Origin of the sequence: Pullulanibacillus camelliae (genome assembly GCF_014642655.1) — a bacterium.
GTDB classification, from domain to species: Bacteria; Bacillota; Bacilli; order Bacillales; family Sporolactobacillaceae; genus Pullulanibacillus; species Pullulanibacillus camelliae.
The window spans coordinates 1-57,671 of the sequence record NZ_BMIR01000017.1 but is presented as its reverse complement, the minus strand read 5'-3'; the positions used below and the strand labels follow the sequence as shown (position 1 = coordinate 57,671).

At 41.7% G+C, this 57,671-nt stretch carries 54 protein-coding genes, 2 pseudogenes and 1 riboswitch (1 of these 57 running past the window's edge); of the genes and pseudogenes, 19 read left to right on the top strand and 37 right to left on the bottom strand.

What is annotated here, in order from left to right; translation table 11 throughout:
• The 5 genes from IEW82_RS15270 to IEW82_RS15250 all read right to left on the bottom strand — a co-directional run.
• A protein-coding gene (locus IEW82_RS15270) for a GNAT family N-acetyltransferase (protein WP_188696307.1) crosses the window boundary here: on the bottom strand, positions 1 to 209 show its 5' end (the start). 586 nt of this gene lie to the left of the window's left edge; only the first 209 of its 795 coding nucleotides appear in the window; it begins with the start codon at positions 207 to 209; its stop codon lies off the left edge, out of view.
• A gap of 979 nt (positions 210 to 1,188) precedes the next feature.
• Entirely contained in the window at positions 1,189 to 1,608 is a 420-nt protein-coding gene (locus IEW82_RS15265) for a peptidylprolyl isomerase (protein WP_188696360.1), read from the bottom strand.
• A gap of 356 nt (positions 1,609 to 1,964) precedes the next feature.
• Complete coding sequence (locus IEW82_RS15260; RefSeq protein ID WP_188696304.1) at positions 1,965 to 2,729, bottom strand: hypothetical protein; 765 nt, start codon at positions 2,727 to 2,729, stop codon at positions 1,965 to 1,967.
• Positions 2,730 to 2,758: 29 nt separating this feature from the next.
• A complete protein-coding gene (locus tag IEW82_RS15255; RefSeq protein ID WP_188696301.1) occupies positions 2,759 to 3,208 on the bottom strand; it encodes a Dps family protein in 450 nt (149 codons plus the stop codon).
• Positions 3,209 to 3,311: 103 nt separating this feature from the next.
• Complete coding sequence (locus tag IEW82_RS15250) at positions 3,312 to 4,727, bottom strand: Na+/H+ antiporter NhaC family protein (protein ID WP_188696298.1); 1,416 nt, start codon at positions 4,725 to 4,727, stop codon at positions 3,312 to 3,314.
• A gap of 86 nt (positions 4,728 to 4,813) precedes the next feature.
• On the opposite strand from IEW82_RS15250, the gene IEW82_RS15245 reads away from it, so the two are divergent.
• On the top strand, positions 4,814 to 6,145 hold the full coding sequence (locus IEW82_RS15245; protein WP_188696295.1) for a TrkH family potassium uptake protein: 1,332 nt from the start codon (positions 4,814 to 4,816) through the stop codon (positions 6,143 to 6,145).
• On the opposite strand, the gene IEW82_RS15240 is transcribed toward IEW82_RS15245, so the two are convergent.
• Positions 6,131 to 6,796 (bottom strand): TVP38/TMEM64 family protein, encoded by a 666-nt coding sequence (locus tag IEW82_RS15240; protein WP_188696292.1) that lies wholly within the window; start codon positions 6,794 to 6,796, stop codon positions 6,131 to 6,133. The genes IEW82_RS15245 and IEW82_RS15240 overlap by 15 nt on opposite strands.
• A gap of 324 nt (positions 6,797 to 7,120) precedes the next feature.
• On the opposite strand from IEW82_RS15240, the gene IEW82_RS15235 reads away from it, so the two are divergent.
• Complete coding sequence (locus IEW82_RS15235) at positions 7,121 to 7,588, top strand: OsmC family protein (protein WP_188696289.1); 468 nt, start codon at positions 7,121 to 7,123, stop codon at positions 7,586 to 7,588.
• A gap of 26 nt (positions 7,589 to 7,614) precedes the next feature.
• On the opposite strand, the gene IEW82_RS15230 is transcribed toward IEW82_RS15235, so the two are convergent.
• From IEW82_RS15230 to IEW82_RS15215, 4 genes are all read right to left on the bottom strand, one after another.
• A complete protein-coding gene (locus tag IEW82_RS15230; protein WP_188696286.1) occupies positions 7,615 to 7,863 on the bottom strand; it encodes a hypothetical protein in 249 nt (82 codons plus the stop codon).
• A 212-nt stretch (positions 7,864 to 8,075) separates the two neighbouring features.
• Positions 8,076 to 9,365 carry a purine/pyrimidine permease gene (locus IEW82_RS15225; RefSeq protein ID WP_188696284.1) on the bottom strand — a complete coding sequence of 430 codons (1,290 nt, stop codon included), beginning with the start codon at positions 9,363 to 9,365 and terminating at the stop codon, positions 8,076 to 8,078.
• 418 nt (positions 9,366 to 9,783) lie between these two features.
• Positions 9,784 to 10,032, bottom strand: coding sequence for a sporulation protein YjcZ (locus tag IEW82_RS15220; protein ID WP_188696280.1), 249 nt, complete (start codon positions 10,030 to 10,032; stop codon positions 9,784 to 9,786).
• Positions 10,033 to 10,109: 77 nt separating this feature from the next.
• Positions 10,110 to 10,682 (bottom strand): DeoR family transcriptional regulator, encoded by a 573-nt coding sequence (locus tag IEW82_RS15215; RefSeq protein ID WP_188696277.1) that lies wholly within the window; start codon positions 10,680 to 10,682, stop codon positions 10,110 to 10,112.
• Between the two features lie 169 nt (positions 10,683 to 10,851).
• Between IEW82_RS15215 and IEW82_RS15210 the strand changes: the two genes are divergently transcribed.
• From IEW82_RS15210 to IEW82_RS15195, 4 genes are all read left to right on the top strand, one after another.
• A complete protein-coding gene (locus tag IEW82_RS15210) occupies positions 10,852 to 12,408 on the top strand; it encodes a copper resistance CopC/CopD family protein (RefSeq protein WP_188696272.1) in 1,557 nt (518 codons plus the stop codon).
• An 18-nt stretch (positions 12,409 to 12,426) separates the two neighbouring features.
• Positions 12,427 to 13,017, top strand: a complete 591-nt coding sequence (locus IEW82_RS15205) for a YcnI family copper-binding membrane protein (RefSeq protein ID WP_188696269.1) — start codon at positions 12,427 to 12,429, stop codon at positions 13,015 to 13,017.
• A gap of 94 nt (positions 13,018 to 13,111) precedes the next feature.
• Positions 13,112 to 13,639, top strand: a complete 528-nt coding sequence (locus IEW82_RS15200; protein ID WP_188696267.1) for a copper resistance CopC family protein — start codon at positions 13,112 to 13,114, stop codon at positions 13,637 to 13,639.
• Between the two features lie 23 nt (positions 13,640 to 13,662).
• Positions 13,663 to 14,775 (top strand): CopD family protein, encoded by a 1,113-nt coding sequence (locus IEW82_RS15195; protein WP_188696264.1) that lies wholly within the window; start codon positions 13,663 to 13,665, stop codon positions 14,773 to 14,775.
• Positions 14,776 to 15,035: 260 nt separating this feature from the next.
• Here IEW82_RS15195 and IEW82_RS15190 read toward each other — a convergent pair whose 3' ends face one another.
• Both IEW82_RS15190 and IEW82_RS15185 read right to left on the bottom strand, forming a co-directional pair.
• Positions 15,036 to 15,287, bottom strand: a complete 252-nt coding sequence (locus IEW82_RS15190) for a hypothetical protein (RefSeq protein WP_188696261.1) — start codon at positions 15,285 to 15,287, stop codon at positions 15,036 to 15,038.
• A gap of 244 nt (positions 15,288 to 15,531) precedes the next feature.
• Entirely contained in the window at positions 15,532 to 16,077 is a 546-nt protein-coding gene (locus IEW82_RS15185) for a superoxide dismutase family protein (protein WP_229672659.1), read from the bottom strand.
• A gap of 912 nt (positions 16,078 to 16,989) precedes the next feature.
• Here IEW82_RS15185 and IEW82_RS15180 point away from each other — a divergent pair.
• A pseudogene (locus IEW82_RS15180) lies at positions 16,990 to 17,367 on the top strand (transposase); the annotation flags it as partial.
• 145 nt (positions 17,368 to 17,512) lie between these two features.
• Here IEW82_RS15180 and IEW82_RS15175 read toward each other — a convergent pair.
• The 4 genes and pseudogenes from IEW82_RS15175 to IEW82_RS15160 all read right to left on the bottom strand — a co-directional run.
• Positions 17,513 to 18,244: an anti-sigma factor gene (locus IEW82_RS15175; protein WP_188696256.1), complete on the bottom strand. Its 732-nt coding sequence runs from the start codon at positions 18,242 to 18,244 to the stop codon at positions 17,513 to 17,515.
• Entirely contained in the window at positions 18,234 to 18,821 is a 588-nt protein-coding gene (locus IEW82_RS15170) for an RNA polymerase sigma factor (RefSeq protein ID WP_229672657.1), read from the bottom strand. The genes IEW82_RS15175 and IEW82_RS15170 overlap by 11 nt, the downstream gene beginning before the upstream one ends.
• A gap of 143 nt (positions 18,822 to 18,964) precedes the next feature.
• Positions 18,965 to 20,293 (bottom strand): RNA polymerase factor sigma-54, encoded by a 1,329-nt coding sequence (rpoN, locus tag IEW82_RS15165; RefSeq protein WP_188696251.1) that lies wholly within the window; start codon positions 20,291 to 20,293, stop codon positions 18,965 to 18,967.
• A 1,514-nt stretch (positions 20,294 to 21,807) separates the two neighbouring features.
• Positions 21,808 to 22,064: pseudogene (locus IEW82_RS15160) on the bottom strand (transposase); the annotation flags it as partial.
• Between the two features lie 348 nt (positions 22,065 to 22,412).
• On the opposite strand from IEW82_RS15160, the gene IEW82_RS15155 reads away from it, so the two are divergent.
• Positions 22,413 to 22,637 (top strand): YdbC family protein, encoded by a 225-nt coding sequence (locus tag IEW82_RS15155; protein ID WP_188696248.1) that lies wholly within the window; start codon positions 22,413 to 22,415, stop codon positions 22,635 to 22,637.
• Between the two features lie 2 nt (positions 22,638 to 22,639).
• On the opposite strand, the gene IEW82_RS15150 is transcribed toward IEW82_RS15155, so the two are convergent.
• The 5 genes from IEW82_RS15150 to IEW82_RS15130 form a co-directional block, all read right to left on the bottom strand.
• Positions 22,640 to 24,136, bottom strand: coding sequence for an o-succinylbenzoate--CoA ligase (locus IEW82_RS15150; protein ID WP_188696245.1), 1,497 nt, complete (start codon positions 24,134 to 24,136; stop codon positions 22,640 to 22,642).
• Positions 24,137 to 24,276: 140 nt separating this feature from the next.
• Positions 24,277 to 25,095, bottom strand: a complete 819-nt coding sequence (gene menB, locus IEW82_RS15145) for a 1,4-dihydroxy-2-naphthoyl-CoA synthase (RefSeq protein ID WP_188696242.1) — start codon at positions 25,093 to 25,095, stop codon at positions 24,277 to 24,279.
• On the bottom strand, positions 25,085 to 25,930 hold the full coding sequence (gene menH, locus IEW82_RS15140) for a 2-succinyl-6-hydroxy-2,4-cyclohexadiene-1-carboxylate synthase (protein WP_188696240.1): 846 nt from the start codon (positions 25,928 to 25,930) through the stop codon (positions 25,085 to 25,087). Before menH ends, menB begins: the two co-directional genes overlap by 11 nt.
• A complete protein-coding gene (gene menD, locus IEW82_RS15135; RefSeq protein ID WP_188696237.1) occupies positions 25,920 to 27,686 on the bottom strand; it encodes a 2-succinyl-5-enolpyruvyl-6-hydroxy-3-cyclohexene-1-carboxylic-acid synthase in 1,767 nt (588 codons plus the stop codon). The genes menH and menD overlap by 11 nt, the downstream gene beginning before the upstream one ends.
• A complete protein-coding gene (locus tag IEW82_RS15130; RefSeq protein WP_188696235.1) occupies positions 27,686 to 29,083 on the bottom strand; it encodes an isochorismate synthase in 1,398 nt (465 codons plus the stop codon). Before IEW82_RS15130 ends, menD begins: the two co-directional genes overlap by 1 nt.
• Positions 29,084 to 29,429: 346 nt before the next feature.
• Between IEW82_RS15130 and IEW82_RS15125 the strand changes: the two genes are divergently transcribed.
• The 3 genes from IEW82_RS15125 (at position 29,430) to IEW82_RS15115 (ending at position 32,791) form a co-directional block, all read left to right on the top strand.
• On the top strand, positions 29,430 to 30,359 hold the full coding sequence (locus IEW82_RS15125) for a 1,4-dihydroxy-2-naphthoate polyprenyltransferase (protein ID WP_188696232.1): 930 nt from the start codon (positions 29,430 to 29,432) through the stop codon (positions 30,357 to 30,359).
• 603 nt (positions 30,360 to 30,962) lie between these two features.
• Positions 30,963 to 31,625 (top strand): PadR family transcriptional regulator, encoded by a 663-nt coding sequence (locus tag IEW82_RS15120; RefSeq protein ID WP_188696229.1) that lies wholly within the window; start codon positions 30,963 to 30,965, stop codon positions 31,623 to 31,625.
• Positions 31,626 to 31,720: 95 nt separating this feature from the next.
• Positions 31,721 to 31,859, top strand: a riboswitch (FMN riboswitch).
• Between the two features lie 338 nt (positions 31,860 to 32,197).
• Entirely contained in the window at positions 32,198 to 32,791 is a 594-nt protein-coding gene (locus tag IEW82_RS15115) for an ECF transporter S component (RefSeq protein ID WP_188696226.1), read from the top strand.
• A 570-nt stretch (positions 32,792 to 33,361) separates the two neighbouring features.
• On the opposite strand, the gene IEW82_RS15110 is transcribed toward IEW82_RS15115, so the two are convergent.
• Entirely contained in the window at positions 33,362 to 33,886 is a 525-nt protein-coding gene (locus IEW82_RS15110; RefSeq protein ID WP_188696221.1) for an acyl-CoA thioesterase, read from the bottom strand.
• Between the two features lie 345 nt (positions 33,887 to 34,231).
• Between IEW82_RS15110 and IEW82_RS15105 the strand changes: the two genes are divergently transcribed.
• Positions 34,232 to 34,786, top strand: a complete 555-nt coding sequence (locus tag IEW82_RS15105; protein WP_188696217.1) for a 3D domain-containing protein — start codon at positions 34,232 to 34,234, stop codon at positions 34,784 to 34,786.
• A 111-nt stretch (positions 34,787 to 34,897) separates the two neighbouring features.
• On the opposite strand, the gene IEW82_RS15100 is transcribed toward IEW82_RS15105, so the two are convergent.
• The 7 genes from IEW82_RS15100 to IEW82_RS15070 all read right to left on the bottom strand — a co-directional run bounded on the left by IEW82_RS15100 (position 34,898) and on the right by IEW82_RS15070 (position 42,181).
• The gene (locus IEW82_RS15100; RefSeq protein WP_229672654.1) at positions 34,898 to 35,881 is read right to left on the bottom strand and encodes an ABC transporter ATP-binding protein; all 984 of its coding nucleotides are present in this window, start codon (positions 35,879 to 35,881) and stop codon (positions 34,898 to 34,900) included.
• Between the two features lie 12 nt (positions 35,882 to 35,893).
• Positions 35,894 to 36,874: an ABC transporter ATP-binding protein gene (locus tag IEW82_RS15095; protein ID WP_188696214.1), complete on the bottom strand. Its 981-nt coding sequence runs from the start codon at positions 36,872 to 36,874 to the stop codon at positions 35,894 to 35,896.
• Positions 36,849 to 37,790 (bottom strand): ABC transporter permease, encoded by a 942-nt coding sequence (locus IEW82_RS15090; protein ID WP_188696211.1) that lies wholly within the window; start codon positions 37,788 to 37,790, stop codon positions 36,849 to 36,851. Before IEW82_RS15090 ends, IEW82_RS15095 begins: the two co-directional genes overlap by 26 nt.
• Entirely contained in the window at positions 37,780 to 38,775 is a 996-nt protein-coding gene (locus IEW82_RS15085) for an ABC transporter permease (protein WP_188696208.1), read from the bottom strand. Before IEW82_RS15085 ends, IEW82_RS15090 begins: the two co-directional genes overlap by 11 nt.
• A gap of 65 nt (positions 38,776 to 38,840) precedes the next feature.
• Positions 38,841 to 40,532, bottom strand: a complete 1,692-nt coding sequence (locus IEW82_RS15080) for an ABC transporter substrate-binding protein (protein ID WP_188696203.1) — start codon at positions 40,530 to 40,532, stop codon at positions 38,841 to 38,843.
• Between the two features lie 163 nt (positions 40,533 to 40,695).
• Complete coding sequence (locus IEW82_RS15075) at positions 40,696 to 41,742, bottom strand: LacI family DNA-binding transcriptional regulator (RefSeq protein ID WP_188696200.1); 1,047 nt, start codon at positions 41,740 to 41,742, stop codon at positions 40,696 to 40,698.
• A gap of 286 nt (positions 41,743 to 42,028) precedes the next feature.
• The gene (locus tag IEW82_RS15070) at positions 42,029 to 42,181 is read right to left on the bottom strand and encodes a hypothetical protein (RefSeq protein ID WP_188696197.1); all 153 of its coding nucleotides are present in this window, start codon (positions 42,179 to 42,181) and stop codon (positions 42,029 to 42,031) included.
• Positions 42,182 to 42,357: 176 nt separating this feature from the next.
• Here IEW82_RS15070 and IEW82_RS15065 point away from each other — a divergent pair, with 176 nt between their 5' ends.
• On the top strand, positions 42,358 to 42,564 hold the full coding sequence (locus IEW82_RS15065; RefSeq protein ID WP_188696193.1) for a DUF1657 domain-containing protein: 207 nt from the start codon (positions 42,358 to 42,360) through the stop codon (positions 42,562 to 42,564).
• Between the two features lie 306 nt (positions 42,565 to 42,870).
• Here IEW82_RS15065 and IEW82_RS15060 read toward each other — a convergent pair whose 3' ends face one another.
• From IEW82_RS15060 to IEW82_RS15040, 5 genes are all read right to left on the bottom strand, one after another.
• Positions 42,871 to 43,959, bottom strand: a complete 1,089-nt coding sequence (locus IEW82_RS15060; protein ID WP_188696190.1) for a D-alanine--D-alanine ligase — start codon at positions 43,957 to 43,959, stop codon at positions 42,871 to 42,873.
• 68 nt (positions 43,960 to 44,027) lie between these two features.
• Positions 44,028 to 44,711, bottom strand: a complete 684-nt coding sequence (gene rpiA, locus IEW82_RS15055; protein ID WP_188696187.1) for a ribose-5-phosphate isomerase RpiA — start codon at positions 44,709 to 44,711, stop codon at positions 44,028 to 44,030.
• Positions 44,712 to 44,962: 251 nt separating this feature from the next.
• Positions 44,963 to 46,240 carry a M48 family metallopeptidase gene (locus IEW82_RS15050; protein ID WP_188696184.1) on the bottom strand — a complete coding sequence of 426 codons (1,278 nt, stop codon included), beginning with the start codon at positions 46,238 to 46,240 and terminating at the stop codon, positions 44,963 to 44,965.
• Between the two features lie 115 nt (positions 46,241 to 46,355).
• Positions 46,356 to 46,685 carry an AzlD domain-containing protein gene (locus IEW82_RS15045; RefSeq protein WP_188696180.1) on the bottom strand — a complete coding sequence of 110 codons (330 nt, stop codon included), beginning with the start codon at positions 46,683 to 46,685 and terminating at the stop codon, positions 46,356 to 46,358.
• Entirely contained in the window at positions 46,678 to 47,412 is a 735-nt protein-coding gene (locus IEW82_RS15040; RefSeq protein ID WP_229672653.1) for an AzlC family ABC transporter permease, read from the bottom strand. Before IEW82_RS15040 ends, IEW82_RS15045 begins: the two co-directional genes overlap by 8 nt.
• Positions 47,413 to 47,491: 79 nt before the next feature.
• On the opposite strand from IEW82_RS15040, the gene IEW82_RS15035 reads away from it, so the two are divergent.
• Positions 47,492 to 48,052 (top strand): helix-turn-helix domain-containing protein, encoded by a 561-nt coding sequence (locus IEW82_RS15035; RefSeq protein ID WP_188696177.1) that lies wholly within the window; start codon positions 47,492 to 47,494, stop codon positions 48,050 to 48,052.
• Positions 48,053 to 48,066: 14 nt separating this feature from the next.
• Here IEW82_RS15035 and IEW82_RS15030 read toward each other — a convergent pair whose 3' ends face one another.
• Positions 48,067 to 48,309, bottom strand: a complete 243-nt coding sequence (locus IEW82_RS15030) for a hypothetical protein (RefSeq protein WP_188696174.1) — start codon at positions 48,307 to 48,309, stop codon at positions 48,067 to 48,069.
• Between the two features lie 322 nt (positions 48,310 to 48,631).
• On the opposite strand from IEW82_RS15030, the gene IEW82_RS15025 reads away from it, so the two are divergent.
• The 5 genes from IEW82_RS15025 to IEW82_RS15005 all read left to right on the top strand — a co-directional run bounded on the left by IEW82_RS15025 (position 48,632) and on the right by IEW82_RS15005 (position 54,263).
• Positions 48,632 to 48,892: a hypothetical protein gene (locus IEW82_RS15025; RefSeq protein WP_188696172.1), complete on the top strand. Its 261-nt coding sequence runs from the start codon at positions 48,632 to 48,634 to the stop codon at positions 48,890 to 48,892.
• A gap of 158 nt (positions 48,893 to 49,050) precedes the next feature.
• Positions 49,051 to 50,070: a LacI family DNA-binding transcriptional regulator gene (locus IEW82_RS15020; RefSeq protein ID WP_188696169.1), complete on the top strand. Its 1,020-nt coding sequence runs from the start codon at positions 49,051 to 49,053 to the stop codon at positions 50,068 to 50,070.
• 279 nt (positions 50,071 to 50,349) lie between these two features.
• Positions 50,350 to 51,540, top strand: a complete 1,191-nt coding sequence (gene dgoD / locus IEW82_RS15015; RefSeq protein ID WP_188696166.1) for a galactonate dehydratase — start codon at positions 50,350 to 50,352, stop codon at positions 51,538 to 51,540.
• 234 nt (positions 51,541 to 51,774) lie between these two features.
• On the top strand, positions 51,775 to 53,094 hold the full coding sequence (locus IEW82_RS15010) for an MFS transporter (protein ID WP_188696163.1): 1,320 nt from the start codon (positions 51,775 to 51,777) through the stop codon (positions 53,092 to 53,094).
• 44 nt (positions 53,095 to 53,138) lie between these two features.
• Complete coding sequence (locus tag IEW82_RS15005) at positions 53,139 to 54,263, top strand: mandelate racemase/muconate lactonizing enzyme family protein (RefSeq protein ID WP_188696159.1); 1,125 nt, start codon at positions 53,139 to 53,141, stop codon at positions 54,261 to 54,263.
• A 297-nt stretch (positions 54,264 to 54,560) separates the two neighbouring features.
• Here the strand turns inward: IEW82_RS15005 and glpK are convergent, their stop codons facing one another.
• Together glpK and IEW82_RS14995 are read right to left on the bottom strand one after the other, a co-directional pair.
• Positions 54,561 to 56,054, bottom strand: a complete 1,494-nt coding sequence (gene glpK / locus IEW82_RS15000; protein WP_188696155.1) for a glycerol kinase GlpK — start codon at positions 56,052 to 56,054, stop codon at positions 54,561 to 54,563.
• Positions 56,055 to 56,081: 27 nt separating this feature from the next.
• Positions 56,082 to 56,915: an MIP/aquaporin family protein gene (locus IEW82_RS14995; RefSeq protein WP_188696151.1), complete on the bottom strand. Its 834-nt coding sequence runs from the start codon at positions 56,913 to 56,915 to the stop codon at positions 56,082 to 56,084.
• Between the last annotated feature and the right edge of the window lie 756 nt (positions 56,916 to 57,671).

Sequence of the window (57,671 nt, the reverse complement as noted above, 5' to 3'; positions counted from 1 at the left end):
CCAGGAGCGTAAACGATGTAATTTTGGTAATAACGCAGCAGCACAGCACGCAGCTGCTTTTCACTAGTGAAATCGCCCCAAACCTCTTGAAAGTCCGAAGCAAATCCAAACGCTTCAATATCTCCGATGATAAACAAATTCTCTGCTGGCCTGGCTGAAACAAACTCAAGACAGGTCTGGCGATCAGCCTCTGTTAACAATCTAATCATGCCCCTACTCCCCCTTTTTAGCTAATTGCCAAAAAGCATAGCAGAACAAGGAAGAAACAACAATAGAATTTAATCATATTTCCATTTATTTATAAAAGTAACTTAGATCCGGCTCGAATTTTATTTTTAGAAAAACTGAACGTCCCCAGGCCGAGTTTTACTCTCCAATCAAACTGTCTCGTCATTTTGCAAGCTATTTTGTTAGCATCCCCCTGCTCTTTGTTACGTTGATGCTGGCTTTGTTAAAATAATCTGCTCTTTGATTACGCTCATCCCCTAATTCGGAAGCAGGCATTCCTGATTTGTTCTCTATGTGTTAAATGAAGTGGTTATTCGTTGAAATGCTCTTCCCTTTTGTTACGTTCAAACCCTCCTTATGCGCCAACGCTAAGAACAGCAACAGCCTGGAGTGGCAGCTCACACCATCCCAGTGACCAGAATGTTATCCTTTCTTTAATGTTAAAAAGAAAAACCGGGCGAAAAGCATGCCCGGTCCTTGTCCCTAGTATTGAGCATCATCAATATGAAATGGGCTTCATTGCCTGGTCAAGTGGATTAGAGCGCAAGGCGCGAGATTCGGAACACTCTAAAATCGTATGTTCCTCGGGCGCCGCTGACTCATGATGCGGAGACTAGAGTCCTGCGGGAAGTGGGAGATCGGTAAGCCCTTAGCAGTGCGAAGGCGCGAGGAGGCTTACCACTCCCCCGCGGAAAGCGAGCGGCCTGGAGCGGAAATCCGCACCGTCCTCATGATCAGAAATTTTATACTTTCTTTTCTTTTAGAAAACTTGGCTTGCACCCCTTCGCTGGTACTCCTGATGTGATTTTTACCAATCACACACTTAGGGTGCCCGCAAGCCTCAGGTGGCGAAAGTCAAAGCCCGCCTTATCCGCTCTTCCTTTATGCGCGTCAGCGAGTTATACATTCTGATAGTAAAGCAAAAACGCCCTCATTGCTGAGGGCGTTTTTGCCTGATACTTACTCTTCTTCATCCCAAACTTTAACTTCTGTCATAACATCGCCATTTTTCATCGCCCGTGCGGCTTCAAGTCCTTCAGTTACTTGACCAAACACGGTGTGAACGCCGTTAAGATGAGGCTGCGGCTCATGTACGATAAAGAATTGACTGCCTCCTGTATCCTTCCCAGCATGTGCCATGGAAAGGCTGCCGGCAACATGCTGATGTGGGTTGCCTTCTGTTTCACACTTAATTGTGTAGCCTGGACCACCTGCACCTGTTCCTGTTGGATCGCCACCTTGGCTAACAAAACCAGGAATAACACGATGGAAGGTTACACCATTATAAAAACCTGAGTTAGCTAATTTTTCAAAGTTAGCCACCGTACCAGGTGCTTCATTTGGAAACAAATCAAATTTAATCTCTTCGCCATTTTCCATTTTAATTAAACCTTTTTTCAAAACAACTACCTCCGTCTATGTATGATTTTTTTCTACTTGCTTGCTTTATTTTACACGAACAACGAATAAAAGACCAAATCCAAGGAATGGTTTTGGTCAAATCATTTCAAATAAAGAACAACTTGGCTTGCACTGCTTCACAGCACTCCTGATGTGGCCACAATACAACCACACATTAAGGGTGCACTGCTTCACAGCACTCCTGATGTGGTCACAATACAACCACACATTTAAGGGGATGTCCATAAACTCACAGTGACGAAGGACAGGATCTGAACTTATACAGTCAGCAAAAGGTTATAAATTTGCTTATATGAAGAAACGATATCGCTTCATCATCCACCCCCACGCACTTTCTTGTCATAGTCTTTAACCAAAGAGATGAGTTCACTTTTTCTGGCACGCCATTGCTGTTTTCGATGACCGTTCGATCCAGAAGGATGAGGAAAGCCAAAAAGGCAATGCACTGCTGCCATTCTCCTGCTTCGGATAAGATGCTTGATTACATCATTGACACACTGTCCAAGAGGAATAACAAGCACGTCATGCTCTATTGCCTTAATCTCCTCTGGAAACACATGATAGGCAAATTTCTCTAATAATGGAGAACGGTCTATACTTGGCGCATAACCTGTATAATTTTTGCCATGTTTAAACACTGGGTATTTAATCACTGAGGTGGTATGCAAGCCATCATATGAAGGGTCAAAGAGCATGCGACAGGAATGTAGGCCAAACACCTTATTGACTTCGCACTCATCAAGCATTTCGATGAGATGCTTTCTCATGGTTCCAGCAAATCGCGCTGCCATCTTTGCGCCTTTCAAAACCTGATCGATCGAATCCCCACGGTCAAGTCGTGCTTTGGCTTCTTGAAAAGCCAGCTTCATCTGAGTCCATCCAGGGGTAATGCCAACGATGACGATTTGCGCATGCTTGTTGATATACTCATTGTGTGGTGCATAGTACATGTCCAGAATCTCGCTCTTTTCTAGCAAAAAACGAGGATGGAGCAATTCTTTTTTCTGAAGAAGCTCAGGGCTTGGTAGCATTTTGATGTAAGGCAAAAAATGATCAAAATAAGTGTTGGTCGTCTGCATTTCGCCCATCATTGTTTGCCATGTAGCCGTTATTCATAGGCCAAAAAGGAGCGCAGCATCCAGACGTGCTTTTCAAATTTGGCTTGTAAGCCAATAAGCAAATCCAGTGTAGGTTCATCATTAAGCTCCCGAGCCAACGGCATCCCCTCTTCAACAATCTCATGGATGAGCTGATTATAATCCTTATGCAGCTGGGTGATGATTTCTGTTTCCTTATCATCGGCAGTGGCCTCTTTTATCGTGCTCTCGTCCACATATTTTGTCAATGTAGCTAACGGCTTACCGCCGATAGCTAAAATCCGTTCAGCGATTGTATCAAGATCAGCAGCAAATTCTTTATACAGTGTTTCAAATTGAGCATGTAGCCCAAAGAAATGATGGCCTTGGATAAACCAATGGTAGCGATGAAGTTTGACATACATGACGTTAAAATTCGAAAGCTCTTGATTTAAAAAATTAATGAGTTTTTGATTTTTCACGAGGATCACCTCTCCTTTTTCAGATTACTGTTTAAGAACTTGTCCTTTTTAATCAAGTTCCCAAAATCAATACGTATTAAACCCACCTAGATGGCTCACTGCTTTAAAAAAAAGAGGTTGCGATATACCCCAACGTTGCAATGCCAGCGGCAATGACAGCCGTTTTCAATTTAAAACGAGAGTAGGAAACGGCTTCTAAATCAAGGACACCTGCCATCGTATTGGTATCATCACTCAAAGGGGAAGAAAATGTGCCAAAGACCCCACTGGCGAATACAGCACCAACAACCATCGATAAATCCGCTCCAGAACTATGAGCTAACGCTACGCCTAGGGGCATTAAAATCCCCCATGTTCCCCAGGAAGAACCAATAAAATAAGAGATGATGGCTCCTAAAACAAAGAGGACAGGTGGAATAATCGATGTCGGAATCCAAGATACGTGACTGGTGACAAAATCGGAAAATCCCAATTTATTGGTCACAAGTGTCAGGCCCCACACCACACTTAATAACACAACGACATTCATCAAATTATTGCCACCATTGATAAATTCCGTCATCAAATCCTCTAAGGTGAATCTTTGTATCAGATAAAAGATGAACGCCACCAAGGTTGAAATAATTAAAGCGACTAGCATCGCATTGAGCACATCTGCCTTGATAAAGGCTTGGAATAACCCTGTTGCCCCATTGCCTCTGCCGCTAAGATAGGTGAGAAGCAAGGTTAGTACGATATCTAAAACAAGCGGCACAATGAGATTAATTGGGCGGGCAGGCAAATCTTTTGCAACAACAGGGTGACAATCCTCCCAGCCCTTTGCCTCTGCTTGTTTGGCGTTTTCCGGCGTTGACGTTTTTTTAACCCTTTCTTTATCACGATGAAAAAAGCTTAAATAGATCCCGACTAAAATTAAAGCAATCGAAAAGAAATTAAATGGGATACTGTGTATGTAAAGCTCATATGGATCCCCACTGATCTTCTCATTTCTCAGAGACACATCAATCACAGATGTCATGTAGCCAACAAAAGCAGTGGCTACAGGAATCAGTGATATCAATGCTGTACCCGTTGTTTCGATCACATACCCTAACTCTTGTCCAGACATTTTTATCTTTTGAATTAGCGCCCGCATAATTGGACCAACCGTTACGATTCTAAAGGTTGGCGAACTAAAGGTGCCTATTGTCGATGCCCAGATAAGCAGCAGTGCCTGACGTTTGGTTTGCACATGTTCTGCTGACCATTTTACAAAGCCTTTTATACCACCCGAATGCTTCATGATGCCTACCAAGCCAGTAAAAATGTAGAGAAATAAAATGATCTCAATATTGCTTTTATCTATCAAAGCTTGAACCACAAAAGCAACCGCGGCTTGAATCCCTTCAACGACATGAGGTCGATAAATATAGGAGCCCACAATCAAGCCTAATGTCAATGCCGGCAAAACCTTTTTAGTCATTATGGCTACAGGAATAACCACTAAAAAAGGAACAATGGAAAGCCAGCCTCCTCCCATGAACCATCCCCCCATTACTTTGTATTCTGTTCATAGTTTGGTGCAATCAGGGGAAAATATGCTTATGAAATCTTAGGAGTGATACTGTGGCTGCTCATAAAAAAAGAAAGTCTCTCAATCCACCGCAAGTCCTCGCATTGCTTTTAATCAGCGTGATCCTTATTGGCACACTTTTATTGAAACTGCCCGTCGCTACAACACAGCCTATCTCTTGGATGACCGCATTATTCACAGCTACTTCAGCGACGACTGTTACCGGATTATTCACTGTGGGGAGCACTGATTTATTCACTCCTTTTGGCGATATTATTATTTTAATCATCATTCAATTGGGTGGATTAGGCATTATGACCTTCGCCGTCCTTATTTTTTTGTTAGTGGAAAGAAGCATTTCGATCAAGCAAAGATTAATGATCCAAGAAGCGTTGAATCAAAACTCTCTTGGGGGAATTGTTAAGCTTGCTAAGCGATTGCTCATGTTTTCCTTATTTTTTGAAGGATTTATGGCCATTTTACTCGGCTTTCGCCTCATTCCTGAATGGGGATGGGGCAAGGGGATGAGCTATGCTATTTTTCATGCGATCTCGGCATTTAATAATGCAGGATATAGCCTTTGGCCTGATAGCTTAACGCGTTACGCTGGTGATCCCGTGATTAACCTTCTATTTTCTGCCTCCATTATGATCGGCGGACTAGGATTTACCGTGTTAAATGATGTTTGGGATAAAAAAAAGTGGCGGGCCTATCGCCTGCATACAAAGGTCATGCTTCTCGGTACCGTCATTCTTAACGCCATCGCTATGGTGCTTATTTTTCTTTTAGAATATGATAACCCTTTAACTCTTGGACATTTGCCGTTGCATGACAAAGTATGGACAGCTTTTTTCCAGGCCACCACTACGCGGACAGCAGGATTTAATACAGTGCCGATTCAAGATCTCCGACCTGAAACCCTCTTCTTAATGATGATTTTAATGTTTATCGGTGCCGGATCGGTATCAACAAGCGGTGGCATTAAACTGACCACTGCAGTCTGCCTGATGATGATGGTTGTCGCTTATGTCCGTAAACAAAAAGAACCGACGCTGATGCGCCGATCCATTCACCACGATGATATCTTCAAGGCTTTAACCATTACCATTCTAGCTATTGGCATGATTTTTACTGCTATTTTTATACTGCTTATCTCTGAAAGATCTTCCTTCACCTTTTTACAAATTGGCTTTGAAGTGGTGTCTGCATTCGGAACAGTGGGCCTGTCCACAGGAATTACCCCGGAGCTCAGCCCGGTTGGACAATGGGTCATTATTTTAGTCATGATCTTTGGTAAGCTAGGTCCTCTAACCATGGTATTCTCTATTGCTTCGCGCACACGTGATGATATTCGCTACCCGAGCGGCAAGCTATTTATTGGATAAGCGCTCGCCTTCTTTTCGTTTCAGCCTCTGGCCCTTCTTGGGCTGGGCAGCATACATGCGCTTTTCCAGCCATTTGCCAATCAGCCAAAAAACCACCATACCCATGGCAACGGGAACAAGTTGAAGCGGATGAGCGAGCATGTCACGCCAATCGGCACCTATGAAGGTCACAACGCCAATCATCACAGCTTTTCCCAACATAATCGCAAGGAAAAAAGAATAGGGATTGATTTCAGAGAGTCCTGCAACAACATTAATAAGAGAGGAAGGAGTAAAAGGAATCGAAGAAACAAAAAACACAGGGCCGAACCTTCTACGATCCACCCAATCAAGCATGGATTGAATCTTTTTGCTTTTTTCTAAGAAAGCCCGCAATCGCCGATGAGCCAGCCAGCGAATGAACATAAACACAATAAAAGAGCCGAGAACCGTTCCTGTCCAGGATAATAAAAACCCGATAAAAAAACCATAGGCTGCCGCATTCGCTAAAACAAAGGCCACAAGGGGAAGCGGTGGCAAAATAGCTTCGAGCAAAGGCAGAAGGATGCCCAGAAAAAAGCCCAATCCTTGATAGCTCTGCAAGAGATTTTCTACATTTTCAAGTGTCACATAGGTATGTATCCAATTTTCAACATCATGAAAACTCTCCATATGTCTGCGGCTCCTTTAGGTGGTGGTTAAATCAAGAACATTTAAAGCCTAAGCTTGCCTATATGCCTAGTCCTAATAAAAATGGCTATTTTATAGACACGCCTTATAGAAGGGGCATGAGCCTTTATAAATGGAAAACAGAGGATAGAAATTCCCTGAAAACAAGACCAATATTTCTCAATATTATAGCATAGAATCCTAGACAGCTTGCTCATGTTGATGAACAATTTTTTGACATGCCTACCTGCAAGGAGATTCCTAAAGCATTCCTTACCTTCTTGCCCTTCACACTATGTTATCCTTAGCCAAGGAGGGATCAAACAAATGACAACTTATTCATTTACTGTTCAAGGTCAGTGGGCTGGTGGACGTCAAGGAAAGGGGCAGTTGAACGCATCAGGTATCCAATCTGCAATTTCTGTCGATACATCCATGGGGGGCCAAGGCATCGGCACTAATCCTGATGAACTGCTTATCGCTTCTCTACAGTCCTGCTATCTCATGACATTGGGCATTCATTTAGAACTGAACAATGTCCCTTATCACTCAATAGAAATTCGTTCTGAAGGCGTGGTTAGCGATGAAGGCGGTCTCCATTTCGAATCGATTACCCATTACCCCATTTTAGTTTTGGAAGCCCAAGCCAGTGATACCATTTATAAGCGTGCAGAAGATGTGTTACCCAAGGCAGAAGAACATTGTATGATCGCTAAGGCCTTGAAGGGCAATGTACACATTCATATCTACCCAACGCTTATACGCCATGGGGGGGAAAAGCAACATGAGGAATGAAGAGAGCAGTGAACCCTTCCACTGCTCTACACTTTATATTTATCGGTGTTGGATTGCTTAAATGCATGCATAATATGTTCTTGAGAGTTTTTAATCGTATGTACAAGTTCCTTTGCCTGATCTTGAGTGTATTGAATGGCAGATTTTTTATCATGAACATCCTTTAATAAATCCGCTGCTGTTGTTTGTAAACGCTCCTGATGCTTAATGATCGACTCACTATCTTTTCTAAGGCGTTCTGTTTTTTGGGACACATCGACAATCACGGATTTCATAGCCTTCGCCTCGATAAACAGCCTGATAATTAACCATATTAACGCCAGAGCAATAACCCCTAAGCTCACCCAAACAATAATCAGTTTAACCGCCTCCTTATAACGTCCTTTTCCCCATCATAACCCAACCTGTTTGTGTTTGCCTTTAATAGGCTAGGCAATCAATAGGATTCTCTACTAAGATTCCCTATTTAAGATGCCTTTAATCGTCATTAAGCTTGATTTTTATCGGCCAAGGGAGTGGGTTTCTCACGCCCTATTGTTTGATCAAGAATGACGGCAATGACAACACCCACCACCAACCCATTATGAAGAATGGAGGACACAACATTTGGCAGATCGGCAAGTGCAGTTTGTGGGAGAAGAAGAATTCCCGTTCCAGCCATGATGGAAACCGTAGCAACAGTAACCTTTTTTTCTTTGTGCAGCTCCCCTTTGAGCGCATTTAGGCCAAGACCAATGATACCTGCCATTGACAAAAAGAGTGTTGCATAGCCAACCGGTGCAGGAAGCGCTGCGAAAAAGCCCATGATAACCGGAAAAAAGCTAAGGACTAAGATAATCAATGAACCGATTAAAAAGGGCAGACGCTCTTTGATCCGGGTGGTTAAAATAAAACCAGCAGAACCCGAGATCGGCACACCACCAATCGTTGGAAAAATTCCTGCGAGGATTTGGTTAATCCCCATGATAAAACTCGTCCGTCTCAAGCTCTCATCCTTCTCTGGTCTGACAACCTGTTTGACCGCATCCACACTGGCAATGAGATTGGTCAGCAAAAGAAGACCTGTTAGGCAAGCAGTAATAACCACCCCGAGATTAAAGGTCGGCTTTCCCCATACAAACCATTGCGGAACAGAAAAGACTTTATGGGTAGCCACCACCTCATTGTCGGTTAAGCCAAAGACGGCAAACAGAATCCAGCCAATGATCAAGCTAAAAAGCACCGAGTAATTTTTGAAAAAGGTAACACGAAACTGAGATAAGACAATAGCGATAATAAGTGTAATCAATGCAATGACGGCAACTTTACTGTCGATTTTTCCGCCTTCTGCACCAAGAATCCCTTCCACAAATGGTCCGCTCAATTGTAAAATTAACAAAATTAAATACGTACCAATAATAGTTGGGGTAAATAACTTTTTGACACTATCAATGAGGTTCAACAGGGTTAATACAAGAAACAACACACCCGAAACAAACAAGCCAAGTTCGAGGCTACTGAGAATGGTATGACTCTTCTCCCCAATCGCAGCTCCGCCAGCATAAGCAAGAAAGACGCCCCACCATAAGCCTGCTGGGCCCTCCATTAATGGCAGCTTATGGCCAAAAAGTCCCTGCAGCAAAGACGTTAGACCCATCACAAAAAATGTCCGTTGCAGCAGCTCCGCTGTTTGCTCCGCAGAAAATCCATAAGCAAAAGCAACAGATACAGGAGCGACAATCGTTCCTGCCAAAATAAACACCATCCATTGAAAGGATGACAAGGTCAATCTACTCATAAATCAATCTCCTATGTATATTTAATCCGGTAATTATAGTTTAACAAATGAACAAGGAAAGTATAGTGATAAAAGCCTCAGGTTGAATAGAAATAGCCAGACATAAGAAAAGCATGCCTGGCCCTTGTCCTTAGTATAGAGCATCATCAGATATGGAAGAGGCTTCATTGCCTGATCAAGTGGATTGAAGCGCAAGGTGCGAGAGATTCGGAACACTCTAAGATCGTGCGTTTCACGGGCGCCGTGGACTCATGATGCGATACCAGAGTCCACAGCGGGAAGTGAGAGACCGGTAAGCCCCCGCAGCGCCCAGCGCAAGGAGCGAAAACGCGCACCGTCCTTCATGATCAGAAATGTTATACTTTCTGACCTTTAAAAAAAGCCACACTTTTGGAAAGGAGTGGCTCAACACACGCTTCTACCACCAGCCGAACGGAGCACCTCCACCATAAGGAGGATAAGCATAAGGATTGCCCCAGTAAGCATTGGCTGGATAGCCATATGGATGATATTGCCCAGGATAATAAGGATGATAAGGGTTCTGATAAGCTTGTTGTGCATGCTGCGCACTTTGCGATTGGATAGCGCCCACAATCACAAGCAAAATAAACAGAATAAGATAAAGTGTAAACTCTCTTTGTCGTTCCTCCCTTTTCGTTTTATCCACAAGCGCTCCCCCTCTATTAAGAAGACATTACTGCATCATATGCAGCTTCTTAATAAAGGGTTTCATTCTTTAGACATTTACTCAACATTCCCACAGCATTCCATTGTTGTCGATAGCTTTTCGGTGGCCCTATGGAAGGTATACACCTGTCCACCAAAGCCTGTCACAAATTGCTCGGCATGCTTCCGTTCAGCGAAGGTAAGGACTTGCGGCTGGCAGCAACCGATATTTAAAGATGTATCCATCACATACCATGCCGCTGACACGCTTATTGTTGTATGATGTAAGAAATCAAAGCAAATGGCTTGGACAACTTTATCTCCAAGCTGCTGATGTCGTAATAATCCACAATGGGCACAACAGGCTATTTCTGTTGTGTTGTTGTCCAGGATTAAGCGATACGTTAAGCGCTCCTTAATTGGCCGACTACAGTAGACACAGGATGTGCTCACAGATTCTTCTGATGGATTTGTGGCCAGTGTAATCCCGCCAAAGGTTTTTATAATGAAGCCTTCCTCTATCAGCGGTTTGATATCACGATGAATGGTCATCTCTGACACCTGAAACTGTCGGCTAAGCTCACTGATTTTTATATGGTGTTTTGATTGAATTAACGCTTTGATCTGCCTCTGGCGCTCAATAGGTAACATGCTCTTCCTCCCACACTCATCCTGACACATTTCTCTCACAAACTCGTCACGAGTTTTTCATTCTTTCTTCTGCTATTTCTTAAAGTATCATATAAAATAATGGTAACACCGATGTTATAACTTGTTATTTTTCAACACATACTATCATAATAGAGAAGGAGGTGTCTAGTTGAAAAATAAAGTAATCGTTTGCATCGTATTGTTATTATTTGTTATAATCCCACAAACAGCAAGTGCACATGCTCATCTGCTTCAAGCCACACCAAATGACAACGAGCAATTAAAACAGGCACCAGACACTGTCAAGCTGACATTCAATGAGCGATTGCAGCCCGAACTTTATTACATAAAAGTGTATGACTCTAAAGGCAAGCTCGTGTCGACAAAGACAAAAATGTCCGCTGACCATACGACGCTATCTACTAAGCTTAAGACACTAGCAAAAGGGACCTATACTGTTAATTATCATATCATATCTGCTGACACTCATCCTGTTGAAGCCTCTTATTTATTTTCGATAGGACAACCATTATCTAGCACAAGCGCTGTCCAGCCAAAAGAAACGCCTCATCAAGATGGCATACAGTCATATATCCTTTATGCCATTTATTATTTCTTACTTTTAAGCACTTTAGGCTGGCTATTAATAAGCGTATTGCGCCCAAGTCAAGTGAAACAAGGCTTTCGATGGTTGATGAGCTTAAAAATCTTTTTATTCATCGTTTCGATGCTAGTCAGCCTTGGTGAGCTGTCACAATCCATTTCTGGGTTTAATGGTCACGAGCTCAATCTCTTTTTATTCCATACAACGACAGGCAGCTTTGCACTCGTTCGCGTCTGTCTGGCACTCATCGTTCTTTGCCTCCCGCGGAGATTGCGCTGGTTCAATGGTCTTGCCTTTATCGCATTTATTTTATTAGAAGCGCTAAGTGGCCATGCGATAAGCTTTTCTCCGAAATGGCTTTCAGTGATTCTGGATGCCGTTCACTTAATCGGCGCCGCTTTTTGGGTCGGAGGCTTGCTTTATATCGCTCTTCATTGGAAGAGAATGCGAGAGAGCACTCAAGAGTTTTTACCGTTTTTCTCTAAAGGCGCTTTTATTAGTCTCGTCGCTTTAGTGATCTCGGGCATCCTAGAAACATTTATCTTCCTGCCCAGTATTACAGAGATTATCGATAGCACCTGGGGAATACTCTTACTCTTAAAAACATTGCTTGTCATAGGTGTCTTTATCACCGCCTTTTTCATTCGCAAACAATTAAACAAGCAAAAAGCTTCTTCCTTTTTAAGAGGGTTTAAAATTGATTTTCTCATGATGTTGGCGATTATTGTTATCGTTGGAGCCTTCACTCACATGAGTCCGATTCCGCAAAACAAACCTTTAGATTGGAAAACAGATCAGAACGGTTTCGTGACGGCTTTGTCCATCAGCCCGCGTGATCCTGGCGTAACCAACCGCTTTCAATTAACCGTTCGTCACCAAGATCTCAGCATCCAAAATGTGCATCTCATCTTGAGAAATACAGATAAGGGCATATCAGGGTTAGATATTCCTTTAAAGAGGCTTTCAAGTAAAAAAGAAAAGCAAACAAAGATTGATGTCTTTCAAGCTCAAGGCAATTATTTAACACTTTCCGGTCATTGGGAGCTTGAATTACAAATTCTTGATAACGATGATAATTACACTGTTCTCAAGAAAGATATATCCGTATACCCGAATCAATAAATTAAGGAGATGATTCTTTTGAAAAAATGGTTAACGATGATTCCCGCTGTTGTTCTAAGTATCTTTATTTTCTCTAGCATCGCCAGCGCTCACGTAAAGGTTCACCCTTTTGAGGTGACAGGAGATTCCTACCAAGAATTCACGGTTAGCGTGCCAACGGAAAAAGACATTCCTACAACTAAAATTCGTCTCGTTGTTCCCAATAGTGTCGATGTGTCCTCCTTTAAGCCCAAATCAGGATGGGACTACACCACAAAGAAAAATAAGGATGGAAAAATTACAGAAATCACTTGGACAACCAAAGGAAAAGGCTTGCTACCTAACCAGTTTGATGAATTTGATATTATGGCTCATGTAGCTAAAAATGCCAAGGAGATTCGTTGGAAAGCTTATCAAACTTATTCTGATGGCAGTATTGTCAAATGGATTGGTCCTGAGGATTCTGAAAATCCAGCTTCCATAACGAAGGTGGTCGCCGGTGATGCCACAGATACATCAGCTACTGATGACAAATCCTCGGGGCAAAATTGGGGGCTTTATCTCTCCATTATCTCAATTGTCCTTGGCATTATAGCCATCATTATTGCACTTGTGAAAAGAAAAAAGTAATATTCTAAATAGAGAAATAGATGCTAAAGCGATGGATGTCCATCGCTTTAGATGTCTTTTACCAAAACAAAAGGGATAGAGAGGAAGGGATAAAGTGCCAAAAAGGTTAGGTTTTATTTTTGCTCTACTCCTATTCAGTCTCCTTGTGCCGCAAATAAGCCTGGCACATTCCGAATTAGTAAAGAGTACACCTGCACAGGGCGGAAAGGTATCGGGTCCCGTCACAACGCTTAATCTAGAATTTGGAGCTGCTGTCGAAGAATTTACCGATCTCACACTAACGGATGCGCACGGCCATACCTACGCACTTGAGAAGCCGATCATCAAAGAAAAACAAGTCATCATCATGCCCAAAAAGCCGTTAAAAGAAGGTCAATATAAGCTGTTCTGGCATCTTATCGGTATCGATACACATAAAGTTCACGGCTATTTAGCTTTTGGTATAAATGAAAACGCTCCAAAAGCGTCAGCAATCATTGCAGCTAATGAATCAGCTCAAGATGATCCTGTACAAACCACTGAGCATAATCATAAAACATCACTTTACATAACCATGATGATCCTCTTCGCCGTGGTCATTTGTATCGGACTCTTTTTCACCTTGCGAAAACAGCCTGAATAGAGAAGAAAAAAGGAGGGAATCTTTTGTTCGTTGTTTGGATTACCGAATTTCTTTTATATATTTGTTTATGTCTTTTGACAGGGACCTTGATTTTTTACAGTCTGCCGGAGCATCGCCGCCCCAATATCTTTGTTTCTAAGCGTTTATTATTATGGACGACTGTTGGAGCTGGCGCTTTATCCTTTGCCCCCATTCTTAGCACAATGATCACCATGTCAAATGGCATCGGCTTTTGGACAAGCTTCAAAAATGTCTTATTTGTTTTCGAAGCGGGTCAGGCTTGGATTTTCACATTAGCAATGGCACTGCTGCTCTTTGGCTTGATCTACTTTAATAGATTACAAAACGACACGTTTCTTGCACGGATTGGGTTGATTCTCTGTGTCTTGCTCATCGGAGGCTATGCCCGTGCTGGCCACGCGGCTTCCTTATATCCTTTAGCGGGATTCACCTCCCATTTTTTTCATTTACTTGCTGTGACGATCTGGGGGGGATGCTTATTTGTTGCCGCTTGGTTAAGTAAAGACGAGCAAAATTGGGGAAGCTTTTTAAGGTGGTATACACCACTTGCTTTAATCTCCGTACTCATTGTCCTTGTTGCTGGCTTTTTTACAATGGATATTGATATTGCGGCACCCCTAAGCCATTCTCTTTCCAGTACGCTTTATCAATACAAACAAGGTTTCTTTTCAAATTATGGCCAGGCGTTGCTCATTAAGCATCTATTAGTTATTCCACTACTTTTGTACGGTCTATTCAATGGCTTTTTCCGCAAGGCGATCAAACGCTATCATTCTATTAAGTGGGCAAGGGCTGAAAGCTTTGTCATCCTATTGATTTTTGCGGTCACCGCCTTTATGGGCCAACAGCCGCCACCTCACCAGCCTGACCAGTATTTAAATTTATATGGACCCAGTCCTCTTTTCTTAGCTATTTATCAAAAAAATATTCCGAGTGATTTCGTCGTACATTTCAGCTTCAATGTGTTCAGCTTTATCTTTATTGACTTTAGCTTACTCTTTCTACTCATGATTATTTTAAGCTTTATAAAAAAGTTCCCCAACATCATTTCACTATTGATGGCTGTCGGATTTCTGGCAAGCACCTATTTCAGCATCATGGCGACCATCGCTTAAAAAGCAGCACAGCTATGTAAAAATTTGCAAATCGCTTCTGCTCATAGAGAAGCCGAACGCATTCCTAATTGCGAAGGCATGCGTTCGACTTTTTGAGTCAGTCATGGAGTGCTGGCTTCCAAGAGCACTTCACTTTTTGGAGTGAGAGCTTTGGCGTCCGACGCGCAAAATGTACTAACCCAAGACTGAATGGATCCATTCTTTTTTAAAACATAAAAAGAACCGCCTCGTATAGAAGCCGTTCTTTTATTGGATATGTTTTAATTCATCAAACGATCAATTTTTTCATAGAGATAGTCTCTAGCATCATCCAAATATTGCACAGCGGTTTGCTCATTTGTTAACTTGAGATAGGCGTTTAAAACAAAATCTGAGAGCGCGTCATCCCCCGCCTCTTGAATCACTTCAAGTACCAATCTTCCAGTCTTATCAGGCTCTCGATCCATTAAAATAGCTGTTTTAAATTCACCGATAATCTCTGTGAGAATCTGTAGTCTCTCTAAGTTACTCACGTGCTTCACTTTCCCTTTTATTAAAAGTTTACTTTTCTCCTACTATAACACAACCGTAATGCCGTAGCATCTGAAATGATATTTTATAGGGAAGTAGAATAATAGACAAGTATATATTTAAAAATGTCGCTTTCAACTCTATTCTCTATTTCAGGGGACTTTCCTCTTCGAATTAAGCGAAGCCTATTCTTCCACAAAATACCCTCAGACCCGTGCTGAGCGTGAGGGAGATTAGCATACTTTTTTATTTAATAACACCGCAAACGATTCTTGCTCCTGAATTTCCTGAGGGATTCGTCATTTGATCATCGACATTTTGATGAATGACTAAAGCCGATCCATCTAGATCTCGTAGAGAATTCTCCTTCCCTTTCATCAGAGTGACCCTCGGGGTTATAAAGGTGGTATTAATCTTGCCCTGAGCATCGGCATTGACGTTTCTTAAATCTCCGGCATGTGGTCCTTTAGGATTTTTAAGTCCATGTTCTTTTTTGAAAGGATTGAAATGCTCACCTGCACTGATAAAATCAGGTCCCTCACACTTCCCTGTTTCGTGAAAGTGAATGCCATGAAAGCCAGGATCAAAGCCTTCCGCAATCACCTGAATCACAACACCATTGTTTGTTTCCACGAGCTTTGCTTCACCCACCACTTTTCCGTCTTTGCTCTGTAATGTCACTGTATAAGGCTTTTTAACCTTCTCCTCTGCTCGCACTTCTTGAGGAGCGGACAGATGAAGCATGGATAAAATTAAAGCAAGAGCTAAATAACTAAACACGCCTTTTTTCATCTCAAAACCTCCATGACCAAATATTGTCATGAATAGTTTGAACAAATTTTACTGGTTCATTCTTTTAAATGTTTTAGATGTGCTCTATTTCTTTTCTAGCTGCTCAAACCACTGCGGCTTCATCACATCAATGACCGCTTGTGTTTGATCATTGCTCACATGGGGGTTCACTGGTTTATCAGTAGTATAAGGCATCTCGCCAGTCCATCTTGTAATAAAAGTTGAATGTGTTGAGCATGAAGGCCTTTTTTATGGTAAACCGATCGAATGTTTCAGCAATCATTTTGGGCTCCCCATTACCTTTCCTTGCTCTCCCACTCCATAGAAAGAGGCTGGGATAAAACCAGTAAATTAAGAGTGGCACCTACCAAAAATTGGTGGGCACCACTCTTTTGAATTAAAAAGTATAAAATTCTGTTTATCATCGGAACTGGCAAGGTTGATTTCTGCCACAGAACGCTTGCTTTCCTCATGCCCACACGATGTGGGTAGGGTCGGCGTTGTCACAGGACGTGACGTTTTTAGCCGATCGTCCTTAGTGGCCTCAGCTCACTTGGGAATGGACCGATCTGTTTTCCCAAGTATTTGTGATTAAAAGTCCCCTGTTCCTGCGTCTACGCGTATGGCTTCGAAGTCAGCTTTCTCGGAACAACTCGAAGTGTATTCGTGAAGTAACGCTGGCCCCGTTCCCGAAGGCGCCAGAGCGTCTTTCGCTCCAATCCACTTGAAAACCGACGAGGCTTTTGATATTAAAACCTTTTTTAGTAGCTAAGCAAGACTGAGCCTTCTTGCCTTTAAAAAGTTCTAAAAATAAGTACGCAGAAAGGATACCTTCTGATAAAGTTAAAGTATCTCTAAATTAACAATCGGAGGTATCCTTATGTTTAAACATATAACAAGAAACAAGTCGTCTTGCTGCTAGATTTAGAAATAAAGATTCGAGAGAATGACGTTGCCTATGCAGTCAATGATAGGGTGGAAAGTATACCGGATAAGGCGTTCTCTAGTTTCTTGCGTGAAACAGGGTATCCTTCCTATCACCCTCGCATGATGATGAAAGTGATTTTGTGTGCTTACACGCAATCGGTTTCTCTGGCAGAAAGCTCGAAGCTTTACTGAAGGATAGTGTGCGCATGATGTGGCTGGCTCAAGGTTATGAACCAAGCTATCGCACCATCAACCGTTTTCGTGCTCCATCCAAAGGTCAAAGGGTTATTACGTCAGTGCTCCGTACAATTTCGTTGCCAACTGATACAAGAAAAACGCATCGATGAAGAAGCGCCCCTTATCACGTATAATTAAAAGTGACGAAGAACCAGTTTTTGGATTTCTGAAGGCGAATTTGCGTTTCACTCGTATGTCAGTGCGGGGCAAAGAAAAAGTAGAAAATGAGTTAGGGTTTGTATTCATGACATTGAGTGCGAATCAACACCTATTAAAATTCACTTGTATCCGGTAAATCGAGATGTACCGTTTTGGGTCCCGTCTGAATTTGACTCCCACCTTGTGGTTCTAAGCTAACAATAAGTGTCTTAGCTTTTCCAACCATTTTATGATGTACATAGACATGGGCAAGCTCGCCATTAAATTGTAACACACCACCGACTTGGCGCTTATCATCGGTGACCAGCCAAACCTGATAATCCTTTCCTTCAACCGGTTTTAAACCATTTAAAAACAAGTAAAAATCATTGGAATGTCTGTTCATCCATACATAGCCATCTGCCTCACTCTCATGAACGGACAAAACGTTATAAGCCGTTGGCTGTGTCGGCGCAAAACTCATATTTTGTTTTTGAAAAGCCGCAGGAATCACCTGTTGTGAATGTGATACAGGATAAGTCGCTGTCATTCTGCCAAATAAAAAGCCAGAAAGCATGACAATGCCAATGATCGAGGTAAGCATTAAAGGCCTGACCCAAGCCCGTCGGCGTATCGGCCTATCTATGACCAAGGACCGATAAATACGTCGCTTGATCTTCTCCTTCGGTTCTAAAGGCCCCTCTGTCTCTTCACAGATAGCCTGCCAATACTCAACAATATGTCGGCATCGTGAACACGTTTGAAGATGTCTGCGAATGCGCTGGTCTTGATGCTGATTGACATTCTCTCTCAGTACGTAATCAATGAGCTCTTCCTCTCGCCAATGCCCATTATTATCGCTCATGCCCTTGATCCCCTCCAGAAAACGATGACCAATCTTCCTTAAGCAATTGTTTGCGTAAATTATTGAGACCATATCGTATTAAGGATTTCACTGTACCTATAGGTTTGTCCATCATTGCCGCTAACTCTTTTTGCGTTTGATAATTAAAATACTTTCCATACACTGCTTTTTTTTGAATATCAGGCAGCTTATGCATTGCCTTTAAGACGCGCTCACGATCTATATGCTGTAAAACCACTTCATCAATAGCGGGTTCCTTATAAACTGGATCAAGAGACTCCAGATATGCTTGTGAGCGCTTCACCTTTCTTTGCCTGTCAATATAACGACTTTTTGTTTTTATGGCCAACCACGCTTTAACACTTCCTCTTTTGCTATCAAACTGTTTAGGCTGACGAAAGACTTCTACAAACACATCATGGCATAAATCCTCTGCCTCACACGTGTTTTTTGTCATTTTTAACGCCAATTGATAAACATAGTGGAAATAAGTTTCATAGAATTGATCAAATGCTTGGGTTGATCCTAAACTGATTTGCCGCAATAAAGCCCCTTCACTCTCTTCGACTTTATCCATGATGTCCACCTCTCTACATGCAATTATCATTCGTCATGCCACTAGCAGCAAAGGCGAATGTCAATAGCACGTTAACTCCTTAGGCTGATGTTTAATGGCTTCCATACTTCCCCACTATAATTCCTTATCATGGCTGTCCATCACTAATAATGGGCACCTTGACTTTTTCTTTTTGAAGAACTCGGTAGATGCATCGCCTTTCTATATTTTGCGACGGTTCTTCGTGATAAGACCAGTCCCCTAGAAGTCTGCAAATGATCGACTATGGCTTGATCTGACAACGGCTTAGCTTTATCCTCCGCTTCTATAAGTGCTCTGATTAGAGCCTTCACACTTGTTGCCGAAACCTCTTGGTGGTAATAGGTTCTTATTTTAGTAGAAAAGAAGGTTTTTAACTCAAAAAGTCCTTGTGGTGTTTGAATATATTTATTTTTTACTGCTCTGCTCACCGTCGATTCATGAATACCACAAGTTTGCGCGATATCTCTTAAAGTTAATGGGGCCAGGTAATAAATGCCCTTATCTAAAAACTGCTTTTGATGATGCATGATCGCCTGACTCACGTTTAACAAGGTATGATGGCGTTGCTCAATGCTTCTCAACAACCAGAGCATTTGTTTATATTTCCCCTGTAAGTAACGCGTGGCTTCATGGTCATTTGCTGACTTTAACAGCGCGTGGTACGACCGATCATAATGGATCGCGGGTAAGAGATCGCTTTCCAATCTCACCGTATACTGACCATCACTGGAATGTACAACCACATCTGGTTGGATGTAGATTGGCTGCTCGCGTGAAAGCATTTCCCCCGGGCGCGGGTTTAGCGTTTGTATCAGCTGGATAGCAGACTCAATATCTTTTACTTCAACAGCCAATATTTCCGCTATTTCATGATGATTGCTTGATGCAATCGCCTCTAAATGGTCGCGAACAAGCGTGTAGGCCAGCGCTTTTTCCGAAGCCTTCCGCTGGATTTGGAGCATCAGACACTCACGCAAATGCCTGGCGCCAATGCCTGCTGGCTCCAATGTTTGCACAATCTGCAAGGCTTCATGGATCGCCTGTTCTGTCACACCGCATTCCTCAGCGATCATCTCTAAATCCTCGCGAAGATAGCCATCCTCCTCAATATAAAGAACAAGATGTGAAGTGAGTCGTCGTTGCTGCTGATCTAGAGGCAGATAGCGTAGTTGTTGAAGCAGGTCTTCTTGCAGGCTATCTTCCTCTTGCTTAATAAATGAAAGCGGATCCCTTTGTTCAGATGAATTAGAACTGGTGGATGAAAAAGACGCACTAGGGGTGGGAGGCACTGATGGCTCTTCAAGTGCCATTAACGGATTCTCCATCGCTTGCTCACGAATATAATCCGAAAGCTCTTGTGTCGAATACTGCAGTAAGTGAATCGCTTGCCGAAGCTCCGTTGTCATCTTCAACTGCTGGGTTTGAATCTGCAATGGTCTTAACTCAAGCATCTCCCATCCCCCCTCTTTCTTTTATTATAGACGCTAATGCTATCAACAGGCAAACTGAATCATCGTGAGAAAAAAGGGCTATCCTCCAGTCAACAGCTATTTGGAGCTTTCGGCTTTATTTTCATTTAAGCCCTGTTTTAATCACAACATCACCGTCGAATACTTTTCTTAATCAAAAAAACCGCCCCAAAAATGGGGCGGTTAAGTCAATACTCAACACTAGAGGGAGGTCTATGTTGATTTATTACACTGATAACAAACATTGCAGTGGGTGTTGCCATGTTTATTATCAATGAAAAACAAAAGGAATAATGGTGCTCGTTACACTGATTTTTTCCCCTTAAAAACATCGAAGGGGGATAAAACAGTTTTACCTACTTCCAAGCCTGTTCTTTAATCCGATTAAGCTATGCTTTTCTTATAAGAAGTATACCCTCAAGATCCGCTTGATTAAACATCTTTTCCTTCCTACGTTTTATCATAATCATTCAGTGACAAAAGTACATCGGGACTGAGGCTGAAATCTTTCGAGTGAAAATTCAGCCTCAAGGTATAGAGCAGCTTTCCAACTATCGACGGAGTTGCAGGACGGACTTGCTCAGTAAATTGTTCATCTTAATTTGAAACTAATTCTGTTTTTTCCTGATGCCCTTTTTTACCCATTATGACTGTTGCAACAATGCCACCGTAATCTTTAGCCACATATAAATGCTTCTCCTGAATAGAAGTGGTTATAGAATACTTCGTAGTCAATTTTTTAGATGCGAGAGATTAGCTGTCTTACTTGATGTAATAGACCCTATATCTACAGAAAAAGTAAGTGATTGATAGTGCTTTAATTGCGTTTTATCCCTCTTATATGTAAAGGGCGTTGTAATGGTCTGATATTTGGCATCATCATTCCTAGCTACCAATTTTATTTTTCAATGAGCAGTTTCTCCCTTAAATACGGGTTCTTTTTTGGATAGCTCATGACATCCTGTAAATATAGCTAAACCGAAGACAGCAATCACTAACCAGATTTATTCATCCTTCAAAGAAAAACGAGATTTCAGTTCAAGACCAAACTATATTAGGAATAATATTGAGAAAGTCACTGCGATGAAGCAATAAAATGATCGTGCACTAAAAAGTTATCTGTTTTTGGGCATACTTTTCCCTTGGCGCGAAAATAAATGTTGAAATTGGGTATAGCATGGGGAGGTGATTTCCGCTCCCGGCACTCGCTTTCCACGGGCACGGCCTCAGCCTCCTCGGAAGAAAGACACTTCCTGCGGGGTCTTCGGACACGTGCTGTTCCCGTAGGAGTCTCGTGCCATACGCTCCAATCACTCGAGTTTTAGCCTTTGAATGCGCTGTAGTATGTCCCAAAAAAACGCTTGATACACGAAACTGGAAGAACATTTGAAGAACATTTGAAGGACAAAGATCACCCGGATTTCACTAATTTACTAGCGACTTTAATGATCTTTGTCCGTATCGTTTGAATCTGCATATTCTTTTGTCCCTCTAGATTGATCAGCCGCATTATCTTCGGAATATCCGGCGATCATTTGATAGAGTTTTGGCGAATCGGCTGTTCATTCGCATGAACAAAGTAACGCCTTTCATCCTTTAGTTTGAGGTGTTGAATCAGAGTTTGTGAAAAACCAATTTTTTCGTCGAATTCTCGGAATATGAACTCACCTGTATCGGAGGAAAGGGCTCCTCCATCATTTGACAATTTCATTTGGCGATTGAAATCAAGCGATATTTGCGGTAAAGGAGCCATTATAAGAAGCCTTTCTGATGGTTATTTCGTCGATGTTTTAACCTTATCAGAAACGGATTTTTTCATTTAGTTGATGCGTTGAAATTCAGAATAAATCACTTGATAGATAAGCCTTTTTACTGTGTTTTGGGAACTTCTATGAATAATCTAGGACTAAAAAACATTTATACTTGTAGCCCACTAACACATCTCCTTAAAAAGGTTCTCATACAAGGGACTTTCAAATCATTATTGCACATCCCTTTAATTCCTTCCAGAAAAAATATTCTTAATATTATTGACAAAACAAGACAAATCTTTTAAAGTAAATACGAACATATATTCTACAAAAATTAAGGAGTGATCAAGTTGAGTGAATTTGCATTTAACATTATTGAGTCCTTTGGGACGCTATCACAGACGGAAAATGGTTGGAAAAAAGAGCTCACCGTTGTCAGTTGGAACAAACGTGAGCCCAAATATGATATTCGCAGTTGGTCGCCTGAGCACAACCGCATGGGGAGGGGGATTACTTTATCTAAAAATGAAATCAAAACACTTAAAAGGCTTTTAAATGGCATACCGATCGAATAAAGCTATTGAAAGTCACTCGGTAATCGTTTGACAAGCTCTCTTCGCAGGAGCTTACCCGATGCATTTCTTGGCAGACTATCCATGAAATAAAAGCGTGTAGGCACTTTATATTTTGCTAATGCATCCCTGCAAAACATCTGAAGATCTGTTTCAGTAATCTTTGCTTTATTTTTGAGTTTAACAAATGCGACTGGAACACGCCCCCACTTTTCATCCTTCATGCCAACAACGCCAGCTTCTTCTACCTCAGGGTGAGACAATAAGACCGACTCAATCTCTGCTGGATAGATATTTTCTCCACCTGATACGATTAAATCCTTCCGTCGATCAAGCACAAACAAAAAACCCTCTTCATCAAGATAGCCCATATCTCCCGTATGCAGCCATTGATTTTTTATCGCTTGTTGAGTGGCCTCTTCACGCTTGTAGTATCCTGAGGTGACATTAGGGCCTTTGACAACGATTTCGCCCGCCTGATTTGCAGCAACCCTATCGCCATGTTCGTCAACGATTTTAACTTGTGCTGAAAACAAAGGCTTTCCTGCTGAACCCGTCTTAGTAATCATGTGCTCTGGAGATAGAGTCACAATCTGCGAGGCTGTTTCAGAAAGACCATAGGTTTGGTAGACCGGTATATTTTTGTCAAGACACACCTTTAATAATGGTTCTGGGACAGGCCCTCCCCCAAGCAGCATACAGCGAAACGTCTCAGGATAGCGCTGATCTCCCAGCTCCTCTACCATTTTTGTCAGCATCGCCGTAACAACAGACACCATGGTGACCTTGTGATGAATAATAGCTTCATTCACAGCTTTGGCATCGAAGTGACGATGCAACCGCAACGGCATACCATAAATGACGCTTCTCATGATGATCGACAGACCACTCACATGGAATAAGGGAACAACGGCTAACCACTTATCTTCTAAGGTACAGCCCAAATTAAGCACCGAACCAATGGCACTGCCCCAGTGATTGGCATAGGTCAGAAGCACACCCTTTGGATGCCCTGTTGTTCCTGATGTATAGATAATTGTATGCGGAGCGTCACTGCGCATCTCTGCTTTTAAATAGTGATGCTCCTCTCCCACCACAAGCTGATCTAATGTATTAATATTGCATACTTGAAACGAGGAACGTTCTAAAACAATGCTGTTTACTTTCTCCTGATGGGCATTATCATAGAGCAACAGCGCCGCCTCGCAATCGCTGACCTGCCATGCCAGTTCTCTTGCAGATAACCGCGTATTTAATGGAACAGCTATCGCCCCTAAGTAGCTTATGGCATGATAGCTTGTGATCATCTCAACAGTATTATCTTGCAGTAAAGCCACTTTCATGTCAGACGTTATCCCATAAGTTGCTAAAGTGAGCGCTAAAGCCCGAGCAGATTCGTCGAGTTCTTGGAAGGTCAAAGCTCGTGACTCTGTTTCTATAGCTAGACGATTTGGGGTTAAAAACGCCCTTTGCTTCAGCCAAAGCGGTATCATATTTTCCATTTCACAAAACTCCCTTGCGAAGACAGACATAGATCTTATAGTACGCTCATCTCTTTATCTATGTTAATCCTGGTTATCATTTTCCAAACCAAATGCGCTCGATGTCATCATCAAGCGCATTGGACAATTATGCTATTCAATCATGGAAATCTTGGGAACTGATCAAAGTTTGGTTTTCTTTTTTCCTTAAAAGCATCGCGACCTTCTTTCGCTTCATCAGTTGTATAATAAAGCAGTGTCGCATCTCCACCAAATTGTTGAAGCCCAGCTAAACCATCCGTATCAGCATTGAATGAAGCCTTTAAGAAGCGGATCGCTGTTGAACTTTTTTCTAGGATTTCTTTCGCCCATTTTACAGTTTCCTCTTCTAATTGTTCGAGTGGGACAACCGTATTAACAAGACCCATTTCAAGGGCTTCTTGGGCATTATATTGACGACAGAGATACCAGATCTCTCGCGCTTTCTTATGACCAACGATTCTGGCGAGATAACCGGCACCATAGCCTGCATCAAAGCTGCCTACCTTAGGTCCTGTTTGTCCAAAAATAGCATTATCAGCAGCAATTGTCAGGTCACTGACCACATGAAGAACATGTCCGCCACCAATGGCATAGCCAGCCACCATAGCAATAACTGGCTTGGGCATGGTTCGCATTAAACGCTGCAAGTCCAATACATTCAAACGAGGAATGTTATCGTCACCAACATAGCCCCCGTGACCTCTTACTTTTTGATCCCCACCGGAACAAAAAGCTTTATCTCCTGCACCGGTTAAAATCACAACACCGATACTGGAATCATCTCGTGCTCTTGAGAAAGCATCAATCATTTCTGTTACTGTTTTAGGAGTAAACGCATTGTGTACATGAGGACGATTGATCGTTACCTTCGCAATCCCCTCATGAGTTTCATACAATATTTCATCATATGTACGCACTGTCTTCCATTCAATTGCCATCTAACATTCTCCTTTCATGATGTTCTATCATTCGATAAAAATCATCATATACTATTTTATCAAATTTCTCGGCTACTTCCACATGAAGTGCATGTCCAGCTTGTTGGACAATGATCAAAAAACTCATTGGCAGCCTTTGTTTCATTTCCTGGGCAATGTTCAGAAATTTCCTGTCCTTTTCTCCAACAACTAGGAGTACAGGCTGCTCCAAGTCCTTAAGTGCCTCCCATAAGGAGGGCTGTCGCCCCGTTCCCATGCCCCGCAAACTATTGGCAAGGCCAATGGGGTGATGCTGGAGCCTTTCCTTGCGAACGGCTTCTTTTACCGTTTGTGTTAGATGCTCTTGTGTCGAAAATAAGGGAATTTTCTCCCACTCATTGACAAAGGCTTCAACGCCTTTATCGATAATCTTTTGGGCCAACGCGTTATCCTTTTGAATACGGGCATCCCGCTCTTCCTTTAGGGCCAAACCAGGAGACGCACTTTCTAAAAGAAGCCCACTGACACGATGAGAATAATGCACCGCAAAGTACAGAGCCAGACGACCTCCCATGGAATAGCCTAACACATTAACCTTGTCCATACCTAATTCATCCAGAATGGCATTAATGCTTTTGGCAGCCTCTGACATGGTATATAGAGTATCCACTTGAGGGCATTCTGTTTGTCCATGGCCAATAATATCTAAAGCAATGACTTTATAACGCCTTGACCACTGAGCGATAAACGATGACCAAGTATGGTGACTCCCGGTAAACCCGTGTAAGAGGAGTAAAGGCGGCCCTTCACCTTGAACCATTACAAAATAGTCCACACCATTCGCTTTAATCCTCATGCCCTTCACCTTCTGCTGTAAGTCCATTATGAATATCTTGCCATAATTTATTATGGCGCAGTACATTTTCTTGGCGATTGGTGACTGCTTCGATGATTCTTAATCCCTTCAACCCTTGAGCGTTTTTTAACGCCTCATCGAACGCCTCTCGATGAACAGCTTTAAAATAATGCGCCCCATATAAATTAGCAACTGCTTCGATTTCATAATTGAGTGGGGTGCCAAATAAATCCTCAAATTGTTCTCCAGCTTCGCTCGCTTGCGGTAAAAAGGAAAAAATTCCGCCACCATTATTGTTAATGACAACAATAATCATATCCAACCCGTAGTTTTTCGCCATCATCAGCCCATTCATGTCATGGAAGAAGGCCAAATCGCCGATCAATAAATAGGCAGTTTGATGAACTAAGGCACTGCAGCCTAAAGCTGAAGAAACAACGCCATCAATCCCATTTGCTCCTCGGTTAGCGATAATATCTAAACCATCCTCTCGTGCCAAAAAGAAGGTATCGATATCTCGAATGGGCATGCTATTGCTGGCAAAGAGCGTTGCCTCTGGAGGTAAATGCTTATATAACGAAGCGGCAATATGTCCCTCAAACCAGGGCGCCGTACTCAAATAGCGTTCGAGTCCATCCCTTGCTATACTGTTTGCTTGCTGCCAGTCTTCACGCCACGTACCAGCCACGGCATTGTTTTGCTCTGATACTAGTCGAGAGAAGCGGCGACAAAAAACGACCGGATCTGTGTGGAGGATCTGTGTGGCCGGGTGGGTGGCATCCAACCAATCAAAGCCTTCATCTATGATAAGAAAGCTTGAAGGATCAAGTTGCTTCAGATATTTTGTTAAGGACTTTGATACAGGATTGGCCCCAAAGCGAATAATGCCATCCGCCTGATACTTGTCTATGAAAGCTGAGTTCCTAAGTAAAGCATCATAGCTATCGATGAGCAACGCTTGCTTTCCTTTGCTGCCAAAGCGTACTCCAGATAATGGATCAGCTAAAATAGGAGCTCCAAGATGTTCTGCCAGCTCGTAGGCACTTGCCCTTAACCCCTCCTGACGATTGGGACCAATGATTATCAACGGTCGGCGAATCGATTGCCACTCTGTAGCCAGCTGCGCATAAGCAGCATCCTCTAATGCAAGAAATGTGCTTTCATTTTTAGAAGTGGCTTTTTTGCCATAAGCCCATAACCCTGTTTTTTGAAAATCAGGCACAAGGGGCTCGCGAAAAGGGAAATTCAGATGTGTCGGTCCTTTAGGAACCTTTTCAGCGGTATCAACTGCCCGCCTTGCACTATAGCGAGCAAAACGCCACATTGCCTCGTTGTCTTCTGGCAGAGGCATGTCCTGAAACCATTTAACATGGTCCCCGTACATTTTTATCTGATCAATGGTTTGAGGTGATCCATTCCCCCGCAGTTCATGAGGACGATCTGCTGTTAATACCACCAAGGGAACCCGCCCATATTTGGCTTCAATAACAGCAGGATAAAAATTAGCTGTCGCTGTTCCTGATGAACACACAATGGCAACAGGCTGATTGCTTTTCTTTGCCATGCCTAATGCGAAAAAGGCTGCCGAGCGTTCATCCACGTCAATCCATGTTTTTAATAAGGGATGCGCATGAATCAACATGGCTAAAGGTGTTGAACGTGAACCTGGGCTGATGACAACCTGGCGAATCCCTTGTTCAGCAAGCTCGTCTACAAATGCAGCTGTAAAAGATGTCAGTGCAGAACGGTAAGCCATTATCTACTCCCCCTTAAAGCATTAAGCATGGGACGAAACTTCATTTCTGTCTCGATATATTCTGAATCTGGATGAGAATCACTAACAATACCACATCCAGCATAAAGACGAGCGTCATGGCCACTAATGAGTCCCGAACGGATCGCTACAGAAAAGTCGCCATTGCCTTCACCATCCACCCAACCAATTGGGGCCGAATACCAGCCACGATCATGGGTCTCAAGCTCGGTGATCCGCTCTACAGCCAGCCGTCTAGGTGTCCCTCCCATAGCCGGTGTTGGATGAAGCTTCTCAACAGCATCAAATAGGTGGGCTGAGCTTTTGGCTTCTCCCTTGATTGGCGTATAGAGATGTTGAACATCCTTTGTTTTCAGCAAAGTAGGATAGGGATCAACCTCCGTTGATTCACACCATTCGGCAAAGACATCCTTAAGCATCTGAACCACATAAGCATGTTCCCGCAGATTCTTTTTATCATTAAGCAACGCATGTCCAAGTTGCTCGTCTTCATAGGCTGTCTTTCCTCGCCCAGCCGTTCCCGCTAAAGCATCCGCAAAAAACTTATTTTCCTCACGCTTCACGAGACGTTCGGGTGTCGCACCAATAAAAGTATCCCCCTGCCGTTCAATGGTAAACACATAGCTGTTAGGCTGTTGCTCAGTCAATTTCTGAATAACTGATGGAATATCATAGCCGTTTGACGACTGTGCCAAGATGGAGCGGGAAAGCACGATTTTTTGCAAGGGACCCTGCGCCATTTCATCAATAGCACAGGCTACCGCTTCCTTCCACTCCTCACCTTTTATATCATAAGCCTTAAGCGCTGACGCTGATTGCAATGAATGAGCCTTCCTTTGCAAAAGCCTCTCACGCTGTTCTTCTAAATCAATGATTCGCTGATAAATGTTTTCTTCATCTGGACCAACGACAGCATTAATGGTTAACCAACAGCCTTCGCAATCTATCGTTAATAAAAATTGTGGCAATACTAAAGCAGCAGAGGGAAAGTGCTGCCACTCTTCTTGTTTGCTCGCTTTTGAATCGAAGCGAAATCCCCCCATCAACAATGGGCCTCTGGCAGGCGCCTTCATCGTGATAGAGTGCTTCTTTACAAAGGTCTCCCATTGCGACTTTATGAAGTGGAAACGCCCTGTGTCCCCTTCATATTCAAAGGCTCGTGCACAACCAATTCCAACTAAGCTTAACCCTTTTGGATCAGACCAATAATGTCTATAGGATGTCTTTATCTGACAGCTATTTGCATAAAATTGTATTGAACTTATTCCTTCCACTTGCATTGTATGAGAAACAAGCTGTTCTGTACGTTCTTGTTTAGCCTTTTCAACAGCCATAATAAAAGATTCGCTAAAAGAATCTTGCTTCACTTCGTTAATCATTGAGGTCTTTCCTCCTAGTTCCCAATACAGACTCCCCCTGAGCCTAACAAACATGCAAAAGACCGACTATGTCGGTCATAAACAGCTAATTTAAGCATACACCTGTAGGAATTTCAGTGTCAATTTAAGTGCAGGGTGTAACTGTACTGCCAAAATACTAAGAACTTTCTTCCTATATTATATAGGATAAGCACATGATTATTTAAGAGAACTTCTTTCCATTTCATGAACGTTTTAATAAAATGGGAAAAACAACCGACAAATCAAGGGTTTTACGGGTTGACACCTTTTGACGATTCTCTTAAACTTGATATGATTTTATTATGTATTTTAGGAGAGACCCTTTATGCAAAGTAATAAAGAAACAATAGGAAAAAACAAGGGCTGGAAAATTTGGTGGAAGCTATTGCGTCCACATACATTAACCGCTTCTTTTATTCCTGTCATTCTTGGTTCAGCCTTGGCATTAGTTGAAGACCATATTCATTGGCTTTTATTTATTGCTATGTTAATTGCTTCTATTCTCATTCAAGCTGCAACCAATATGTTTAATGAATATTTTGATTACAAGCGTGGGCTTGATACTGATGAATCTGTAGGCATTGGAGGCACAATTGTTCGCGATGGTATTGCACCCAAAACGGTGCTTTATTTAGGCTATGCGTTTTGTTTAATCGCAACCCTGATAGGGGTTTATATTTGTATGACAACAAGCTGGTGGTTGGCGCTGGTCGGCACCATTTGTATGATGGCTGGCTATTTTTATACTGGTGGCCCTTATCCCATCGCTTATACGCCTTTTGGTGAGCTCGTGTCAGGTCTATTCATGGGCCTCATTCTTGTCCTTATTTCCTTTTATATTCAAACGGGGACAGTCACACTTAATAGCATACTTATTTCGGTACCAATCGCCATCCTTTGTGGCGGTATTCTGATGGCAAATAATATTCGCGACCTCGATGGAGATAAAGAGAAGGGAAGACATACACTAGCTATTCTTTTAGGGAGACAAAAAGCCAATATCTTCTTAACAGGCATGTTTATCGCCTCTTACCTTTGGATTATTGGCCTTTCCATTTTCAATGTTGAAACATTTTGGATGTTGCTTGTTTTTGCTAGCTTACCTAAGGCATATAAAGCAGCTAAGCTCTTTAAGGAAAAAAGCAAATCAATCCAATTGATGCCAGCGATGCAAGCAACAGCGCAAATGCACACACACTTTGGCTTTTTCCTATCTCTAGGACTTGTTTTAGAATACGCCCTGCGACATTTTTAATATGACAGAATTAACCCTTCCCTGATGATATTTCCTAAGGGGGATATGTGTCAGGTTCTTTCTTAAAGATGGCATAAGATCGCCACGTTCATTTCTCAATTTCTTATACGCTTTTATCTCCACCACGGTACCCTGTGTGATTGCGTTAGGTTTTACAAAGCAAACAAAATCACACAGGGGAATTTATATTTATAACAAGACGCATTGTTCCTTCAATCATCTGTTTCACTTCCCCTCGCATTCCTCTAAACCTGCCAAATCCTTTTTCGATTAGAGCATTAGAACGCGTAAATGTTTATGATTTTTAATGACACCAGTAGGACCCGCAGCGAAAAGGCACGTTTTCTTGATCAGCTGCTAAAGGCCCATTTCCTATGTATCTCGAGTCCTTTTTGCTCATCCCCCTATATAAAAATTTTTTCATAAATATTTAAATCACTTTTTTTCTCTTAAACGTAATAAATTATGGAGAGTTTGAAACGGTTTTAAGACTAAGCACCTTATATTTAAGCAGTTTATGACAGTTCTTGGGAACTTTTCTCCTGGATTTCTAACGCTAACAGCGCGTGACATTCCACAACGATGAGAAGGGGGAGGACAATTTTGTCTTTAAAATATGGCATACTGGGTTTCTTAAGTGAATGGCCTGGTGCAAGTGGTTATGATCTCAAAAAAGAATTTGATACGTTCATGAACCCTTTTTGGCACACACACCTTTCACAAATTTATCCTGAGTTAAATCATTTGGAAGAGAAAGACCTTGTACATTCTGAAGTGATTGAACAGACCGCTAAACCTGATAAAAAAATCTATACTATTACAGAAAAAGGCCGAGACTATTTGCGTGATTGGCTCTCAAGTTCTCCGCAAAGCCCTAAGATAAAAGAAGCCTTCCTCATGCGAAGCTTCTTCTTGGATAATGTCACAGCTGATGAGGCCATTTTCCAATTGCAGCTCTATAAGAAGCGCCGAGAGGATCGGCTTAAGAATATGAAAAGAACCTTAAAGCAACGCCTGACTGAAATGAAAAATGAAAACGCAGCACTTACACCACGCATTTTGATGATTACTTCAGTGTACAAAAAAGGATTGGATGAAGAAAAAGGGTTTATCCGTTGGTGCGAGGAGACCATTAAATTGATTCAACACTATAAGGATTTATGGAAAAAGGAAGAACGAGAGGAAGAGGATATTCTTCTTAATCATGAGTCATTGAAGGATGCCCCAAAGTGGTTTGTGGAACTCATCGATGAGATTAATGAGTAAATGAGCAATGAATGTTTCCTTTTTTCATTTATAAATCAAGCATAACTATTTACGGCAAAGGCAACTTAAGCTATAATAACATAGAATTATATAAGACGTTCCTTCAGGGCAGGGTGAGATTCCCGACCGGCGGTGTTGAGATCATATGATGTCTAAGTCCGCGAGTCGTTGTTAACGACAGGATCTGGTGTGATTCCAGAGCCGACAGTACAGTCTGGATGGGAGAAGGATGATGGTTATCAAGCCTATTTAATTAGGCCGTTTTTTGCGGACCATACTTCAGAGACGCTGCCCAAGGAATTAATTTCCTTGGGTATTTTTTTGTACTATCTGAATTTGTCACTTTGCTGACGCTCTCAAAGGATGATAGTATAAGCACAGCTTTGACTTTCGCCACCTGATGAGACTTGCGGGCAACCTAAGTGTGTGACCTGCAAAAATCACATCAGGAGTACCGGCGAAGCTGTGCAAGCCAAGCTTTCTAATGTGATCTGCTAAAAACGTATTCTAGGATTCCTTAGTCTGATAGCCATCATCAGATGAGCCCAAATAAATAGAGATGAGGTGATCTGATGCGTTCAACGTCTTTAACAAAAATGGTGACCATTGCTTTATTGTCCGCCATCGCATTTTTAATCATGTACATTGCCTTTCCTTTACCACTTATGCCGACATTTCTTACAATCGATTTAAGTGATATTCCAGCGATTATTGGTGCCATTCTCTTTGGACCGCTTGCAGGAATTATTATTGAGGCACTGAAAAATCTTCTGCATTATGCCACAACAGGCGGCATTCCCATCGGAGAGCTCGCCAACTTTATCGCAGGTAGCGTGCTTATTATTGTCGGCTCGCTCATTTTTAAGAAACGACAAACCACACGCTCTTTGCTCATCGGACTAAGTCTTGGCACTCTAGTAATGGCTATCATCATGAGCCTTGCCAACTATTATTTCATATATCCCGCATATGCCATTTTTATGGGATTTTCAATTGATCAACAAATACAGCTTGCTCAAGCAGCTAACCATTCAATTCATGATCTCATGACCTTAGTCATCTTAGCTGTTCTTCCCTTTAATATCATTAAAGGTGTGATCATGACATTAATCGTTGTACCAATATGGTTAAGACTGCGTCCACGATTAGTCAGTAAACCGCGTTAAACGTTAGAAAACCTTGCTTATACTTCACCGCTTCGCTAAGCACAGCCTGGATATTCGTGCTTTCGCACTCACACACTTAAGGAAGTTACCACCCCTCAGGTGGTGAAGATAAACAGACGAAGCTTAAAGATCTTCCACAAATTTATAATTGCTAACGTTATAAAAAGAGGCTGAGACAGAAGTCTATAGCTCATAGAGAATCCGAACGCATTCACACTTTTAAAGGTATGCGTTCGGATTTTTAAGTGAGTGTTGAAGTGCTCCGTCAAACTACTCGCTTGCCGTGGGCACGGTCTCACCTCATTTGGAAATGGTTTTGTCTGTGCTCCAAAGTATTGATGAATAAAAATTCCCTATTCCTGCGTCTACGCGTACGGCTTCGAAGTCAGCTTTCTCGGAACAACTCGACGTTTATTCGAGAAGTAACGCTGGCCCCATTTCCGCAGGCGTCTCCGTATTTTGACTACGCTTCCCGTTTCCTTCGTTCCTTTAAATCTTAGCGTTCGGTATGAGGGGGATCTCTTTTCGTGTTGTCCCACCCTCTTTTGGTTATATTACTCCTGTATGTATCTAGGATCTCGAGCTTTCCCAGGGCTGAGCCAAACTGAAAACCTGTGAAAATCTTCGGCTGTCTTCCCTTCTTATTTTGCGAATTTCCCGCCGGCCTTCAGCGCTTTCAAAAAGCATCTTTTCTTCAGCGCTTTCTGGAATAATAGGTGGCACTTTCACAGGACGTCCGTCATCCCCTAAAGCCACAAAAGTCAGGAAGGACGTTGCACACAACTGGCGCTCGCCGGTTAACAGATCTTCAGTAATCACCTTAACAAACACTTCCATGGAGGTTTTATGTGTATAGGTCACAAAGGATTCAAGGCAAACCGAAGAGCCTTCCTTGATAGGATGCAAAAAATCCACGGAATCTGTAGAAGCCGTAACAACGGGCTTGCGCGCATGCCTAATCGCTGATAGCGCGGCAACATCATCAATATAAGACATTAATTTCCCACCAAACATTGTCCCATGGTAATTCGTGTCTAGTGGCTGAACATGAGCTGCTTTTACGGCTCTTGATTCATTAACATATTTTCCTTCCATTCCTCCGCACTTCCTTTCTCTACACTAGTATATCGAAGCGACTTAACTTAAAGCAATCTTTTACTTCATCATTTGAAATCCATGCATATAATACCATCATTTGGATATTAAGTGTGAACAAATTGTGACATCAGGTATGAAACGTACATTCGTAATCTTTTTGTAACTTAGCTATTACGGATTTGTTATCTAGGCATATTAGAATCTCTTAAGTGCCTCAGTGGTAGGCATAAAGTATTATTTCCAGCTATTTATCCTTCCTTGGGTGATTGAGGATGATGAGGATTGACTGATGAATGGTGCACATCCATCATCAAGTCTTTTAAAGCTAAAGGAGGAATAGCTATGCTTTCATTACAAAGCTCTAAAAAAATGATGCTATTTTTATTTATTGTTGCGCTTATGATTGGTGTACCTGGACGCTCGCTTGCCTTAAGTAACACTGAGCAATCAGAGAGCCCTAATAAACAATCTAAACGATTAAAAGACAATGAAACAGAACAACAAAATACAATTTATTTAAAACAGATACCCAATATCTCTCATCATAAATCAGCTGGAAACTATGTGAAACAACTCACAGATCGTGAGCATCCAAAGAAAAGGGCTCATAAAGTGCGCGTTAAAGCTACTGCTTATACTGCACATTGCACGGGATGTTCAGGCATTACCAAAAGTGGATTAGACCTCACCCAACATCCAAGTGCTAAGGTGATTGCTGTCGACCCGGACGTGATTCCATTAGGATCAACCCTGTATATTCCGGGATATGGTAAGGCTAAAGCCGCTGACACAGGTGGTGCCATTAACGGCAATCACATCGATGTCTATTTTTCATCAAAACATGACGCCAAACAATGGGGCGTTAAGTATATGACTGTCACTGTCGTTCAGAATTAATAGTGACGCTAATAAAGGCTGATCCTCCACCTCGTGAGGATCAGCCTTTATTTTGTAACTAGGGAAATCAAATTCAAAAACAGAAGTTCAATTAAGCGGTATAAATAGCCATCAATTTATTTGCTTATTCTCTTTATAGTGATGACAAGCCACAAAATGATGCTCCATTGCTTCCTCTAAATCTGGCATAGTCTCTCGGCATAGCTCTGTGGCTAAAGGACAGCGATTGACAAACGGGCAGCCTTTTCTTCCCTCTGATAAATCCGGTGGCTCGTTCACCACATTTGTCAGATCGATCTTTGATTCACTGCCTGGTGTTGCTGCCAAAAGCAGCTGAGTATACGGGTTTAAAGGCTGCTTGATGAGTGCCTTTGATTCAGCAATTTCCATCACCTTTCCACCATACAATACCATGATTCGATCCCCAAAATAGCGGGCAGAGGCCAAATCATGGGTGATATAAAGATAGGATAATCCCAGGTCTCTCTTCAAATCATTCATGAGTTGTAATATGCCTGCTCGTATTGAAACATCCAACATTGATGTCGGTTCATCAGCAACAATAAATTTGGGATTAACAGCCAAAGCTCGAGCAATAGCTAGGCGCTGTTGCTGTCCTCCTGATAATTCATGGGGATGTTTTTTTCGTATTTCTGCAACAGGTGTTAGACCCACTTGAAAAAGCAGATCTGTTACCTTTTGATCTAATGCCTTCCCTTTATAGCCCTGATGCTTTTTCAAGGGGAATTTCAAGTGATTCTCAATCGATTTAACTGGATTTAAGGAGCCGAACGGGTCTTGAAAGATCATTTGTGCAATACGTCGATATTGCTTTAATTCTCTTCCCTTTAAATCATTAATCGCTTTGCCTTGAACATTGACTTTACCTTCAGTCGGTCTCAATAACCTTACTAATGCTCTTCCAATGGTTGTTTTCCCACTTCCAGATTCTCCGACTAAAGCAAGGACCTCCCCCTTCTTTATCTCTAAATTCACTTTGTCCACAGGTATGATATACTTTTTCTTTTGGTCACCACGAACGGGGAATTTAATGACTAGATCCTTCACTTCAACTAGGCTTGTAGATTGATCCAAGATTCATGCACCTCATTTCTGAACCGTTTCATAGAGATGGCATTCGATGTCTCTATTTTCAACGTGTCTGATTTCTGGTCTCACTCTCTTGCATAAGTCATTGGCGTAACGACATCGTGGATGATAGGCACATCCAGTTGGCAATTCTACTAAGTTGGGTGGATTACCAGGAATCCCTTCTATCGTCACCTCGTCAGCCGTCAAGTGAGGAATCGCTCGGATAAGCCCCTCTGTATAAGGATGATGGGCCTTGGATGCCATAAGTGACTGACTATCGGTTACCTCAATAAAACGGCCAGCGTACATAATGGCCACCTTAGATGCCAGTTCAGAAACTAAACTAAAATCATGACTGATAAATAGAATGGCAAACTTCTTTATCTTTTGTATTTCTTTGATTTTATCAAGGATTGACCGCTGAACGACAACATCTAAGGCCGTTGTTGGTTCGTCCATGATAACGAGCTTAGGATCAAGGGCAATGGCAATAGCGATGACCACTCGCTGTCTCATTCCCCCTGATAATTCATGAGGATAGCTTTTTAAATGGGCTGGATCAATGCTCACAATTTCTAAAAGCTCTCTTGCTCTTTTCTTTGCAGCCTGTTTTGACATCCTTTTATCATGGCTGAGAAAAACATCGACAATTTGATCTTCTACAGTAAGCACAGGGTTTAAAGCATTCATCGCACTTTGGAATACCATCGCCATTTGACTCCAGCGAAATTGCCTTAACTCATTTTTTGTTAAGCTATAGACATCTCTACCCATCACTTTGATCGTGCCGGACGTCAATACCGCATTGTTTTTCAATAAATGCATGATAGCATTCCCTAAAGTCGATTTGCCAGACCCTGATTCACCAATCAAACCAACTATCGTATTTTCATAGATTTTGAGAGAAACATCGTTCACAGCTTGAACCATTCCCGCTGGCGAATCATACCCAACAGAAACATTTTGTAATTCAAGAACGGGCTGCCTGTCTTCCATGCTTCTTCCTCCTTTTTTGTCCTTTTAGACGAGGATTGGTGATTTCATCAATGGCAAAGTTCATAAGCACAAGGCTGAGTCCGACTAAGGCAATTCCGACACCAGGAGGAATAAACCACCACCAAGCCCCTCTTAATAAAGCACTATTAGAGCTTGCCCAATACAGCATCGTTCCCCAGCTCGTCGAATTAATATCCTCAAAACCTAAGAATGCGAGACCTGCTTCTGCCAAAATAGCACCGAGAGTGGCGAACATAATATTCCCTGCAATAATCGACATCATATTTGGACAGATTTCAGTAATCATGATCCGAATCGATGATTTCCCAGACATTTTAGCTGCTGAAATGAAATCCCGGCCAGCTAAAGTCATAGCCTGTGACCGAAACACACGTGCCCCCCATGCCCAGCCTGTAAAAGCAATGATTAAACCATTGACATAGGGCGTCGATGCTTTCACATAGGCTTCAATAACAATAAGTAAGGCGAGTCCTGGTAATACAAGAAATAAATTGGTAATAAAGGTCAGGATGGCATCGGTAATGCCTCCTCGATAACCAGCAACCACCCCAAAAATCAAGCCAATGATGGTAGAGAGAATCCCTGCACCAAAACCGACAATCATCGTATTTCTCGCACTGAAGATAAATTGTGAAAACAGATCCTGTCCCGTATTCGTCGTCCCAAACCAATGGTGTGCAGTGGGCGCCAGGTTAGGATCATAAATTGCTGCACTTGGTGAGTAAGGCGCAATAAGTGGGGCAAAGATAGCAATAAGCAAAAAGACTAAGAAGATAATAAAACCCGTTGCCGACTTACCATTTGTAAAAAAGAATTTCAGAAACCTTAAATATCTAAAAACATTATTTGACGTTTTTACGGGTTGTTGAATAGATGGTGTGACCTCAGCCTTCATGTGATAACCCCCCTGTACGAATCCTTGGATCGAGTCTGCTGTATAATAAATCAACGATAAGATTCGCAACGAGTACAGAAATGGCGATTAAAAGGAAAGAGGCTTGGATCATTGGAAAATCTTGAGATGTGACAGCCGATGTAAGTTGATTGCCAATCCCAGGATAAGAAAAGACTTGTTCTGTTAAGATAGAGCCACTGACCACATTTCCAATCGCAATAGCAAAGCTTGTCAACTGTGGCAGGATCGCATTGCGGGCTGCATAAGAGAACATCAGACGTGATGTCCGCACCCCTTTGGCTTCAGCAAAAGTGACGTAATCTTCTCCTAATGTATTAATCATGTTATTACGCATTCCTACAATCCAGCCGCTTAATGAGCCTAGCAATAATGTTAGCCCCGGTAAAAAGGCATGGGATAGCATGCTATATAAAAAGGACCCATTCCAGCCAGGTGTTAAAGAAGGATCATAGCCATGAGATAATGGAAACCATTCGAGCTTAAAGCCAAAAATAAAGACAAATAATAGCGCCATCCAGAAATACGGCATCGCTTGGAAAATCATCGAAACAATTGGCAGTGTGTTATCTAATAACCCTTTCCGCTTCCACGAGATATAAACTCCCAGTGTCGTGCCCAGGAATACAGAAATCAAGGTTGAAATGCCAACGAGCCCTAATGTCCAAGGAACACTCGATTTAATAATATCGCTAACCGGTGTTGGGTATTGCATAAATGATAGTCCCCAGTTAAAGGTAAAGAGTCCGTGAAGATAATCCATATATTGTTGCCATAAATTTGATTGGCCAATGCCATAAGCTTTTTTCATCGCATCTATAGCCGCAGGTGTCAGCTGTCCTTGAAACTTAGCAAACATCGCATCGGCTGGGTTGCCTGGCATCAAACGCGGTAAAATAAAATTTATTGTAATGGCAGCCCATAGCGATAGAACAAAAAAGCCGAAACGATTAATAACGTATCGCATAATCTCCCCCCTTGTTGTAAGTAGGGATAGGAAAAAGAGCAGGGCTCTTTTTCCTCATCCTTTGATTAGTTAGCTGGTTTTAGTTTAGATAGGACAATAGCTGGTGCTGGCCAGTTAAATGGAGCTGGGTTTGCATAAGGATCATCTTCTGTGGGCCAGCCTGTATAATTGGCCGTTCTATATTCATACCAAACCGGACCATTTACAAGCGAGATAACTGGCATTTGTTTAACCATGACATTTTGCAGATAATTAATCGCTTCTTTTTGCTTCGCTTCATCTGTTGTGCTTTGGAAGCTTTTTAAAGCTGCATCCGTCTTAGGGTCATTCCATTTTTCTAGGTTCCAGCCACCGTGACTGTTTAAAAGATCTTGATATTGTTTATATGGTGTCGGCCCTTGGTTAGTCCAAGAAATCGCGAGTTCAAATTTTCCACCTTGTACATTCGATGTATAAGCCGCCTGTTCAGGCTGTTGTATCTTGATCTGAATGCCAATGCTCTTAAGCTCTTGTGAAATTAACTGTGCCATCGTTGCCCAGTCAGTCCAACCTGACACGGTTTGCAAGGTGAAGGACAATTTTTTACCAGATGGAGAGACAAAGATACCATCACTGCCTTTTTTGTAGCCAGCATCTTCTAAAGTTTTGATCGCTTTCTTTTGATTCAGTTCAAATTTTAATTGATCTTTAGGAATGCTTGGATCGATCCATTTTTGATCTCTTGGCAAAATTAAACCGGTTGTGCTTGAAAGTGGATCATAGCCCGAAGCTGCTTGGTCGGAAAGTTTTTGGCGATCAATCGCTAGACTAATAGCTTTGCGTACATTAATATCTTTTAGAATTGGATTCGTTAAATTCGGATAGAGTGTGACATTGTTGCTAGCTGGGAACCAATATTTATTGTGTTCCTTATCTGTACCTACATAGACCTTATCAGCATCTGGAATGAAGATCCCTGCCCAATCAATTTCACCCTTGGTCAAAGCAAGCTGTTCGCTATCATTGCCACTAAAGGCTGGGAATTGCAGCTCCTTAATCGCATATTCACCACCATAGAATTTCGGGTTTGCCTTCATCTTGTAAAGCTGTGGTGAGAAGGATTCCAATAAATAAGGTCCTGTTCCAATGGCAAGCTTTTGTGTAATTTTCGCTTTAGAAGGATCGCCAAGGTCTTTCCAAATATGCTGTGGCACAATATCCGTACCTAAAACATAATTATCAAAAGGCACATTAGGTTGATCAAAGTTAAAGTCCACTTCATTGTCTCCTTTTTTCTCAACAGAAGACACTTCCTTCCAAATGCCGTTGGTATCAGCAGCTGGATATTTCTTTAATAAATTAAAAGTAAAGATAACATCATCTGCAGTAAAATCTTGTCCATCTGACCATTTAACATTGTCACGCAGAGTGACCGCCAAAGTTTTGTTGCCATTGGTCCATTCAAATTTGGTTGCCAGCATTGCCGTGTTTTTACCACTTACTGGATCAAGATAATACAGCGGCTGGAAGATCAAACCGTTAGTTCCCCCAGAGGCGTTTGCAGAAAATGGATTGAAATTTTCCTGCCATTGTCCCGCTGGTGCAAGACCAATGACCAAAGGCTTCTGCTTAGTGCTTGATTTCGAACTGCCAGAGGCTGCCTTATCACTGCTTGCTTTACCCGAAGACCCTTTATCCGTACAACCAGTTAATACTAAAACGATAGCGAGCAATACCATAAATAAAAATGATACTTGTCTTTTAAACTTCCCTTTCATTTACTTTCATCTCCCTCGTTTTTTTACGAAAGCGGTTTACATGAAACGGCGAATAACAAGCATGCAAAATAACAAACAAATTAACCGCTTTCATTTGTGAAAGCATCAGGTTAGCTATCCAAATTTTTGACCCCCCTCACCTCCTTAAAGCTAGATAGCCCTCCTAAATTTGTGTTTCTGCTGGTTTCTGTGATAATTTTTTCTGAATAACCGTTTCGCGAGTGACCAATTCGGTATCAATCATAATCGGACTAGGAAAATAATTGGCGTCATTCATTAACCTCAATAATTCCTCAGCCGCTCGCTGCCCCATGACATCCTTTTTTTGACGGATTGTCGTTAAATGCGGTCGAATGTATTTTAAAAGTGCGATATCATCAAACCCTATAATCGATATATCTGTACCAACCCTTAGATTTTTTTCCCTTATAGCATCCATTGCCCCGATTGCCATCATGTCGCCTGCACAAAAAATCGCTGTGGGAAGCTCCGAACTTTCGAGCAAGCGCTTTGTTGTATGGTAGCCTCCTTGTTCCGAAAAGTCGCTTGCTAATATCCATTTACTTAAAACAGATAAATTATTTTTTTCAATGCCTTTCGTAAAGCCAATCAAGCGATCATGCCCCGGCTTAGTGCCAAATACGTCCGAGATATAAGCAATCTCTGTATGCCCCATTTCAACCAGATAATCCACTGCTTTGATCGCACCACCAATATTATCGGAGGTGAGATAACTTGCATTGGGACCAATCAAATCTAGGTCAATAGACATGCACGGAATATCGCTTTGTGCAAGGCTCGAAAGCTTGGGATCCGTTCTTGGAACCCCTAATAAAAACAGGCCATCAACATTGCGATTCTTGGCACGTTCTTCAAACGTCTCGATGTGATTATCTGGATGATTATTTGTGAAAAACATTAAATCATAACCATGAGCACCGATAACATCCTTAAAGCTTGCTAATATATCTTGTAAAAAGGGATGCCTAAATCCTGAGTTAAGGTGATCCTGAAAGAAAACACCAACTGTCTTGGACTTCTTAGTTGCTAATCCTCGTGCAAATGAACTTGGCTGGTAGCCGATTTCATCCACGATTTTTTTGACCTTCTCGATGGTTCTTTGGCTGACGTCCGAGCGTCCATTTAATACTTTAGAAACAGTGGCTGCAGAGACACCTGCCTTTTTAGCAATATCATATATAGTGGCCATTTCAATTCCTCCGAAAGCGGTTAAGTACCATTTGCATCCATTATAATCAAAAAATTTATTTTGTAAAGGCTTCCATTTTATTTTTGTCCAAAAAATTTTTAATATGGAGAATATTTTATATGAAAAAATTCACATAAAAGCCTTACATTGGGCTACAGGAAAACAGCCCAATCTATAAGACATTTCACTCCTTTAACATGCAGGTAAAAAAAGAGCATCAGGGTAATCCTGATGCTTTTAGACAAAAAATAAATATTTTTCGACACTTCTTTTTGGCTACTCTTTACTACCTATAAGGCTCATCCTTCATTTCATCTTTTAAATACTCACTGGCCATCTTTTGGACTTGGCTTTTATTTCTTTGTCTCATCATGGTCACCGCAGCTGCTCCGACGCCAACACCAGCCAGCATGGATACCATACTCCAGCGCTTCTTCATGTCATCAGTCCTTCCAAACGTTTTCAATTTGCCTTTTTATTTTTTGATGAATCATCCAAAATCATACAATCCGTTAATTTCCATTTTTCAAAAGGCCAAACGATACAATCTCTGTATTTTTTTTACAGAATAAAAACCCGTCCCAAAGTTATATTAAGGGAGTGGAGGTGAAAAGAATGACTGTTGGAACAAAAATTCAACAAACCATTGCCAGCTGTGAAAGTACTTTAGCCAATTTAGACAGCTTTGCACTTGAGACTCAAGATCAAGCAGCAAAATCAACGTTTCAAGCCCTAGCACAACAACAAAAGGCAATCTTAGACCAGCTCAACCAACGCTTGCAATATGTACAAAGTGAAGAACCACAGTTCAGACAACAATAGGACTCTCACTCATATCATGCCATAAGAAAACTGGCTATCGCCAAACTTTAATGGCGAAAGTCAAAGCCCAACTTATACTCTCTTCCTTTATGAGCGTCAGGAAGTTATAAATTCTGATAGTATAAAAAAAGGCAGTCCTTAAACCGTACAGGACTGCCCTTTCAGGAGGCATGACATGGTTAAACACGACCATAAACAGCGAGGAGGTAATGGATGGACACGAAACACTTTCATGTCCACTACTAATATATTCGCAACCATGATGAGTGTAAAAGACAAATGTGGATATTTTGATAAAATAGGTGCTTATTCTACGCGATAGCTGATTAAGCTTCGTTCCTGATGTCGCTCAATTCCCAAGCGAATTAAGCGATCAATCAATGCACTATATTCCAAGCCTGTGTTTTTCCACAATAACGGGAACATACTATGAGGAGTAAAGCCTGGCATTGTGTTGACCTCATTCACAAATACCTTTTGATCCGATTTCCTCACAAAACAATCTACACGGGATAGCCCACTACAATTCAGTGCCTTAAAGGCTTTCATCGCTAAAGTCTGGACTTCCGTCAGTGTTTTTTCCGCAAGCTTTGCTGGAATGATCAAGGAAGTATGCCCATCTTTATACTTCGCTTCATAATCATAAAAGCTGCTGTCAGCAATAATTTCACCGGCTACTGAGACCTCTATCGCATCATTGCCTATAACACCCATTTCAATTTCTCTGGCATCAACAGCTGCCTCGATGACCACTTTTTCGTCATATAAAAAAGCGAGCTTCATACTCTTCATTAAGTCATCCGCATGGTTACTTTTACTGATCCCAATGCTAGATCCCAGATTCGCTGGTTTAACAAAACAAGGGAAGCCTATGGCTGAGTGAATGGCATCCATTACGCCATGCTGGTCTTGATGCCATTCATATTTTGTCACAGACATATAAGTCACTTGGGGAATATTGTGTGCCTTAAAAATATCCTTCATCAACACCTTGTCCATCGCAACTGCTGAACCCGATACACCTGAGCCGACATAAGCGACATCGAGCAGTTCAAATAACCCTTGCACGGTGCCATCCTCTCCATTTGGTCCGTGAAGAAGTGGGAAAACGACATCTGGTTTACTTTTAGCCGAGGTGATCGTTGACGGTGTCAGCCATTCATTTGAAGATGTAGCCACTCTGTTTTCATCAAGCAACAGCTGTTCTTTATACTCTAAATGCCCCGCAACGGGTTTTCCTTCTAGCCATCGTCCTGCATTTGTAATATGAACAGGTATCACTTCATATTTTTCTTTATTGATGGCATTGATCACAGAATAAGCGGTTTGGAGCGATACCTCATATTCTGCGGATTTTCCGCCATACACAATAGCCACTCTAGGCTTCCCGACCATAGTTATCCCTACCTTTAAAGTATTCTTTCATAACATATGTAATTATGGCGATATAATGCTTTTTATTTTTAGCGCTGCATTTCCTGCACAGCATTGTCCTTAATAAAGATGACTTTGTCCGCAATATTTATAAAGAGACCATTTTCTATGACGCCTGGAATACTATTTAACCAAAGAGATAACGCAGTGGGGTCATTAATTTCTTGTAGGTAAAGATCAATGATAATATTGCCACTATCTGTATAGTAGGTTGTCCCATCTGGAGCCTGGCGAATGGCAGCTTCCATCCCCTCGTTCTTAAATGTCCGTAACACATGAGTATGCCCGAATGGCAGAACTTCTACAGGAAGAGGAAATTTGCCTAATTGCTTAACAGCTTTAGAGCTATCTGCTACCCAGATATTCCTTTCTGAAGCCGCAGCCACAATTTTTTCAAATAGTAACGCACCTCCACCACCTTTAATTCCTCGTAACAATGGATCAAATTCATCACAACCATCAATGGTCAGATCAACATGCTCGACCTTATTAAGGTCAAGGACTGTTATCCCATTCGATTTTGCTAGCTCAGTTGTCCTTTTTGACGTTGAAACGGTCTGGATATTTAGACCTTCCGCTTTTATTCTTTGAGCGAGCTTCAGAATTGTATAATAAACTGTGGACCCTGTACCGAGCCCCACCATCATGCCATCTTCTATATAAGCTGCCGCGGCTTCTCCTACGAGCTGCTTTTGTTCATTAATCTGTTTCATCGTGCCAAACCCCTTCCAAATCTTGTTTATTCTGTATTTTTGCAATATTTATTAACGGACTGCAGCTGCTCTTTCTTAAAGGCAATATCCACTATGATTCAGCCTTCTTATGTTACTTTTTCGCCTTACACCCTGCTTATATTTTAACATATTACCCATATCATATAGCTTCATTTTTTATAGCCTTAGAAAAGGTGCTGCTGCTATCTCAAACAAAAGACGAACCTTATAAAACGGCTCGCCTCTTAGTTTTACTTCTCATTTTTCTTGGAATGTTTGACTGGATAATTTTCAATAAAGCTAATCCTTTCAAGCATAGTTGGATGATTGTATTCAAAAAATTTGACGAGTCCTGGTGGATTGACATCACTTAATCCCGATACAGAAAGCTTTTGAAATGACTCAATGCCTGCCTTTTTGTCCTGAGTCAGTTGGATGGCATATTGATCGGCTGAATGCTCAGCATGGCGAGAAACCGCATTGTCAATAGGTGTCGCCACAAATGTGAGAACGGATATGATCATTAACAAGATAGGAATAGAAGCCAGATCGTCTTTTTTTCTAATCCCTAATGCCGGGCCCCATTTCCGTAGCGACCATGTGAATAGCTTAGAGGCTATATACAGGCCTACAAGCGTAGAAACAATAGAACCAGCAACACTCCACAGCAAATGGTGCTTCACGTAATGCCCCATCTCATGGGCCATGACAAACAACACTTCACGATCTTTAAGATGCTGAAGCGTCGTATCCCACAAAACAATCCTTAAATGAGAGCCGATGCCATTGACATAAGCATTTAACCCATTTGTTTTCTCAGACATATTGACCTCATACACATTATGGGCAGGTATATCTGCTTGATGAGCCAGGTTTAATATCTCTGTTTTGAGGTGTCCGTCTTTTAAGGGATAGAAGTCATTATAAAGCGGGTCAATCCACACGGGCTGAATATACGTCATAAAGAGCATAAATGGGATAGCGACGAGCCAAACGGGCAACCACCAACGCTTTGGATAGCGTCTAATGAAAAAGTAAATCACCAAAATAGTGGCAAAAGAAATCAACCAATTCAGCCAGAATGAGACTAAATTATCCCTCATCCAGCTGCTAAACGATTGTATCGATATCCCATAATGAATCGAGACCTCATGGGCTGCAAAATTAACTGGAAAGGCAATCAACCATGTTACGACCGATAGAGTTAAGAAATAGACAATTGTATGTAACAGGCGAAATCGCGTCATATCCTCCGAGCGGTTTCTTAACCATCTCGAAAAACCAAAAATAAGGACAAATAAGTAGATCCCCCAATCAAGCGGCATGCTTAAAAAGGAAATTAAATCCTGAATGCGTGAATAATCTTGACTCAATTGTAATTGATGCGGCGTCATAAAGGTCTGCGGATCAGCCACTGTCCCTTTATATGCAGCAGGAACACCCGGATGCACCCATATGAAGAAGTAAAAAAGGATGAATACTATATAAACAGCATAAATTCCAAGGAACCACAAGGCTACCTTTCTCATCGTCTCCCTCCTCTTGGACTTGCTTACTTCTAGTGTAGTCTTTTGTCCAAGAAAATAGAACTGTTTAACAAGCAGTGAGACTGTGGTCCGCAATCCCTTCAATTGTTGTGGCCTTTTAAACAAAGAGATGATAGACTACCAAAACAGCAATGGATGAAAGCACCACCCAGGTGATATTCCATTCGAGAAAAGCTGTGATAAATGCTACCCCACCGCCAATTAAACCGAATAAGAAATCATTTACTGTGATATGGAGTAAGCTTCCCGTATGGATAATAAAAACACTGGGGATGATTAATGCACCAAGAACAGCATATGGGACATTGGTTAGCACCGCCTGAACAAATGGTGGAATGATCTTTGATTTAAGCACGACCATAGGCAGCAGGCGTGGCAGATAAGTGACGACTCCCATGCCAATAATAATCCATAAAATATTACTCATGATGTTTTTCACCCACCACGCTTTTTGATTTCCTATAAATCATAGCCTCTACCCCTACACATGAAATTACAGTCGCTAACACGATCGACCATCCAGATGAAAGCCAGAGTGAAAAGAGCGCTGATAACACGGCCGCGATAGAAAATAAAGCAATCACTTTGCGCTGTTTTTTTAAAGAAGGAACAATTAGACCAATAAACATCGCATACAAAGCGATGCTCATGCTTGATTTGAGCACCTCTGGTAGCGCCGCACCAATCAGAAAGCCTAGGCCTGAGAAAACGACCCAACTCCCATAAGCCATCAGCAACAGACCTGCCATGTACAATGCCTTAATTTCTCCTTTTTGCAGAGAAGCAACCGAAAATGTTTCATCGGTTATCCCATAAGCAACGAAGGCCCGTTTTAACAGTGACTTTTCATGCAAGCGTTCACTTAACGAAGCTGTCATTAGAAAGTGACGAATATTGATGATAAAAGTGGCTAAAACAATTTCAACCCCTGTCGTTCCAGCTGCAAGCATTTGCAGAGCCATAAACTGTGCAGCTCCAGCATAGACAAACAGGCTCATTCCCACTGTATCCGCTAAATTTAACCCCGTCGTTTTGGCAATGAGACCGAAAGTCAGAGCTATAGGCACATAGCCAATGGCAATTGGGATGCCCGATTTTATCCCTTTATTCAATAAATGAGTAGGCTTTTGATCAGCTTCCTGATAAGATAGCAAAAAGACACCTCCAGCCACTTGTAAAATATATTATGATTATTGTATGTTATATTTAACACTTGAGCAAGGAGAATTTACGGTGCAGACAACACAATTGAACGAGTTGATCGGGAAGCGTTTAAAAGAAATGCGCATGAAAAAAGGCTTGAGCTTGGATAATGTTGCAGAATTAACGGGGGTAAGTAAACCGATGCTTGGCCAAATTGAACGTGCGCGCTCCAATCCAACTGTAAGCACGCTTTGGAAAATCGCCGAGGGGTTAAATGTTCCTTTTACTGCTTTCTTAGAGGATAAAAAAAGCGAAGTAAATATTGTAAAAGAAACAGAACTGACCCCTATAAAAGAAAATGATGAACAGTTTGAGGTTTTTCCTGTCTTTCCAATGGCAGGAGGCAAACCTTTTGAAATCTATAAAGTTACACTTTTACCCGGATGCCATTATCAGGCCGCCGCACATCCAACAGGTGTTGAAGAATATCTTTGGCTATATTCAGGAACCATTCGTATCAGGATCGGCGATGAGACCTACGCTATACGTGAAAAAGAAGGGATTCAATTTTCTGCTGACCAGTCTCATCTTTATATGAATAGCGGTAAGGCTACCGCCTCGCTTGTGATGGTGATTTATTATCCACTTTAGCCCCCCAGACTAAACTATAATGTTTGATTCTGATTGCCCGGAATACCATCTTGATCATTAATAGGCGAATCAACGACATCATTATCTAGGATATTGCTGACCTGATTGACCACATTGAATCCTTGTAATAAACCAGCGCCTAAATTATTTTTAGAATGAGCCGACCAACCGGGTTGATTATTCTCCCCTATGGATATAGAGCTATCACGATTGAGTGCATTGACGTTAATTGCTGCAAAATTGATGTTGACTGCCACGATTCTACCTCCCGCCAATATAGACTCTTTATATATCTATGGGCACCTTCCTTTAATGGTGCAATGAAGACATCCTCGTATACCATTCTTTCTTAAGAAAAACCGGGCAAAAAAGGAGAAAACTGAAAAAATTCCTTTAAAGGTAACAACCAGCTTAACTGTTGATTTTGGTCACAGGTCGCTTACTTCCTGCGCGCACAGCCTCAGGTTTTTCCTCCATTCTTTCACAGCATTAACAAAAATTTAGGCATTTCCCGATAGTCCAAAGGCCTGAAGCACCTTTATGTCTGTCTCTCCATAGTCTATAAAGAGGTGATCTTAAATGGCTGATAAAAAAAAGGAAAAGCCCGTATGCGTCCGCTGCCAGCATGTCGGAAACGAAAACGATAAACACTGTATAAAATGCGGGGCCCCTCTCATCAATAAATGCGCCGATGAGCCTGGCCTACTTACTAACGGCTGTTCTTACGTTAACCCTCCTGATGCTGCCTACTGTGCAAAATGCGGACACCCTACACTGTTTCACAAAGAAGGCCTCATCATTCCTCATCAACCAAAGCAATATCCTATTCAAGTGAAATAACCTTAGGAGAGGCAGGGCCAAGACCCCGCCTTCTCTTTACAATAATGCCCCATTAAATTTTAATTTTATGAAAAATAACAATAGACAATTAGATTTAGGCATGATAAAATCAAAACCATGGAAACGTTTCCTATTGAAGATTGATCTGGTGATATAAAATGGATGATAAAAAAAAGATTACTATTAAAGATGTAGCAAAGCATGCATGCGTTGGATTAGGTACTGTTTCAAGAGCTATCAATGGGGCTAGTGGTATTAGTCCCAAAACCAGAAAAAGGGTGTTTGAAAGTATCAAAGAACTTGGTTATACCCCTGATGTCATTGCACAAAGTATGAGAAGCAACAAGTACAAAAATATCGCCTTTTTTATCGATATTTCAAATGTTGCTTTTTCCAAAATTGCTAAAGGCATTCAATATGAATTGGACAATTTAGGATATATTCTCAGCCTGTGCGACATTGGTGATAAAAATGTTATAGAAAAAGTCATGACTTTTATGAACGGCCGAAAATTTGATGGGATTATCCTTTCACTACCAAGAGAGGACGATCAGGAATTGCATCAATTCTTTTCATCTATTAAAATTCCTATCGTTACTTTAGATCGAGATATCCCAGACATACCTGCCGGCATTACAACCGATTATTTTAGTTCTGTGAAAAAAGCAACTCATTATTTGTTATCACTGGGCCATAAAGGCATAGCACTTATCGGTGGATCAAGACACATTCGCCCTACAAGAGTCAGCATTGACGCTTTTCAAGAAGCTTACAATGAGAAAAGTATTCCGTGTCCTGAGGATTTGATACTAGAAGGGCAATTAACCAGTGAGTTTGGTAGAAGGGCAATATATGATCTTTTACCCAAAATCCGTAGCGGTCAAGTCAGCGCAATTTTTACTTTGAACAATCAAATCTTTCAGGGGGTACTTCATGTTTTACGTGAAAATAACCTTGAATACCCTAAGGATATCTCGTTAATTACTTTTGAAGATTATGAGTTAACACAATTATTAAATCCTTCGGTCACTGTAATCCGTCGTCCTTTACTTGAAATGGGGAAAAGTGTATCCCGCATCTTGATAAAGTACATTGAGGAACCTGATTTATATGGTAAAATTGCCCCGTCCGTTATTCCAACTGAGTTTATCATCAGGGATTCATGTAAGTTTCTATAATTTTTTTAAACAATATAGGAAACGTTTCCAAAACGCAGGAAAATCTATTGCTTATTTGTTTAACCTCTCAGGTACTGAATCTAACAGATGCAAAGAGTATAGAGCGTATTTATGAGGACTATTCGATACCGAAAATTCCCTTGTAGCCATAGGTAACTGAATATCGATCATCTCCAAGACTCATCTGATTTTGGAGATTCACGTAGTATTATCAAAATAGGAAACGTTTCCAATTATAAATTAAATATTTTGTAATTTGTATAATAGGAGGGTTTTTAAATGAAAATCACAGATGTCAAGATTATTCCTGTTAACCGTTTTCTTTTCGTAGAGGTCCATACGGATGAGGGGATTATAGGCTTAGGCGAATCGGGCAGCTGGGGATTTTTAGATGCCTCGGCAGAAGCTATTAAAACATTTAAAACATACCTCATCGGACAGGATCCGCTAAAGATTGAACATCATTGGCAATATATGTACCGCTGTTTTCATTTTCGCGGAGCAGCCATTATGGGAGCCCTAAGCGCCATTGATATTGCACTATGGGATATAGCTGGAAAATTTTTTAACACTCCAGTCTACCAATTGCTTGGTGGCAAATGCCGTGATAAAGCCAGAGTATATTACCACGTTGGCGGCGAAACGACCGAAGATTTAATCCATAATCTAAAAGAAGCAAAGAGTAAGGGATTTACTGCTGTAGGTCATTTAACTCCGTTTTTGGATCAGGATAGGAGTGTCCCCTATTATGAAACACATGCGCAAAAAATTGGAAATGCCATAGATAGAGTCAGAATGTATCGAGAGGCTGTAGGTGATGAAGTCGATCTTTGCATTGAGATTCATAGAAGGCTTAAGCCTAGCGAAGCCATAGTCCTAGCAAGAGGTATTGAAAAATACCATCCTTTTTTTATCGAGGATCCTACAACACCAGACAACTTTGATTCCATGGTTCATATTGCCCATAGTATTGATGTCCCCCTTGCAACAGGTGAAAGATTCCATACACCACAAGAATTTGCCCAGCTAATACGTAGAGATGCAGTGGATTATGTCAGACCGGATGTTTGTATGTGTGGAGGAATCACTGGTGCCAAGAAGATTGCTGCGCTAGCCGAAGCGAACGATGTCATGGTAGTACCTCATAATCCGTTAAGCCCGGTAAGTACAGCAGCTTGTATTCAGATCGCAGCCTGTATTCCAAATTTTGCGCTTCAGGAATATCCCGGTGATGATCGAGCGTCCGCAACCGAACGCTACATTGCAGGGAAGACTGACGACAAAGATCAATCGTTTCGTCAATCTGATGTGGTAAGACATACTTTAAGATGTGAAAATGGTTTTATTATCATACCTGACGATCCTGGTATCGGTGTAGAACTGGCAGAAGATGTTGAGAACAGATTCCCTTATTCAAGACGAGTCATACAGACAAGACTCCATGTGGACGGGTCAGTAGTTGATCAATAACTCTATAAATGAAACGAGAGTCATTCATAAGTGACATAAAATGGCTATTGTTTCAATAATGTTCCCTCTTTAAACAAAAAAACAAACGCTTAAATGCATCCATGTATGCACGAAACTCATCCCTCGCCAACTACATTAGATGGTATGTCAAACATTCAGTAATGAGTGAGCATACCATCGAGATTGTAGAACGATCTTATCTGAAAACGCTTTCTATAAGGGAGGTTTGGTAATATGGATAAAAGCTTAAAACGTACAATAATGGCCAGTATAATCGGTACGGTTTTGGAATGGTATGATTATGTGCTCTACGGTACTGCTTCAGCCCTCATCTTTGATAAAGTGTTTTTTCCTAACTTTTCAGGGGCCTTCGGTACACTAATGGCATTTGCAACGTTTGCCGTCGGGTTTATCATACGACCGTTGGGAGGGATCATCTTTGGTACCTTAGGGGATAAAATCGGACGAAAACGTGTGCTCATGATAACGATTGTATTAATGGGGTCAGCAACAACCTTGATGGGAGTCCTTCCTACATTCGATTCAATCGGTTACTGGGCTCCCATATTACTTGTGTTGTTAAGGGCTTTACAAGGGATCGGCTCAGGTTCCGAATATGCCGGTGCAGTTATAACCATGGCTGAGAATGCCCCTGTAAAACGAAGAGGTCTCTACTCCTCACTGCCCTATGTTGGTGTTTCTATTGGGCTAATGCTTTCTTCCTCATTATTCGGTCTAATGGAAAAGCTGCCGCACTCCTCGTTTATGGCATGGGGTTGGAGAATTCCCTTTTTGCTGAGTACACTTTTGGTTATATTTGGTTTGATCATCCGTTCAGGAATGAAAGAAACACCTGTTTTTGAAAGTCTTAAAAAGGAACATAAACAAGTAAAACTTCCGCTTGTCACTGCATTTCGAACAGCACCAAAAGAAATTGTCATCGCATGGCTCATTTCGTTGACCGATACTTCATTTTCTTATTTATATCAAACTTTTCTCGTGGCCTACGTTGTTAATACCCTTTCTATGCCAGAATCACTGACTTTAACTACTTTGTCTATCCTTGGTATTGTACAGCTCTTTACCATTCCTTTTTTCGGTGCGCTTTCCGATAAGGTGGGAAGAAGATGGGTATTAATCGGAGGAACATTGACATCAGCAATATTTGGATTCCCGCTTTTCTGGATACTTAACACTAAAATCCCATTTCTTATTGTACTGTCTATCATTTTGGCATCGAGTGTTTTTAGGGGGGCTATTGTTGCCGCTCAGGCATCGTGGTTCACTGAATTATTCAATTCCAAAATCCGCTATACGGGATTTGCTGTTGGCAGAGAGTGGCCAACAGTGCTTGCTGGATTGATGCCTTCATTCGGAAGTGCCGTTCTCATCTGGTCAAATAATAGTACGTGGGGGATCTCACTTTTAATCGTGGTGTTTTCTCTCCTAGCCTTTGTTGCAGCCCTTGTCGGTCCGGAAAATTCGAAACTGGACCTAGGGGAAATTGAAAACAAACCGACTTACAGAGAAAGACAAACAAATTTACCAAGCTAAGCAAGGGTTAGTGTTTTAAAAAACTAAAAAAAGGATGTGTAGAAATGAAATCGATCATTAAAAAAGTTGAAGTCACGCCAATCAAAATGCCCCTCCCTAGAGTGTTTAAAGGAAGCCATTATTATATGGACCATCGTGTTACAGTTATCACACGAATTATAACAGAGGACGGGATCATTGGAGAAATTTATAACGGGGACGAGTTGGATAATCTGCAAGACATTGTAAATATGATTAATAATCAAATGGCTCCATTGATTATTGGTGAAAACCTTTTTGATGTCAATAAAATCTGGGAAAAGACTCTTCCACTTACTTTTGATATCCTTGCAGACCGTAAAGTTGCGTTGAATGCTATGTCCTGCATTGACAGCGCTGTATATGATGCAATAGGGAAAGCATTAAAAATGCCATTGTTTAAATTATGGGGTGGCTCTAAAGCGTCGTTGCCAGTTATGGTCATTGGCGGGTATTATACCGAGGGTGTTGATGTTGATGAAAAAGCCATTCGATCAGATATTGAAAGTTATATTGAGATGGGGGCAGCAGCTTGTAAGTTTAAAATTGGAGGAAGAGCGCCTGAAGTCGATGCCAAACGAATAGAAATTGCCCGTAAGGTGGCTGGAGATGATTTTGTGATTGCTGTTGACGCCAATCAAGGGTGGACCCGGGCTGAAGCACTTCGCTTTACAACAAGGGTAAAGGATTTTAATATTCGTTGGTTTGAAGAGCCCTGCCGTTGGAATAACGATAAAGCAGCCATGAAAGATATTCGCTATATGTCAGGCATTCCGGTTACAGGTGGTCAAAGTGAAACTTCCGCAGCTGGGTGTATAGAGTTAATGACAAATGGATCCATTGATGTTTGTAACTTTGATGCAAGTTGGGCAGGCGGACCTACAGCCTGGAGACAAGTCGCTGGAGCTGCGGCAGCCTTAGGAATAGAAATGGCTCACCATGAAGAACCGCAAATTTCTGCTCACCTGTTAGCTTCAGCTCCTACAGGGACATTTTTGGAAGTTTTTCACCCAAATCGTGATCCACTGTTCTATAAAATTATAGAGAATAGAAATCAATTTCACAATGGTTATTATCAAGTTCCAGATGGCCCTGGATTTGGAATTGAATTGGACCGCTCAGTAATAGAAAAATATAGATTAGATAAGTAAGGCTCAAAAACATTATCCGTGCAAAGCGCTTCAGCACTCAGTCAAAAAGTCGAACGCATTCCTTCGAAATTGTGAATGCGTTCGACTCCTCTATGAGCTCCAATAGCCCCTTTTTTAATCTAGCTGTTTCCCTAAAAATGTAGCGAATAGACAAATGGAAAGACGTGAGACACCTGCAGGAAGTTGAAAATCGCTAAGCTCCGCAGCGTGCAGCGCGAGGAGGCTTATCACTCTCCGCAGAAAGCGTGTGCCTCAAGCCTTCTTTGTACATGATAATGCGCCTTACAACAAACGTAATTATTTAAAAGCAATAGTAGCATGAACCGCCTTTTTCCAGCCTTCATAAAGCCTATTACGGTCCTCTTCAGAAGCCTCTGCATCAAAGGAACGATCAATCGCCCACTTATTGGCAATTTCTGAACGATCCTGCCAATAGCCAACGGCAAGACCCGCAAGATAGGCCGCACCAAGTGCTGTTGTTTCACTGATGGTCGGGCGCTCCACTGTTGCACCTAAAAGATCGCTTTGGAACTGCATCAAAAAGTTATTCGCTACAGCCCCACCATCAACACGCAGCTTCTTCAATTCAATGCCAGAATCAGCTTCCATCGCTTCAAGGACATCACGTGTTTGGTAAGCAAGTGACTCTAAAGTTGCTCGCACAAAATGCTCTCGAGTTGTGCCACGTGTTAGCCCAAACACAGCACCACGGGCATCACTTTCCCAATAAGGCGTTCCTAGACCAACAAAGGCAGGAACAACATAAACGCCATCCGTAGACTCAACGCTCGTGGCCAGTCCTTCACTTTCTGGAGCGCTTTTGATCATTTCCAGACCATCACGAAGCCATTGAATAGCTGAGCCGGCGACAAAGATACTTCCCTCTAAGGCATACTCAACCTTGCCATCAACACCCCATGCAATAGTTGTAAGCAAACCGTTTTCAGATTTTACAGCTTCTTCACCTGTGTTCATCAGCATAAAGCATCCTGTGCCATAGGTGTTCTTCGCCATACCTTTTTCAAAGCATGCTTGACCAAAGAGTGCGGATTGTTGATCTCCAGCAATCCCTGCAATGGGCACTTCTTCTCCAAAGAAATGATGAGTGACTGTTTTACCATATACCTCTGATGACTGACGTACCTCTGGCAGCATGGCTTTTGGTACCTCAAGAATATCCAGCAATTCGTCATCCCATTTTAAATCATAAATATTATACAGCAAGGTCCGTGAAGCATTAGAGTAATCCGTAATATGTGCAGCACCACCACTTAGCTTCCACACTAACCATGTGTCAATCGTCCCGAATAAAAGCTCGCCATTTTCGGCTTTTTCGCGGGCCCCTTCGACATGATCGAGAATCCATTTGACTTTCGTACCCGCAAAATAAGGATCAATGAGCAATCCTGTTTTTTCTCTGAATAAATCATTATAGCCTTTTTCACGTAGATCTTTACAAATATCTTCCGTTTGTCGTGATTGCCACACAATGGCATTATAAATCGGAACTCCTGTATTTTTATCCCATACAACTGCTGTTTCCCGTTGATTAGTGATCCCAATTGCCGCAATTTGACTCGGCGCAATATTGGTTTCTGACAGCGCCTGTGCAATCACTGCTAAAATAGAGCCCCAAATCTCTGACGCATCATGCTCCACCCAGCCTGGATGTGGAAAATGTTGCGTAAATTCTTTTTGTGCAATATGCACGATTTCTCCCTCATGATTAAAGATGATCGCTCTTGAACTCGTTGTTCCTTGGTCTAAAGCCATAATAAATTTTTCAGTCATGATCCTATTCCCCCTAAAAATTTATGTTTATTTCGATGCCTGTTGCTGAGAAACCTTACTCGCTGGTCCAGGGAGCTTTTTCTCACCAACATAAGCACTGACGACCACCACTACTAATATGACAGCGATTACCCAAAATGCCGGCTTAACATCACCTAAAAAGACCGCCTTATAAAAGAGAGCTCCAAACATGCCTCCTAGAATAGGGCCAACAACTGGAATCCATGCATATCTCCAATTGGACGTGCCCTTGCCGGCAATCGGCAAAACAAAGTGAGCAATACGCGGTCCTAAGTCCCTTGCTGGATTGATAGCATACCCTGTCGTTCCACCTAATGAAAGACCAATGGCAACGATTAAGAAACCGACAATAAGTGGATTTAAACCTTCAGTAAACTTATTTGCACCAATGGCTTGAATCCCCATGACTAATACAAATGTACCAATAATCTCGCTTAGAAGGTTAGAAAATGCATGGGGTATTGCTGGTGCCGTTGAAAAAACACCAAGTTTTGCCGCAGGATCTTCCGTTGCCTTCCAATGTGGGAGATAGTGTAGATAAACAATGCATGCCCCCAAAAAAGCTCCAATCATTTGTCCAAGAATGTATTCGGGAACTTGACTCCAAGGAAAATCCCCTGAAATGGCTAGCCCTAATGTAACAGCAGGGTTTAAATGAGCACCCGTGAATTTCCCAACAGCGTAAACCCCTACAGCGACAGCCAATCCCCAACCAAATGTTATGACGATCCATCCAGAGTTTTCTGCAGCTGACTTTTTCAAAGAGACCCCTGCACAAACTCCACCCCCTAATATGATGAGGATCATCGTTCCTATGAGTTCACCAACAAACCCTGACATATCTTTGTCCCCCTTATCTATACTGAATGATGAACAAGACAAAAAGACCCAACAAAATTCATCCGTAGCTCCTCAATAAGGAAAAACGGAATCTCTGTGGGTCTCATATACTCATTCACGTTTATTAACTTATTTACATGATAACATCTAAAGAAAACGCTGTCAAATATATTTTATATTCCTCTTTATGATTTGACGCTATCACTAGCATTGCACATGCGATAACGTGCCTCTAAACAACTTCTTCTATCCGGATTTACCCACCCATTATAGGTTTGTCAATGATCACATGAGCTTGTTAACAAGCTCATCTTTCCCTTTCACAGGAGCATCAATGCGCAATCACAGTTGTCCTTCTACGCGCTTAATAGTTTCAGAATGCACTTTTACCATTCCTTCAAGCCTATCACCAATGATTTCATTTGGATTGTTAATAAATCGTTTCATCATTATTCCCTTTCACGCGTTCTTTTAGCGTGCTTGCCACAAGTCACATCAGACACGACAGCAGCGATGGTTGACGCCCTTAAAAATCTATGCGTTTTCTTTTATTGGTATTAAAGATCGTCCTTTAATATTTTTCTCATGAGTGCTTATTATCTCTGCTGTAACCAGTTTTATCCCTTATTGTCAGAGCTTTCGCCCATTTTAAAAGTATGTGTAAAATAGTTCTCGGTGGTATTTCTACAAAATCCTAGCCAAAAAAGAAGAGGCACTCTATCATAAATGTATGCCTACCAGAGCAAATACATCGTA

Coding starts and splice junctions, on each gene's coding strand:
- IEW82_RS15265 (WP_188696360.1), bottom strand. CDS start 1,608: ATGGAAAATGGCGAAGAGATTAAATTTGATTTGTTTCCAAATGAAGCA.
- IEW82_RS15260 (WP_188696304.1), bottom strand. CDS start 2,729: ATGCAGACGACCAACACTTATTTTGATCATTTTTTGCCTTACATCAAA.
- IEW82_RS15250 (WP_188696298.1), bottom strand. CDS start 4,727: ATGGGAGGAGGCTGGCTTTCCATTGTTCCTTTTTTAGTGGTTATTCCT.
- IEW82_RS15240 (WP_188696292.1), bottom strand. CDS start 6,796: ATGGAGAGTTTTCATGATGTTGAAAATTGGATACATACCTATGTGACA.
- IEW82_RS15235 (WP_188696289.1), top strand. CDS start 7,121: ATGACAACTTATTCATTTACTGTTCAAGGTCAGTGGGCTGGTGGACGT.
- IEW82_RS15230 (WP_188696286.1), bottom strand. CDS start 7,863: ATGAAATCCGTGATTGTCGATGTGTCCCAAAAAACAGAACGCCTTAGA.
- IEW82_RS15225 (WP_188696284.1), bottom strand. CDS start 9,365: ATGAGTAGATTGACCTTGTCATCCTTTCAATGGATGGTGTTTATTTTG.
- IEW82_RS15215 (WP_188696277.1), bottom strand. CDS start 10,682: ATGTTACCTATTGAGCGCCAGAGGCAGATCAAAGCGTTAATTCAATCA.
- IEW82_RS15185 (WP_229672659.1), bottom strand. CDS start 16,077: ATGAAAAAAGGCGTGTTTAGTTATTTAGCTCTTGCTTTAATTTTATCC.
- IEW82_RS15175 (WP_188696256.1), bottom strand. CDS start 18,244: ATGAGCGATAATAATGGGCATTGGCGAGAGGAAGAGCTCATTGATTAC.
- IEW82_RS15170 (WP_229672657.1), bottom strand. CDS start 18,821: ATGGATAAAGTCGAAGAGAGTGAAGGGGCTTTATTGCGGCAAATCAGT.
- rpoN (WP_188696251.1), bottom strand. CDS start 20,293: ATGCTTGAGTTAAGACCATTGCAGATTCAAACCCAGCAGTTGAAGATG.
- IEW82_RS15150 (WP_188696245.1), bottom strand. CDS start 24,136: ATGGAAAATATGATACCGCTTTGGCTGAAGCAAAGGGCGTTTTTAACC.
- menB (WP_188696242.1), bottom strand. CDS start 25,095: ATGGCAATTGAATGGAAGACAGTGCGTACATATGATGAAATATTGTAT.
- menH (WP_188696240.1), bottom strand. CDS start 25,930: ATGAGGATTAAAGCGAATGGTGTGGACTATTTTGTAATGGTTCAAGGT.
- menD (WP_188696237.1), bottom strand. CDS start 27,686: ATGGCTTACCGTTCTGCACTGACATCTTTTACAGCTGCATTTGTAGAC.
- IEW82_RS15130 (WP_188696235.1), bottom strand. CDS start 29,083: ATGATTAACGAAGTGAAGCAAGATTCTTTTAGCGAATCTTTTATTATG.
- IEW82_RS15125 (WP_188696232.1), top strand. CDS start 29,430: ATGCAAAGTAATAAAGAAACAATAGGAAAAAACAAGGGCTGGAAAATT.
- IEW82_RS15115 (WP_188696226.1), top strand. CDS start 32,198: ATGCGTTCAACGTCTTTAACAAAAATGGTGACCATTGCTTTATTGTCC.
- IEW82_RS15110 (WP_188696221.1), bottom strand. CDS start 33,886: ATGGAAGGAAAATATGTTAATGAATCAAGAGCCGTAAAAGCAGCTCAT.
- IEW82_RS15105 (WP_188696217.1), top strand. CDS start 34,232: ATGCTTTCATTACAAAGCTCTAAAAAAATGATGCTATTTTTATTTATT.
- IEW82_RS15095 (WP_188696214.1), bottom strand. CDS start 36,874: ATGGAAGACAGGCAGCCCGTTCTTGAATTACAAAATGTTTCTGTTGGG.
- IEW82_RS15090 (WP_188696211.1), bottom strand. CDS start 37,790: ATGAAGGCTGAGGTCACACCATCTATTCAACAACCCGTAAAAACGTCA.
- IEW82_RS15085 (WP_188696208.1), bottom strand. CDS start 38,775: ATGCGATACGTTATTAATCGTTTCGGCTTTTTTGTTCTATCGCTATGG.
- IEW82_RS15080 (WP_188696203.1), bottom strand. CDS start 40,532: ATGAAAGGGAAGTTTAAAAGACAAGTATCATTTTTATTTATGGTATTG.
- IEW82_RS15075 (WP_188696200.1), bottom strand. CDS start 41,742: ATGGCCACTATATATGATATTGCTAAAAAGGCAGGTGTCTCTGCAGCC.
- IEW82_RS15070 (WP_188696197.1), bottom strand. CDS start 42,181: ATGAAGAAGCGCTGGAGTATGGTATCCATGCTGGCTGGTGTTGGCGTC.
- IEW82_RS15065 (WP_188696193.1), top strand. CDS start 42,358: ATGACTGTTGGAACAAAAATTCAACAAACCATTGCCAGCTGTGAAAGT.
- IEW82_RS15060 (WP_188696190.1), bottom strand. CDS start 43,959: ATGGTCGGGAAGCCTAGAGTGGCTATTGTGTATGGCGGAAAATCCGCA.
- rpiA (WP_188696187.1), bottom strand. CDS start 44,711: ATGAAACAGATTAATGAACAAAAGCAGCTCGTAGGAGAAGCCGCGGCA.
- IEW82_RS15050 (WP_188696184.1), bottom strand. CDS start 46,240: ATGAGAAAGGTAGCCTTGTGGTTCCTTGGAATTTATGCTGTTTATATA.
- IEW82_RS15045 (WP_188696180.1), bottom strand. CDS start 46,685: ATGAGTAATATTTTATGGATTATTATTGGCATGGGAGTCGTCACTTAT.
- IEW82_RS15025 (WP_188696172.1), top strand. CDS start 48,632: ATGGCTGATAAAAAAAAGGAAAAGCCCGTATGCGTCCGCTGCCAGCAT.
- IEW82_RS15020 (WP_188696169.1), top strand. CDS start 49,051: ATGGATGATAAAAAAAAGATTACTATTAAAGATGTAGCAAAGCATGCA.
- dgoD (WP_188696166.1), top strand. CDS start 50,350: ATGAAAATCACAGATGTCAAGATTATTCCTGTTAACCGTTTTCTTTTC.
- IEW82_RS15010 (WP_188696163.1), top strand. CDS start 51,775: ATGGATAAAAGCTTAAAACGTACAATAATGGCCAGTATAATCGGTACG.
- IEW82_RS15005 (WP_188696159.1), top strand. CDS start 53,139: ATGAAATCGATCATTAAAAAAGTTGAAGTCACGCCAATCAAAATGCCC.
- glpK (WP_188696155.1), bottom strand. CDS start 56,054: ATGACTGAAAAATTTATTATGGCTTTAGACCAAGGAACAACGAGTTCA.
- IEW82_RS14995 (WP_188696151.1), bottom strand. CDS start 56,915: ATGTCAGGGTTTGTTGGTGAACTCATAGGAACGATGATCCTCATCATA.